General features: G+C 57.5%; 50 protein-coding genes and 1 tRNA gene (2 of these 51 running past the window's edge). 28 read left to right on the top strand and 23 right to left on the bottom strand.

All coding sequences use genetic code 11. The features are described from left to right. Together KFJ24_RS15800 and KFJ24_RS15795 are read right to left on the bottom strand one after the other, a co-directional pair. Window positions 1-155 carry the start of a hypothetical protein gene (locus KFJ24_RS15800; RefSeq protein ID WP_250832052.1) on the bottom strand. 490 nt of this gene lie to the left of the window's left edge, so only the first 155 of its 645 coding nucleotides appear in the window; the start codon lies at window positions 153-155; the stop codon falls past the left edge of the window. After that, the gene (locus KFJ24_RS15795) at window positions 136-873 is read right to left on the bottom strand and encodes an SURF1 family protein (protein ID WP_250832051.1); all 738 of its coding nucleotides are present in this window, start codon (window positions 871-873) and stop codon (window positions 136-138) included. Before KFJ24_RS15795 ends, KFJ24_RS15800 begins: the two co-directional genes overlap by 20 nt. Window positions 874-952: 79 nt before the next feature. Here KFJ24_RS15795 and KFJ24_RS15790 point away from each other — a divergent pair, with 79 nt between their 5' ends. Beyond that, complete coding sequence (locus tag KFJ24_RS15790) at window positions 953-1,156, top strand: twin transmembrane helix small protein (RefSeq protein WP_250832050.1); 204 nt, start codon at window positions 953-955, stop codon at window positions 1,154-1,156. 10 nt (window positions 1,157-1,166) lie between these two features. Here the strand turns inward: KFJ24_RS15790 and KFJ24_RS15785 are convergent, their stop codons facing one another. The 3 genes from KFJ24_RS15785 to coxB form a co-directional block, all read right to left on the bottom strand. Then, window positions 1,167-2,054 carry a cytochrome c oxidase subunit 3 gene (locus KFJ24_RS15785; protein ID WP_250832049.1) on the bottom strand — a complete coding sequence of 296 codons (888 nt, stop codon included), beginning with the start codon at window positions 2,052-2,054 and terminating at the stop codon, window positions 1,167-1,169. Window positions 2,055-2,138: 84 nt separating this feature from the next. Then, complete coding sequence (gene ctaD, locus KFJ24_RS15780) at window positions 2,139-3,722, bottom strand: cytochrome c oxidase subunit I (RefSeq protein ID WP_250832048.1); 1,584 nt, start codon at window positions 3,720-3,722, stop codon at window positions 2,139-2,141. A 57-nt stretch (window positions 3,723-3,779) separates the two neighbouring features. Continuing rightward, on the bottom strand, window positions 3,780-4,904 hold the full coding sequence (gene coxB / locus KFJ24_RS15775) for a cytochrome c oxidase subunit II (RefSeq protein WP_250832047.1): 1,125 nt from the start codon (window positions 4,902-4,904) through the stop codon (window positions 3,780-3,782). A gap of 207 nt (window positions 4,905-5,111) precedes the next feature. Here coxB and KFJ24_RS15770 point away from each other — a divergent pair, with 207 nt between their 5' ends. From KFJ24_RS15770 to KFJ24_RS15740, 7 genes are all read left to right on the top strand, one after another. Next, complete coding sequence (locus KFJ24_RS15770) at window positions 5,112-6,440, top strand: MATE family efflux transporter (RefSeq protein ID WP_250832046.1); 1,329 nt, start codon at window positions 5,112-5,114, stop codon at window positions 6,438-6,440. Between the two features lie 190 nt (window positions 6,441-6,630). Beyond that, complete coding sequence (locus tag KFJ24_RS15765) at window positions 6,631-7,281, top strand: hypothetical protein (protein ID WP_250832045.1); 651 nt, start codon at window positions 6,631-6,633, stop codon at window positions 7,279-7,281. A 15-nt stretch (window positions 7,282-7,296) separates the two neighbouring features. Beyond that, window positions 7,297-7,944, top strand: coding sequence for a methylamine utilization protein (locus tag KFJ24_RS15760; RefSeq protein ID WP_250832044.1), 648 nt, complete (start codon window positions 7,297-7,299; stop codon window positions 7,942-7,944). Continuing rightward, on the top strand, window positions 7,944-10,289 hold the full coding sequence (locus KFJ24_RS15755) for a putative bifunctional diguanylate cyclase/phosphodiesterase (protein WP_250832043.1): 2,346 nt from the start codon (window positions 7,944-7,946) through the stop codon (window positions 10,287-10,289). The genes KFJ24_RS15760 and KFJ24_RS15755 overlap by 1 nt, the downstream gene beginning before the upstream one ends. Then, window positions 10,286-11,158, top strand: coding sequence for a DUF3034 family protein (locus KFJ24_RS15750; RefSeq protein WP_250832042.1), 873 nt, complete (start codon window positions 10,286-10,288; stop codon window positions 11,156-11,158). The genes KFJ24_RS15755 and KFJ24_RS15750 overlap by 4 nt, the downstream gene beginning before the upstream one ends. Before the next feature lies 1 nt (window position 11,159). After that, window positions 11,160-11,609 carry a group I truncated hemoglobin gene (locus KFJ24_RS15745; RefSeq protein ID WP_250832041.1) on the top strand — a complete coding sequence of 150 codons (450 nt, stop codon included), beginning with the start codon at window positions 11,160-11,162 and terminating at the stop codon, window positions 11,607-11,609. Between the two features lie 64 nt (window positions 11,610-11,673). Next, on the top strand, window positions 11,674-12,060 hold the full coding sequence (locus KFJ24_RS15740) for a DoxX family protein (protein ID WP_250832040.1): 387 nt from the start codon (window positions 11,674-11,676) through the stop codon (window positions 12,058-12,060). Window positions 12,061-12,066: 6 nt separating this feature from the next. Here KFJ24_RS15740 and KFJ24_RS15735 read toward each other — a convergent pair whose 3' ends face one another. Beyond that, entirely contained in the window at window positions 12,067-13,866 is a 1,800-nt protein-coding gene (locus tag KFJ24_RS15735) for a sensor domain-containing diguanylate cyclase (protein ID WP_250832039.1), read from the bottom strand. A 156-nt stretch (window positions 13,867-14,022) separates the two neighbouring features. On the opposite strand from KFJ24_RS15735, the gene KFJ24_RS15730 reads away from it, so the two are divergent. Both KFJ24_RS15730 and KFJ24_RS15725 read left to right on the top strand, forming a co-directional pair. After that, entirely contained in the window at window positions 14,023-14,253 is a 231-nt protein-coding gene (locus KFJ24_RS15730) for a DUF1653 domain-containing protein (protein WP_250832038.1), read from the top strand. 115 nt (window positions 14,254-14,368) lie between these two features. Next, window positions 14,369-15,691, top strand: a complete 1,323-nt coding sequence (locus tag KFJ24_RS15725; protein WP_250832037.1) for a Na+/H+ antiporter family protein — start codon at window positions 14,369-14,371, stop codon at window positions 15,689-15,691. Window positions 15,692-16,100: 409 nt separating this feature from the next. On the opposite strand, the gene KFJ24_RS15720 is transcribed toward KFJ24_RS15725, so the two are convergent. Beyond that, window positions 16,101-16,352 (bottom strand): YheV family putative zinc ribbon protein, encoded by a 252-nt coding sequence (locus tag KFJ24_RS15720; RefSeq protein ID WP_250832036.1) that lies wholly within the window; start codon window positions 16,350-16,352, stop codon window positions 16,101-16,103. A gap of 57 nt (window positions 16,353-16,409) precedes the next feature. After that, window positions 16,410-18,455 (bottom strand): oligopeptidase A, encoded by a 2,046-nt coding sequence (gene prlC, locus KFJ24_RS15715; protein WP_250832035.1) that lies wholly within the window; start codon window positions 18,453-18,455, stop codon window positions 16,410-16,412. A gap of 208 nt (window positions 18,456-18,663) precedes the next feature. On the opposite strand from prlC, the gene KFJ24_RS15710 reads away from it, so the two are divergent. Both KFJ24_RS15710 and KFJ24_RS15705 read left to right on the top strand, forming a co-directional pair. Continuing rightward, window positions 18,664-19,206: a gamma carbonic anhydrase family protein gene (locus KFJ24_RS15710; protein ID WP_250832034.1), complete on the top strand. Its 543-nt coding sequence runs from the start codon at window positions 18,664-18,666 to the stop codon at window positions 19,204-19,206. A gap of 177 nt (window positions 19,207-19,383) precedes the next feature. Continuing rightward, on the top strand, window positions 19,384-19,833 hold the full coding sequence (locus tag KFJ24_RS15705; RefSeq protein ID WP_250832033.1) for an Hsp20/alpha crystallin family protein: 450 nt from the start codon (window positions 19,384-19,386) through the stop codon (window positions 19,831-19,833). A gap of 40 nt (window positions 19,834-19,873) precedes the next feature. On the opposite strand, the gene KFJ24_RS15700 is transcribed toward KFJ24_RS15705, so the two are convergent. Next, the gene (locus tag KFJ24_RS15700) at window positions 19,874-20,191 is read right to left on the bottom strand and encodes a PA4642 family protein (protein ID WP_250832032.1); all 318 of its coding nucleotides are present in this window, start codon (window positions 20,189-20,191) and stop codon (window positions 19,874-19,876) included. 207 nt (window positions 20,192-20,398) lie between these two features. On the opposite strand from KFJ24_RS15700, the gene KFJ24_RS15695 reads away from it, so the two are divergent. The 3 genes from KFJ24_RS15695 to KFJ24_RS15685 are packed head-to-tail and all read left to right on the top strand — an operon-like array spanning window position 20,399 to window position 24,461. Then, window positions 20,399-21,760: a glycine cleavage T C-terminal barrel domain-containing protein gene (locus KFJ24_RS15695; protein ID WP_250832031.1), complete on the top strand. Its 1,362-nt coding sequence runs from the start codon at window positions 20,399-20,401 to the stop codon at window positions 21,758-21,760. A gap of 45 nt (window positions 21,761-21,805) precedes the next feature. Then, window positions 21,806-22,741, top strand: coding sequence for a methylenetetrahydrofolate reductase (locus tag KFJ24_RS15690; protein ID WP_250832030.1), 936 nt, complete (start codon window positions 21,806-21,808; stop codon window positions 22,739-22,741). Continuing rightward, window positions 22,725-24,461, top strand: a complete 1,737-nt coding sequence (locus KFJ24_RS15685; protein ID WP_250832029.1) for a formate--tetrahydrofolate ligase — start codon at window positions 22,725-22,727, stop codon at window positions 24,459-24,461. Before KFJ24_RS15690 ends, KFJ24_RS15685 begins: the two co-directional genes overlap by 17 nt. Here the strand turns inward: KFJ24_RS15685 and KFJ24_RS15680 are convergent. The 9 genes from KFJ24_RS15680 to KFJ24_RS15640 all read right to left on the bottom strand — a co-directional run bounded on the left by KFJ24_RS15680 (window position 24,453) and on the right by KFJ24_RS15640 (window position 34,825). Beyond that, window positions 24,453-25,619 carry a GlxA family transcriptional regulator gene (locus KFJ24_RS15680; RefSeq protein ID WP_434968025.1) on the bottom strand — a complete coding sequence of 389 codons (1,167 nt, stop codon included), beginning with the start codon at window positions 25,617-25,619 and terminating at the stop codon, window positions 24,453-24,455. The genes KFJ24_RS15685 and KFJ24_RS15680 overlap by 9 nt on opposite strands. A gap of 87 nt (window positions 25,620-25,706) precedes the next feature. Beyond that, window positions 25,707-28,277, bottom strand: a complete 2,571-nt coding sequence (locus KFJ24_RS15675; protein WP_250832027.1) for a GcvT family protein — start codon at window positions 28,275-28,277, stop codon at window positions 25,707-25,709. 185 nt (window positions 28,278-28,462) lie between these two features. After that, window positions 28,463-29,296, bottom strand: coding sequence for a flagellar motor protein MotB (locus KFJ24_RS15670; protein ID WP_250832026.1), 834 nt, complete (start codon window positions 29,294-29,296; stop codon window positions 28,463-28,465). Between the two features lie 4 nt (window positions 29,297-29,300). Continuing rightward, window positions 29,301-30,074, bottom strand: a complete 774-nt coding sequence (locus KFJ24_RS15665; protein WP_250832025.1) for a motility protein A — start codon at window positions 30,072-30,074, stop codon at window positions 29,301-29,303. Between the two features lie 54 nt (window positions 30,075-30,128). Further along, a complete protein-coding gene (gene aroE / locus KFJ24_RS15660; RefSeq protein WP_250832024.1) occupies window positions 30,129-30,956 on the bottom strand; it encodes a shikimate dehydrogenase in 828 nt (275 codons plus the stop codon). Next, window positions 30,953-31,888, bottom strand: a complete 936-nt coding sequence (gene hemF / locus KFJ24_RS15655) for an oxygen-dependent coproporphyrinogen oxidase (RefSeq protein ID WP_250832023.1) — start codon at window positions 31,886-31,888, stop codon at window positions 30,953-30,955. Before hemF ends, aroE begins: the two co-directional genes overlap by 4 nt. Before the next feature lie 8 nt (window positions 31,889-31,896). Then, on the bottom strand, window positions 31,897-32,472 hold the full coding sequence (locus KFJ24_RS15650; RefSeq protein ID WP_250832022.1) for an L-threonylcarbamoyladenylate synthase: 576 nt from the start codon (window positions 32,470-32,472) through the stop codon (window positions 31,897-31,899). 45 nt (window positions 32,473-32,517) lie between these two features. Then, window positions 32,518-33,735 (bottom strand): DNA-processing protein DprA, encoded by a 1,218-nt coding sequence (gene dprA / locus KFJ24_RS15645; RefSeq protein ID WP_434968024.1) that lies wholly within the window; start codon window positions 33,733-33,735, stop codon window positions 32,518-32,520. A 73-nt stretch (window positions 33,736-33,808) separates the two neighbouring features. Beyond that, entirely contained in the window at window positions 33,809-34,825 is a 1,017-nt protein-coding gene (locus tag KFJ24_RS15640) for a LysM peptidoglycan-binding domain-containing protein (protein ID WP_250832021.1), read from the bottom strand. A 416-nt stretch (window positions 34,826-35,241) separates the two neighbouring features. Between KFJ24_RS15640 and def the strand changes: the two genes are divergently transcribed. The 8 genes from def (at window position 35,242) to KFJ24_RS15600 (ending at window position 43,430) form a co-directional block, all read left to right on the top strand. Beyond that, a complete protein-coding gene (def, locus tag KFJ24_RS15635; protein ID WP_250832020.1) occupies window positions 35,242-35,745 on the top strand; it encodes a peptide deformylase in 504 nt (167 codons plus the stop codon). A gap of 109 nt (window positions 35,746-35,854) precedes the next feature. Then, complete coding sequence (gene fmt / locus KFJ24_RS15630; RefSeq protein ID WP_250832019.1) at window positions 35,855-36,790, top strand: methionyl-tRNA formyltransferase; 936 nt, start codon at window positions 35,855-35,857, stop codon at window positions 36,788-36,790. Window position 36,791: 1 nt separating this feature from the next. After that, window positions 36,792-38,093, top strand: a complete 1,302-nt coding sequence (rsmB, locus tag KFJ24_RS15625; RefSeq protein ID WP_250832018.1) for a 16S rRNA (cytosine(967)-C(5))-methyltransferase RsmB — start codon at window positions 36,792-36,794, stop codon at window positions 38,091-38,093. Next, window positions 38,090-39,493, top strand: coding sequence for a Trk system potassium transporter TrkA (gene trkA, locus KFJ24_RS15620; protein ID WP_250832017.1), 1,404 nt, complete (start codon window positions 38,090-38,092; stop codon window positions 39,491-39,493). The genes rsmB and trkA overlap by 4 nt, the downstream gene beginning before the upstream one ends. 126 nt (window positions 39,494-39,619) lie before the next feature. Next, on the top strand, window positions 39,620-40,645 hold the full coding sequence (gene glyQ / locus KFJ24_RS15615) for a glycine--tRNA ligase subunit alpha (protein ID WP_250832016.1): 1,026 nt from the start codon (window positions 39,620-39,622) through the stop codon (window positions 40,643-40,645). Between the two features lie 2 nt (window positions 40,646-40,647). Continuing rightward, on the top strand, window positions 40,648-42,729 hold the full coding sequence (gene glyS / locus KFJ24_RS15610; RefSeq protein ID WP_250832015.1) for a glycine--tRNA ligase subunit beta: 2,082 nt from the start codon (window positions 40,648-40,650) through the stop codon (window positions 42,727-42,729). Between the two features lie 31 nt (window positions 42,730-42,760). After that, the gene (gene gmhB, locus KFJ24_RS15605) at window positions 42,761-43,318 is read left to right on the top strand and encodes a D-glycero-beta-D-manno-heptose 1,7-bisphosphate 7-phosphatase (protein ID WP_250832014.1); all 558 of its coding nucleotides are present in this window, start codon (window positions 42,761-42,763) and stop codon (window positions 43,316-43,318) included. A 35-nt stretch (window positions 43,319-43,353) separates the two neighbouring features. Continuing rightward, window positions 43,354-43,430 (top strand) — tRNA-Pro (locus KFJ24_RS15600). A 23-nt stretch (window positions 43,431-43,453) separates the two neighbouring features. On the opposite strand, the gene KFJ24_RS15595 is transcribed toward KFJ24_RS15600, so the two are convergent. Both KFJ24_RS15595 and KFJ24_RS15590 read right to left on the bottom strand, forming a co-directional pair. Continuing rightward, window positions 43,454-45,034: an FAD-binding oxidoreductase gene (locus KFJ24_RS15595; RefSeq protein WP_250832013.1), complete on the bottom strand. Its 1,581-nt coding sequence runs from the start codon at window positions 45,032-45,034 to the stop codon at window positions 43,454-43,456. A gap of 52 nt (window positions 45,035-45,086) precedes the next feature. Beyond that, window positions 45,087-46,673: a phospholipase D family protein gene (locus KFJ24_RS15590; RefSeq protein WP_434968023.1), complete on the bottom strand. Its 1,587-nt coding sequence runs from the start codon at window positions 46,671-46,673 to the stop codon at window positions 45,087-45,089. A 228-nt stretch (window positions 46,674-46,901) separates the two neighbouring features. Here KFJ24_RS15590 and KFJ24_RS15585 point away from each other — a divergent pair, with 228 nt between their 5' ends. The 4 genes from KFJ24_RS15585 (at window position 46,902) to KFJ24_RS15570 (ending at window position 52,514) form a co-directional block, all read left to right on the top strand. After that, a complete protein-coding gene (locus KFJ24_RS15585) occupies window positions 46,902-48,158 on the top strand; it encodes an NAD(P)/FAD-dependent oxidoreductase (protein ID WP_250832012.1) in 1,257 nt (418 codons plus the stop codon). 247 nt (window positions 48,159-48,405) lie between these two features. Beyond that, window positions 48,406-50,778 (top strand): sensor domain-containing phosphodiesterase, encoded by a 2,373-nt coding sequence (locus KFJ24_RS15580; RefSeq protein WP_250832011.1) that lies wholly within the window; start codon window positions 48,406-48,408, stop codon window positions 50,776-50,778. A gap of 19 nt (window positions 50,779-50,797) precedes the next feature. After that, window positions 50,798-52,084, top strand: coding sequence for a sensor domain-containing diguanylate cyclase (locus KFJ24_RS15575; RefSeq protein WP_250832010.1), 1,287 nt, complete (start codon window positions 50,798-50,800; stop codon window positions 52,082-52,084). Between the two features lie 58 nt (window positions 52,085-52,142). Continuing rightward, the gene (locus KFJ24_RS15570; protein WP_250832009.1) at window positions 52,143-52,514 is read left to right on the top strand and encodes a VOC family protein; all 372 of its coding nucleotides are present in this window, start codon (window positions 52,143-52,145) and stop codon (window positions 52,512-52,514) included. Window positions 52,515-52,542: 28 nt separating this feature from the next. Here KFJ24_RS15570 and KFJ24_RS15565 read toward each other — a convergent pair whose 3' ends face one another. Together KFJ24_RS15565 and KFJ24_RS15560 are read right to left on the bottom strand one after the other, a co-directional pair. Then, the gene (locus KFJ24_RS15565) at window positions 52,543-54,804 is read right to left on the bottom strand and encodes an ATP-dependent DNA helicase (protein WP_250832008.1); all 2,262 of its coding nucleotides are present in this window, start codon (window positions 54,802-54,804) and stop codon (window positions 52,543-52,545) included. After that, window positions 54,801-56,510: a VRR-NUC domain-containing protein gene (locus KFJ24_RS15560; RefSeq protein ID WP_250832007.1), complete on the bottom strand. Its 1,710-nt coding sequence runs from the start codon at window positions 56,508-56,510 to the stop codon at window positions 54,801-54,803. Before KFJ24_RS15560 ends, KFJ24_RS15565 begins: the two co-directional genes overlap by 4 nt. A gap of 105 nt (window positions 56,511-56,615) precedes the next feature. Here KFJ24_RS15560 and folM point away from each other — a divergent pair, with 105 nt between their 5' ends. Beyond that, a complete protein-coding gene (gene folM / locus KFJ24_RS15555) occupies window positions 56,616-57,323 on the top strand; it encodes a dihydromonapterin reductase (RefSeq protein ID WP_250832006.1) in 708 nt (235 codons plus the stop codon). 5 nt (window positions 57,324-57,328) lie between these two features. Here folM and KFJ24_RS15550 read toward each other — a convergent pair whose 3' ends face one another. Further along, window positions 57,329-57,671, bottom strand: the 3' portion of a protein-coding gene (locus KFJ24_RS15550) for a DUF4864 domain-containing protein (protein WP_250832005.1). Its footprint extends 101 nt past the window's final position; the window shows 343 of its 444 coding nt (coding positions 102-444); its start codon lies beyond the right edge, outside the window; the stop codon is at window positions 57,329-57,331.

Here is a 57,671-nt window from a genome sequence, read left to right as displayed (position 1 = left end):
TTCAACCAGCCGGTATAGAACATGATAGTGGCAAAGAGCATCGGTCCAAAACCGACGGCAAAAAGCAGCAATGCCGTACGCCGTCCTCTCCTCACCTGTTCCGGGGTGGGGCTTTCACTATCATCAGGTATCCGGTTAGCCATTGTCATTGTCATTATTGGCTCCTGTCTTTCGGTAACTCGCCACTACCGTCAATATAGTCAGGGCTAAAGCAAGCGCAAACCACTGAGCGGCATATCCATAATGAGTTTGCGGCCCCATCAGGTCCGGCGTCCAGTCGGCGCGCAAAGCGCCCGGCTGATCGCTGTCAGCCAACCTTACCACGGAGTCTGGCAAGCCCGGTATTTCCTTTAGAGCGACTTCCCGAGGCAGGCTCTGCACCCGGCGGGGCCAGCCATGCTTCGCCATTGGCTGCTCGCCTAACACGGGTGGTTGAGGGTAGTCGCTCAGGCGCCCGGCAAGGCTGAAAATCCCTTCAGGCGTATCGAAAACAGGCAGCTGTTCCCGGGTCCTCGGGGCCTGAATCCAGCCCCGGTTCACCAAGACCGGTGGCCCTTCCAGCGGATGGAATGCTGTCAGCACTTCATAGCCCGGTATGCCGTCCCGTGTTCGGTTGTCCAGTAACCAGCTGTGGTCGCCGTACATTCCAGTCAGGGTCATCGGCCGGCCTGAATCCAAACCCTGAGCCGCAAGCTCCGGCCACGCCAGAACCGCCGCATCCTGCTGCCACTGGTCCAGCATCTGCTGTTTTTGACCAGCCCGGTCGAGCTGCCACAAACCGAGGCCAATCAGTAGCGGCAGAAACACGCCGGCGAACACCAGCAACTTCCAGTCGAACTGCCACTGACGAGCTTTGCCCTGCGGATCAGACATGCTCTGCTATAGTGACCTCTGGGGTTGCCCGGAAAATCGGCTACCCTCATAAACCAGTCTTATAAAAACAGGAAATACCATGCTCAAAGCCGTAATCGTCGTGTTAATGCTTGCCGTGGTGGTCAGCCTTTTCAGTGGTCTGTTTTTTCTCATCAAAGATGGCGGCAAAACCAATCGGGTTGTGAACTCACTGGCGGTGCGGGTCACCCTGAGCATACTTCTCCTGGCAGTTATTCTGATTGCACTCTGGCAAGGGAGCCTGACGATGAATCCGACTCCCTGAGGCCACCCGCTTAAATAATATATACGAAGACGAACAATCCCAGCCAGACCACATCCACAAAGTGCCAATACCAGGAGGCTGCCTCAAAGCCGAAATGATTATCTGCGGTAAAGTGACCCTTCTGAATGCGGATAAACATGATAATGAGCATCAGGGTACCGAGAATAACGTGAGCACCATGGAAACCGGTCAGCATGAAGAACGTGCTGCCATAGATGCCAGACTGGAGCGTCAGACTCAGGTCCTGGTAGGCATGCATATACTCGTAGCCCTGAACAAACACGAACACAACCGCCAGCGCGATCGTAGCGCCTAGCCAGAGCTTGGTTTTCGCCCGGTTGCCCGCCTTCAATGCGTGGTGAGCCACGGTAATGGTGAGCGAGGAAGTTACCAGAAGGATGGTGTTCATTAACGGCAGGCCCCAGGCACTGATGACCTCTTTGGGCCCGGGGTAGGCTTCCGGGCTCGGGTTGTTGATCAGGGGCCAGGTGGAACGAAAACCATCCCAGAGCATGGCAGAACTGCCCCTGTCACCCTCGCCACCCAGCCAGGGAACGGCAAAAACCCGAACATAAAACAGCGCTCCGAAGAACGCCGCAAAGAACATTACCTCCGAAAAAATGAACCAGCTCATCCCCCAACGGAATGACCGGTCCATTTGCGGACTGTAGAGACCGTCACGGCCTTCCCTGATGACGTTGCCGAACCAGCCGAACAGCATGTAGGCCATAATCAGAGCGCCAATGAGGAACATAAACCAGGAGCCAGTCGTACTCTCCCCCTGATTGCTGTTCACCATGATCGATGCCACCCCGTACAGGGTGACACCGAGGCCCACCGTGGCAATGATGGGCCATTTGCTCTGTTCCGGAACGTAGTAGGTCTGGTTATCCGCCATGACAATCTCCGATGGCTTAGCCGTTTTCATTTGTTGTTGTATCAGCCCGCGCGTTCATAAACGTTTTCGGCTTGACTGTCTCCGTTACTTCACCTCAGGTGGTGTTGCAAAAGTGTGATAAGGCGCAGGCGACGGTACCGTCCATTCCAGGCCTTCTGCCCCATCCCAGGGCTTCGCGGCTGCCTCTTTACCACCCTTCACGCACTTCACCACAATTAACAGGAACAGCAGCTGGGTTGCGCCGAACATGAAGGCACCGATACTGGAGATCATGTTGAAGTCAGCAAATTGCAGGGCGTAATCCGGAATCCGGCGCGGCATACCCGCCAGGCCCAGGAAGTGCATGGGGAAGAAAGCGAGGTTCATGCCGACAAACGACAGCCAGAAATGAGTCTTGGCCATGGTTTCGTCGTACATGTGACCAGTCCACTTGGGTAGCCAGAAGTAAGCGGAGGCAAAGATACCGAAGATCGCACCCGGCACCAGCACATAGTGGAAGTGGGCGACTACAAAGTATGTGTCATGGTACTGGAAGTCCGCCGGGGCAATGGCCAGCATCAGGCCCGAGAAGCCGCCAATGGTAAACAGGATCACGAAAGCCACCGCAAACAGCATGGGCGCCTCGAAGGTAAGAGAGCCCCGGAACATGGTCGCAACCCAGTTAAACACTTTCACCCCGGTAGGCACCGCGATCAGCATGGTGGCATACATGAAGAACAACTGGCCGGCGATGGGAATTCCGACGGTAAACATGTGGTGGGCCCAGACCACGAAGGACAGCAGCGCAATGGCACCCACGGCGTAAACCATGGAGGCATAGCCGAACAATGGCTTGCGGGAGAACGCCGGAATAATGTGCGATACCGCCCCGAACGCCGGCAGGATCATGATATAGACCTCCGGATGCCCGAAGAACCAGAACACATGCTGGAACAGCACCGGGTCACCGCCACCGGAGGCGTCGAAGAAGCTGGTACCGAAGTTGATGTCCATCAGCATCATGGTGACCACGCCGGCCAGGACTGGCATTACGGCAATCAACAGGAACGCAGTGATCAGCCAGGTCCAGACGAACAGCGGCATCTTCATAAGGGTCATGCCCGGCGCACGCAGGTTCAGGATAGTGGCAATCACGTTGATCGCGCCCATGATGGACGAGATACCCATGATATGAACCGCAAAGATAAAGAAGGTAGTGCTGGGCGGCCCGTAGGTCGTCGACAGGGGCGCGTAGAAGGTCCAGCCAAAGTTCGGTGCGCCACCCTCCATGAACAGCGTGGAGACCAGGATCAGGAAGGCACAGGGCAACAACCAGAAACTCCAGTTGTTCATCCGCGGCAACGCCATGTCCGGCGCGCCGATCATCAGTGGCAGCATCCAGTTAGCCAGACCCACGAAGGCCGGCATGACCGCACCAAACACCATGATCAAGCCGTGCATGGTGGTCATCTGGTTGAAAAACTCCGGCTGCACGATCTGCAAACCGGGCTGGAACAGTTCGGCACGAATGACCATAGCCATTGTTCCGCCCAGCAGGAACATGGCAAAGCTGAAGATCAGGTACATGGTACCTATATCTTTGTGGTTAGTGGTCAACAGCCAGCGGCTAAAGCCTTTAGCCGGGCCGTGATGATGATCCTGGGCGTGGGTACCTGCAACCGCACTCATGAAAACCCCCGTTACCGCCATTTATTGTGGCTGGTGATATCTGTTATCTGGCGTTGATCACTGCTGGTTCTTGTAATCAAAGATTTCTTTGGGCGTAACCATCTCGCCGGTGTTATTACCCCAGGCATTACGCTCGTAGGTAATCACCGCGGCCAGATCCACCTCGCTCAACTGGTTGCCAAATGCCTGCATTGCCGTACCGGATTTTCCGTTCACGACAATGTCGATATGAGCGGCCATGTCTTCGATGGCAATCTGGCTGCCCTTGAGCGCCGGAAATGCGGGTGGTGCACCGCTACCGTCAGCCTGGTGACAAGCCGCGCACGCTGTCTGGTAGGCTTTCTCACCCCGCTCCATCAATTCGGCCATGGTCCAGTCCTTCTGGGTGAGCTCACGCTCTTTCTGCGCTGCCGCCTTCTGCTCAGCCACCCAGGTGTTGTATTCCTCCTCCGGCACGGCCTTCACAACAACCGGCATGAAGCCATGGTTTTTACCGCACAACTCGGTGCACTGTCCGCGGTAAATGCCGGGCTCATCCACCCTGGTCCAGGCTTCATTGATAAAGCCCGGGATTGCGTCTTTCTTGATGCCAAAGTCCGGCACCCACCAGGAGTGAATGACATCATTGGCCGTCAGCAGGAGGCGCACCTTCTTGCCGACCGGGATGACCAACGGATTGTCGACCTCCAGCAGATAATTCTCTCCCTTGTCCTGAAGATTGTTGATCTGATCGGGGGGAGTCGACAGGTTGCTGAAGTAACCGAAGTCCTCGTCGATATACTCGTATTGCCACTTCCATTGATAGCCGGTCACCTTGATATCCACCTCGGATTCCGAGGTGTCGTACATATCCACCAGAGTTGCCGTGGCGGGAATGGCCATGATGACAAGGATGACAAACGGTATGATGGTCCAGAGAATTTCCACCAGGGTATTTTCGTGAAAATTCGCCGGCTCGCGGTCCGGAGACTTTCGGTGGGCGAAAATGGACCAGAACATAACCCCGAATACCACGACACCAATGGCGACGCAGATCCAGAGAATGATCATATGAAGGCTAAATATCTCGTTACTGGTGCCGGTTACCCCCGGGGTCATGTTCAACGTCCAGTCCGCCATGGACCAGGCTGGGAACATAAGTCCGCCTAAAAGGGCACCTGCCCGCTGAGCGTGCACGCGCATACTGTGTCTCCACAGAGTGTTATTCTTGTCGGATTTTGCGTCATCCCCCTGTTTCTCTTGACGCCGCTCGCATTCAGCGTCACAAGTCAGGGTAGAAGCCTGCTTACGGATAACTCAACGTCGAGTATAGACACGGATTAAGAAAAGACTAAACAAACGCCTAAATCCAAAAATACTAAGCATGAGATTTTAAGAATCAAATCGAATATGGCGCGCCAACTGTCCGTCACAGACCGGCGACTGTGGACCCTCGCCTGGCCACTGATGCTGACGAACCTCACTGTCCCCCTTCTGGGACTGGTGGACACGGCGGTTCTTGGCCACCTGGAAAGCCCCGAATACCTGGGTGCCGTAGCCGTCGGCGCCAACCTGTTCAGCATCCTGTACTGGACCTTCGGGTTCATGCGCATGGGCACTACCGGTCTGGCGGCCCAGGCCTGGGGCAAACGCGACAGCTTCGGGCAGGTCGCCCTGCTGCTGCGTTCGGTGATGCTGGCGGTGGGTATCGGACTGCTGCTTATCCTGTTTCATCAACCCCTGATCAGACTTGGACTGGCGTTGATGGACCCCAGCCCGGATGTCACCGGTCTTGCCGCAGAATACGCGGCCATCCGGATCTGGAGCGCACCGGCGGTGCTGTGCCAGTACACTCTGGTGGGCTGGCTGATTGGCACCCAGTTTCCGCGCGGGCCAATGATCATGCTGATTGTTGCCAACGGGCTGAACATTGTCCTGGATGTTCTGTTTGTTACCGGACTGGGCTGGAACAGCAAGGGCGTCGCCATTGCCACGGTGATCGCGGAGTACGGCGCTGCCGGCATTGGCTTCGCCATCGTGCTTTCCCGCATGCCCGAGAGCCAGAGGCTGACTCGCGCCCTGTTTGGTGAACTGGCCGACTACCTGAAAATCCTCAGGGTGAACCGGTATATCATGGTTCGCACCATAGCCCTGCTGCTGGTGCTGGCATTCTTCACCGCACAGGGAGCACGGCAGGGCGATACCATCCTGGCAGCGAATGCCGTACTGATTACTTTTCTGCTGCTTATTTCCAACGCCCTGGACGGCTTTGCCAATGCGGCGGAAGCCCTGATCGGCGAAGCAGTTGGCAAGGACAGCCGACGGCAGTTCAAGGTGGTTTTCCGTAGCGCAATGCGCTGGTCGCTCTGGGGCGCGCTGTTACTGACCGTCATTTTTGTATTTGGTGGTCGATCCCTAATTGCCCTTCTGACCGGTATCGAAGAAGTCCGCTCCACAGCCTGGCAGTACCTGCCCTGGCTCTGGCTGCTGCCATTTGCCTCCGTCTGGGGATATCTGCTGGACGGTGTCTTTATTGGAGCCACCCGAACCCGCGAGATGCAGAACACCATGCTGCTCTCAGCCCTGGGCGTATTCCTGCCGGTATGGTGGCTCACCACCGGCTGGGGTAATCACGGCCTGTGGTTCTCGCTCATCTGTCTCATGCTGGCGCGCGCCATCAGCATGGGCTGGCTATGCTGGATTCACACCCGCCACGGGCGCTGGTTCCAGGCGCGTTGACACCTGTTCAATCTGTAACATTCCGCCTCCTGAATTTAACGCTGGCGGACCGGCAAGCCGTAAAATGTCGACTACACTAATCAGAAACAGCAGGACTGTAGCGGTATACGAGCTCCTGCCAGGTTACTCGCTGCGAATAATGGGAGGCGCCTTGCGACCTCAATTCGTTCAGACATCGGCATCTCCTGAAATGACACCACAGGTAGTCCTCGAGATTATTGATCAGGCGCGGCGAAAAGAAGCCCGTTCCGGCACCTTTCTCCGGCAGCTCCGGGAGAAAGCGGCGGCTCTGCCTTCCGCGGTGACTATTGAGGGTTATCAGCCGGCTACCTGTCTGTTCCAGTTTGCAGTTGAGTACATCGAGATGGCACCGCGCCTGATTGAGTGTGTCGAGGCGTGTGCCCGGGAGGCAGACAAAGCAGACCTGTTTGAGCCTTTTCTGGGCGCCGCTATTCGCTATTTTACCCAACCCTCGGCACTGCTCGTAAGATACGACGGGCTCGACGGATTGCTGATCAGGGCCTATCTATGCCATCGACTGATGGAAGAGATGTACGAAAATAATCGCTCAACAAGGGCCAGTGAACTGGTAGACCTCGAGGCCACCCGTGCTAACCTGCTGGTTCACCAGTTGATCGGCGAACCTTTTGCCAACGAACTGGATGATTCCATTACAGTGACTGTGCTGCAGATTGCCGGCACGCCGGATTTTTACGAGTTGAATCTGGACCCGTTTGTTGAACAGGTTAATAACGTGGCGTGGAACTGGATGCGGCAATATTGGGAAAACCTGCTCGTAAGGAACCACATTCGGTTTTCTCTGGGTTCCGGCTTGGCCTGAAGGTTCTGAGGTTTGATGAGAAAACCGATAGCTCTATTTCTGGCGTCCCTGCTCACTTCGGCCCCGGCGATGTCATCGGAACTTACCGTTACAGTGACCTTCAATGGCGGCAACGAGCCGGTAGAAGGTGCGGTGGTTTATCTGGACGAACCGGATAACACCACTCCAGTGACCGCCGAAATCTACCAGAAAGATCGCAAGTTTCATCCCCATGCACTGGTTATTCCGATCGGATCCCGTGTGGAATTCCCCAATCGGGACAACACGCAGCACCACGTCTATTCCTTCTCTCCGGCCAAGACCTTCAATATCGAACTCTATGCCGGTAAACCCGAAGCCCCGGTTGTATTCGACAAGCCGGGTATCGTGGAGCTCGGATGCAACATCCACGACAACATGCAGGCTTTCATCGTGGTTACCGAAACCAGCGTGATCGGACGAACGGATGCAGCTGGCCGGATTACTCTGACGCTTGAGCAGAAGCCACCAGCTGAAAGCCGTCTGGGCCTCAATATCTGGCACCCGCGCCTGTCCGACAACACCCGACCGGTCAAGCGGAAACTGGATGCGGGCAATACAGGCACTATCAATATTGAACTGGTGCCCGAACCGGCCATGGAAGACGCTATGGATCTCCTGCAACAGCGTTTCCGGGAACTTTGATGGCACGCCTGGGGTTCCGGGGCCGCCTTATTGCTGCCATGGTCGCGCTGGTCGCACTGGTCAGCCTGGTCATTGGTGCCCTTTTGATGGTGTACCTGTTCGAGGACGAAAAAAGCCGGGCGCTGGAAAAAATCACTATTGGTGAACGTCTTACCCGGGAAGTCATGGAACGCCGTACCAATCTGATCCTTTCCCGGCTGGACGTGGTCGTGAAAGATTTCGGTTTCAGGTCGGCAGTCGCTAGCGGCGATCCCGCCACCATCGACAGTGCCCTGGAAAACCACAGCCGCCGGGCAGGGGCAGACTTCGCGCTGCTGGTAAACAACTCCGGCGACCTGCTGGCATCCACTCTCACCCGAAAGCTCCCCGAAATTTCCGAATCTTCATTCAAAAACGCAAGGTCCATGGGCTTCGACCGAACACTCTCCTACATGGACGGACAAGGCTATGAGGTCTTGTTGATTCCAGTGGAAGGCCCGGGGTTGAGGGCCTGGCTGGCATCCGGATTCGCCCTGGACCAGGAACTGGCAAATATCATAGCCCGACTCTCCGGGACCGACGTAACATTCCGGGCGCGCCCCGGCTCTGGCGACAGCTACCAGCTATTTGCGGCCTCCGAGGGGCTGGACATTAACCTGGAACAGGCGCTGGCCGAGTCGTCCGGAGACAGGGACTTTCTTGAAAACGCCCATTATTTTACCCGGATCATCAATCTAGGTGGGCAGGACAGCCCTGACATCCAGGCGACCCTGCTGATCAGCCGTGAGGCCAGCCTGCGTAACTATTACAGGCGCGCGGGTGAAATTGCCCTGCTGGTTAGTGCAATTCTGGTCCTTGCCACCTTGCTCGCATTGATCATTGCACGCAATCTCGGCCGACCCGTTCTGCAACTGGCCGATTACGCCAGAGCCGTCGGAGAAGGCGAAACACCGCCGCCACCGGCAATCAGCACCGGCGGTGAGCTCAGGCAACTCAGAGATGCCCTGGGAGACATGCTGGTTCGTCTTCGAGAGAGGGAGGCGCAGATACGCTACGCGGCTACTCACGATGACGTCACGGGGCTGGGCAACGGCAACGCCCTGATGCAATCGGCACGGAAACTTTTTGCCGGGAAAGACCGCTGTACCCTGGTCGGCCTGCGTTTGAACGATCTGTCCAATATTAACGATACGCTGGGCCTGGAGTTCGGAGACAAGGTGCTGACCGGTATATCGCAACGCTTACAGAAAGAACTCCCCGATGCACGGATCATTGCCCGCACTGGCGGTGCCGAGTTCCTGGCCCTGGTTCCAGCTCACAGCACACATGCGCTGGACCATTTGACCCGGCAGCTTCATGGCATCATTGAATCGCCGCTGCACATCAACAATACGCCGTTTTCGCTGCGGATAACCATGGTCACCATGGCGCTGCCTGAAGACGCCGCAAATACCAATGAATTGCGCCGCCGGCTTAACCTGACCTTCGAAAAGGCACAACAGCATTCCAAACCAATAACGCTTTATGAGCCCGGGCAGGACGAAAGCCACCTGCGGGAGTTACAGCTGATTTCTGATCTGCATACAGCCATTGCAGGTAACCGCCTGCACATGAATTACCAGCCCAAACTGCACACCGGATCGGGCCAACTGGTTCAGGTGGAAGCCCTGGTTCGCTGGATCCATCCGGAGCTTGGCTTTATTTCTCCCGAGGAGTTCATTTTCCTCGCCGAGCAGTCCGGACAGATACACGAACTTACCGCCCATATTCTCAAGCGAGTCGCAGAAGATGCACGACAGTGGTCAACCCTGGGCCTTGATGTTGGCGTGGCGATCAACCTCTCCGCCATGGACCTGGCCTGGCCGGCCCTGACCGATCACATCACCGCCGCCTTTTCCAATTGGCACCACGGCCTTGACCGCATCACCCTGGAAGTGACTGAAAGTGCCTTGATGGACGATCCGAAAGAGGCGCTGAACACGCTGGCAAAGTTGAGGAAGCTTGGTGTCACCCTCTCGGTGGATGATTTTGGTACCGGCTATTCCTCGTTATCCCAGCTGCGCAAATTGCCGGTGCATGAACTCAAAATCGACAAGTCCTTCGTTCTGAAACTGGAGTCCGAACCCCAGGACCAGCTAATCGTCAAATCAACCATCGACATGGCCCACGGCCTGGGACTGAAAGTCGTGGCCGAAGGGATCGAGAATCTGAAAGCCTGGGAACTGCTGCAACAATGGGGCTGTGATCTTGGCCAGGGGTTCTACCTGAGCCGACCCGTGGCACCTGCCGATCTCCCCGAAACCGCAAATTCTCTGGCGGCGCGTCGTCACGAGCTGACCGAGAACACTGCGGAGTATTCACAGTGAAGCACCGGGCTCTTACCACCGCTCTGCTGGCCCTGACTTCCTCTTGTGCCATCGCCGACATTGGCAGCCGGATCTGGGCCACCGGAGGTGTCACCACCATCGAAGGCAGCGCCGGTGGTGGTCTGGTGCCCTGGGCCTTGCTGGGCAGCTACGCCAGTGATGAAGAGTGGGGCGGGACTCTGGCACTGAGCCGGGTAGAAGTGGACGACTACAGTCTGTCAGTCACCGGTGCCGGATTAAACTGGAACAATCGTGTGGAACTGACTGTCGCCCGGCAATCCCTGGATCTGGACGCCCTGGTGTTCACTCTGAGCGACGGGTTCGGACTGGAACAGGACGAGCTCAATCAGGATATCCTGGGCGCCAAGGTCCGGCTCACCGGTGACGTTCTTTACAGCCCCTGGGGGCAGTGGGCTGCCGGACTTCAGTATAAACGGCAACGGGATTTCATCGTGCCCAGGGCCATTGGCGCCCGCAGCGACAGCGGGACCGATTTTTACCTGAGCGGCAGCAAACTGTTCTTTGCCGCGGCTTTCGGGCGCAATGTATTGGTGAACGCCACTGCCCGGGCGACCAGAGCCAATCAAGGCGGCCTGCTGGGTTTTGGCGGGGATCGGAATAACGGCTATGAAATCATGGCAGAGGGCAGTATCGGCCTGTTCGTGAACCGGCAATGGCTGGTAGGTACCGAATACCGGCAGAAACCGGACAACCTGGGATTTGCGAAAGAAGATGACTGGTGGGACCTGTTCGTGAGCTGGGTACCGGATCGCCGTCTTGCGGTCACAGCGGCATTGGTGAACCTGGGAGACGTCGCCACGCTGGGGGATCAACAGGGGTTGTATCTGTCACTGCAGGGGAGTTTCTGAGATGACAAATCCCATCATGAAACCCGCCGTTCTGGCTCTTCTTCTGATCAGTAGCCTGGCCCTCGCAGGTTGCCAGTCAATGCGCGCCGAATCCGGACCAACCCTTTATCAGCAACTGGGTGAACGTGCAGGTATCGCCGGGTTTGTCGAGGACCTGCTCTTTCTGATCGTCGACGATGATCGCATCAATCAGCAGTTCAGGGGCGTGAACGTTGCCCAGTTTCATCGTAACTTGACCGATCAGTTGTGTGAGTTAAGCGGTGGTCCGTGCACCTACAGTGGCCGCGAAATGCGCGAACTTCATGCCGACATGGCGATCACGGACACCCAGTTTAATGCGCTGGCGGAAAACCTGATTCTGGCCATGGAGAAAAACGACATCCCCACTGGCGCCCAGAATCGACTTCTTAAACGGGTTGTCCCGTTGTACCCGGACATTCGCAACCTTTGAGGTCGAGTCATAACGGGGTATGCTGTCGCGGCTTTTTTACCACTGACTCCGGGAGACCATCAACTTGCTCGAGAATGCCGATCTGGGAAAACTGATAATCCGTCTGACACTGGGCGGACTGCTACTGTTTCACGGTATCGCCAAGCTGCTTCATGGCGTCGGATTCATTGAAGGCGAGCTGGCCAGCCATGGTCTGCCAACCTTTCTGGCCATCGGTGTTTTTATCGGCGAACTGGTTGCGCCACTGATGGTCGTTCTTGGCTACCAGACCCGGATTGGCGCTCTGTTGATTGTCTTCAACATGCTGGTGGCCATCGTTCTGGTCCACAGTCATCAGTTGCTTTCGCTGGGAGGCAACGGCGGCTGGGCATTGGAACTGCAAGGCTTTTTCCTGTTTACGGCATTGGCAGTGATTTTTCTGGGCCCGGGCCGTTACAAGCTGAAAAACTAGAAGGCATCAGGAGTTCCTTTCGGAAATTGTCTGGGCCTCCTGGTAGGGCATAACCCGGTTTCGACCTGCAGCCTTGGCTCCGTAGAGCGCCTCGTCCGCCCGACGGACGAGCTCTTCGGGCCTGCCATCGGGCTCGGGCTTCATGGTCGCCACACCGGCACTGATGCTCAGACTGACCGGCGTTTCCTGCGCCCCGGGATACATCGATGAAGTCTCAACTGTATTTCGCAGCCGCTCTGCGACCCGGGCCGCACCCTCTTCCGTTGTAGCCGGCAACAGAACGACGAATTCCTCACCCCCATAACGCGCCAGCAGATCCCCGGAACGCTTGATTTCATTGGCACAGATCGCCGCCACCGTAATCAGGCAATCATCGCCCACGAGGTGCCCGAACCTGTCATTTACCGACTTGAAGTGATCGATATCCAGGAGCACGAGACTCAGGGAGTATCCATGTCGTACAGCCCGCTTCCATTCAGTGTGCAACTTGTCATCAAACTGGCGTCGATTGGCCACCTGAGTCAGGCCATCAGTGAGACTGATCGACTTGAGGCGCTTATTGGCCCGCTGCAGCTCCTCTGTCCGCTCGCGAACCCGCTCTTCAAGCGTCAGATTGGCCCGGCGCTGAATTTCAAGGGCCTGCTCCTGGGCTTTTAATCTGCGACGGCGCTCAAGATTAATGCGATATGCCAGGGCAAAAGAGAGGAGGATGACCTCGATGGCAACACCAATCTGCGGACCTGTTTCCGTAAGGAAGTTGCGAGGCATATACCCGAGTTTACTGACCGCCAGAATCAGGTGCCCCAACAACAAGGGCGTCCAGGCCAGAACATAGAAGCCCGCCAGTTTCTGTCCACGACACCAGACATAGATGCCCACCAGCCAGGCAACCGGAGTCGCAACGGCGGCCAGAATGGTGACGACGACAATCCCGGTCTGATATGTGCCGACGAAGCCGTACAGGACACTCAGGCCGGAACAGAACAGCAGCACCTGAAAGAGCCGGTAACCACCCGGGCTATAACGCCGGACGGCCAGAAACTGAATGCTGAACATGGTAGCGGCCATCAGCGCCAGGCCAATGATCGGTGCCGTGAAGTAGCGGTTGATAACCGGCAGGTCGGGCCACAACCATTGGAACAACAGCCCGTGGAAGTTCAGCTGCACAAGCCCCGCCGCAACAACTGTCAGCACGTACCACAAGTAGGTGAGTTCGCGGACGGTAAAAAACAGAAACAGATTGAAAAGTGCCAGTGCCACTATGATGCCCAGGAACATCGTCTGCCAGCCGTAGGACAGTTGTTCTCCCGCCAGAAAATCGGCGGAGGGAATGACCTTTAACGGAATCTGAACCGCACCCTGGGTCTTCACCCTGATAAAGGCAGAAACCGTGTCGGTATTGGAGGGAACCAGAAAGACAAAATTGCGATGATAAATCGGGCGACTGCCGAATGGCCGGGTATCACCGGTTTCATACTGTTGGACGACCTCTCCGTCTTTTGTCCAGAAGATATCCACCACATCCAGCAGGGGATAACCAATTTCCAGGACACGGTTTGCGGGTTGGGGAGGTACGGTGACATTGAGCCAGAAGGCACCATCGCTAAATCCGAGGTTGAGGTCCTGATCAGCATCAAAGGCTGTCCAGTCATCGGGGGCCAGCCCCCGGACATCGTCAATGCCCATGCGGTCCGTCGAATCCTCCAACCAGCGAAATTCCGCTTGATCGGCCAGAGCCCGGCCACTAACCAGTGCCGCCACCAGTAAAATCAGGGACAGGACCGCAAGGTGAGCGGTTCGTTTCATAAAAGGTTCCGGTTTTCGGGGCCCAGTGACTTGAACTACACTTCGAATGCCCTGGACAGAGTTCTTGTGCATCCCAGCCCCCTAAGTTTAGACCTTTGGCGCCGTCACGTCCCATGGCACAACGAGTAAATCGGCATACCTCCGGAGAGGCATCACATGACCGAAAAGAAACATGACGTTCACCCCGGCCGTTACCGCCACTATAAGGGCAGGGACTACGAGGTGATTAACCTGGCTCGCCACAGCGAAACCGAGGAGTGGATGGTGGTTTACCGTTGCCTCTATGGCGATCACAGCCTCTGGGTTCGCCCGCTGTCCATGTTCCGCGAAACCGTGGAACTGGCGGGTGAACAGGTACCCCGCTTCTACCGCATTGGCGACAACTGATAGTCACAATCCCGCTTTGACTGTCAGGACTATTTCCTGCACATTAGCGCGCTTTTCGTGAACCTGGCCCTCACAAGGGGCCGGATAAACCAGTTATTCCTACCCGGAGTCTGCCATGAATGCCGTTGTTGCTGCGGTTGCCATCATGCTCGTCCTGAGTTTGTGCCGCATTCACGTTGTTGTTGCCCTGATTATCGGTGCCGTATCCGGCGGCCTGATAGCAGGCATGTCCCTGGAAGCCACCATTGAAGCCTTCAATAATGGCCTGGGCGGCGGCGCGACCGTTGCCTTGTCCTATGCCACGCTGGGTGCTTTTGCCGTCGCCATCGGCAAATCTGGCCTGGCCCACGCGCTGGCCGACAGGGCACTGAATCTGGTCGGCAAGCAGGACGACGGCTCTGCCGTAACCGGCATCCGCTTTCTGATCATCGGTCTGCTCCTGGCCATCGCCATTTCCTCCCAGAACATCCTGCCAATCCACATAGCGTTTATCCCACTGGTCGTGCCGCCGTTGCTGTACGTGATGGCAAAGCTGAACATGGACCGTCGCCTGGTCGCCTGCGTTCTGACCTTTGGCCTGATCACCCCATACATGTTCCTGCCGGTGGGCTTCGGTGGTATTTACCTGAACGAGATCCTCCTGGCCAACGTGGCAGAAAATGGCATCGATGCATCCAACCTGAACGTCATGTCCGCCATGGCCCTCCCGGCATTGGGCATGCTGTGCGGCCTGCTCATTGCCGTGTTTTTCAGCTATCGCGGCGAGCGCAAATACGACATGGAAGCCATCGTCCGCACTGAACGGGTCGACGTAAAATACAGCCCCCGTACCCTGATCATGGCCCTCATCGCTATCGTCACGGCGTTTGTGGTTCAGCTCTGGCTTGGCTCAATGATTCTGGGCGCTCTGGCCGGTTTTGTACTCTTCAACCTGTCCGGCGTTGTGAAATGGAAAGAGGCGGATGACCTGTTCACCGAAGGCATGAAGATGCTGGCGATGATCGGTTTCATCATGATCGCAGCCTCCGGTTTTGCCGAAGTAATGCGGGAAACCGGCGAGATTGCCGCACTGGTCCAGAGCTCCGTTGCCAGCATCGGTGAGAACAAGCCCCTGGCCGCCCTGCTGATGCTGGTCGTCGGCCTGCTGATCACCATGGGGATCGGTTCATCCTTCTCCACCATCCCGATTATCGCGGCGTTGTATGTTCCGCTGGCCCTGCAGATGGGCTTCAGCCCGCTGGCCATTATTGCCCTGGTCGGCACCGCTGGCGCTCTCGGTGACGCCGGTTCCCCGGCTTCCGATTCTACTCTCGGCCCCACTGCCGGCCTGAACGTCGACGGCCAGCACAACCACATCTGGGATACCGTTGTACCGACGTTCCTGCACTACAACCTGCCGTTGCTGGGCTTTGGCTGGTTGGCGGCTATGGTGCTTTAAGTTTCGGAGTTTTACCTCTGGGTCGCAGCCTGCCGGTTGAGGAGGCTGCGAGGGGGCAGGGGGATTTTTTCCCTTGGAAATGGAACTCGCTGCGCTCAGACACCCATTTCTGGCGGTAAAAAATCCCCCAACCCCCTCACGTCAGATCAATACAGATATCGCTTGAAAATTAAAAACACTGAACAGGACTTGTCTGCAGAAAACACCCGCGAAACAGCCTAACCTCCGGGCTACGGCCAATAGACACGCAATGCATGCAAGGATTTTACCGTAAGGTTAAGTCGAGAGGGTGTGGGGGTGTTTTTCTGCCGGGAAAAAGATGTCTGAGCGAAGCGAGTTGTTTTTCCCAGAAGAAAAGCACCCCCGCGACCTCTCTGCCCGCAAACTAGCAGGCTAGGCGAAAAAAACCTCAGTCCTCCTGCCCAGCCTTGAAGAACACCACCTGCTTAACCGTATGATCATCCTCGTTCTTGCGTGTGTTCACCCGCGTCTCCAACTCAGGATTGGACGGCTGCTCGGCATCAGACACCGCATCAGTGAAACCACAGGCCACACACTCACGCACCTGGTCGTCATCGTCGGTGGTATGCATCATGATCTTGTCCATCTCCGCACAGCGGGGGCAGACAGCGCCGGCGATAAAGCGTTTTGGACTCGCCATAACTAAACTCCGGAATTAAGTACCCGGCAGTCACTACGACTGCCGGAACACATTGGCTCAGGCGGCTTCGTCCGTGATGCCGGATTGCTTCAACAGGGCATCCACTTCCGGTTCGCGGCCACGGAAGGCCTTGAACAGTTCCATCGGCTCCTGCGAGCCACCTTTTTCAAGGATGTTCTGCAGGAAGGCCTTGCCGGTCTCGGGGTCGAAGATGCCTTTTTCCTCAAACAGCGAGAAGGCATCCGCCGCCAGCACTTCCGCCCACTTGTAGCTGTAATAGCCCGCGGCATAGCCACCGGAAAAGATGTGCGAGAAGGAGTTCGGGAAGCGGTTGAACTCCGGCGCTTCTATCACCGCAATCTCTTCCCGGACCTTGCGGTGCATATCCAGTGGGTTCGTGGGCGCCTGTTCGCTGAATTCCGCGTGCAGGCGGAAATCGAACAGCGAGAATTCCAGCTGGCGCACCATGCCCATGCCGGACTGGAAATTCTTCGCCGCCAGTAACTTCTGCAGTAGTTCCTCGGGGAGCGGTTCGCCGGTTTCGTGGTGCGAGGCAATCAGCGCCAGTGAATCCGGATTCCAGCACCAGTTTTCCAGGAACTGGCTGGGCAGCTCCACTGCGTCCCAGGCCACGCCATTGATACCGGATACATCCAGCACATCCACCTGGGTCAGCATGTGGTGCAGGCCGTGACCAAATTCGTGGAACAGGGTAGTGACTTCATCGTGGGTCAGCAACGATGGTTTGCCGTTCACCGGCGGCGTGAAGTTACAGGTCAGGAAGGCGACCGGCAACTGCAGCTGGCCGCGCAGATTACGCCAGCGCACCCGGCAATCCGCCATCCAGGCGCCACCACGCTTGCCTTGACGGGCAAACAGATCGAAGTAGAACCAGGCCAGGGGTTCACCATTACGACTGATGCAATAGGCGGTTGCATCCTCATGCCATGTTTCCACCTCCGGTCTGGCTTCGATCTGAACGTCGAACAGCTTTTCAGCCACCTGGAACAGGCCCGGCACCACCTGATCGACCGGGAACCAGGGGCGCAGGGTTTCCGGCGAGATATCATACCGCTGCTGACTCAGCTTTTCGCTGTAGTAGCCCACGTCCCAGGCTTGCAGGTCGTCCACGCCATATTCATCTTTGGCAAACGCCTTGAGGTCGGCGAACTCCTTCTCAGCCATGGGTCTGGACTTGGCCGCCAGCTGATTCAGGAACTCCAGCACCTCCTCGGTGCTGCGCGCCATCTTGGTGGCCAACGACCGCTCGGCGTAATTATTAAAGCCCAGCAGCTGAGCAATAGCATGGCGGCGCTTGAGGATTTCCGCCATCAAGGGCGTATTGTCCCAGGTACCCGCATCCGGACCCTGATCGGAGGCGCGGGTGACAAAGGCTTCATAGACCTCCCGACGCAGTTCACGGTTGTCGCCGTAGGTCAGGACCGGGTAGAAACTGGGAAAGTCGAGGGTAATCACATAGCCATCCAGCTCTTTCTGGCGGGCCGCCTGTTTTGCGCCTTCAATGGCAGTTTCCGGCACTCCCGCCAGCTCGCTGACATCGGTAATGTGCTTGAACCAATGCTGGGTGGCATCCAGCACGTTGTCGCTGAAGCGGTTAGACAGTTCTGACAGTTCCTGGGACAAGTTTGCGTAGCGCTTTTTCTTGTCTTCGGGCAGATCGACGCCGCCCAGGTGGAAATCCCTCAGGGTGTTTTCCACAGACTTGCGCTGGGCCTCGGTCAAGTCCTGGAAATCGTCCCGTGCCGCCAGTTTCTTGTAGGCCTCGCAAAGGGCTGTGTTCTGACGGATTTCCGTGCCGTACTCGGTCAGCTTTTCCAGGCAGCTTTTGTAAACCTTACGCAGGTCATCATTGTTCATGACGCCATTCAGGTGCGAAATCACCGACCAGGCATTGCTCAATTTGTCTTCCAGGGCCTGCATGGGCTGGGCGAGGGTGTCCCAGGTCGGATCTTCATTTTGTGCCAGCGACGCAATCTTCACGCGGTTTTCGCTGAGAATCTGGTCAATAGCCGTTTCCATGTGCTCAGTGCGAACATGGTCAAACTTCGGCAACAGGTCGTCGGTCAGTAACGGGTTATTCATAGATGCCCTTCTCAGCAATTCCAATGTCAGGTAGTTTCAGGTGACTCCAATGCACGGGGAGTATCCGGGGGAGGCCTTTCCGAAACTGTGCGGAGCCATGGATGGCGAAGCTCAAGGGCCACATAGACGTGCTTGAGCGTGTTTCGGAAAGGCCTCCCCCGGATACTCCAAACTCCAGAGCAAGAAGACACCCAGAAGGTTATATGTAATGACGAATGTACGCTCTCACAAGGGTAAAGTGCCACAATTTGGTGAAAGAGCCTGGGTTGATCCCAGCGCCGTGGTGATCGGTGATGTCCAGGCCGGCGAAGACTGCTCCATCTGGCCAATGACCGTGGTGCGCGGTGACATGCACCAGATTCGCATTGGCGACCGCTGCAGCGTCCAGGATGGCTCGGTGCTTCATATCACTCATGCCAGTGACTTTAATCCCGGCGGTTATCCGCTGACGATCGGCGATGATGTCACCGTTGGCCACAAGGCCTTGCTACACGGCTGCACCATAGGCAGCCGGGTGTTAGTGGGCATGGGCTGCATCATCATGGATGGCGCGGTGGTCGAGGACGAAGTCATTGTCGCTGCAGGCTGCCTGGTGCCACCCGGCAAAACACTGGAATCCGGTTATCTCTATGTTGGCTCTCCCGCCAAACAGGCCCGGCCGTTGACCGATAAGGAACGCACTTTTTTCGAATACACAGCAGCCAATTACGTCAAATTGAAGAACGAATACCTTGCCGAACAAGGAGACTGACCCAGATCAAAAATTGCTCAACGGCTGCTTGAAAACCAAATCCGTGATCTTACATTCAGTATTAGCAAGAGTTCACGGATAACCATCCGGCTGGCGCCAACCGGCATGGAGCTGTTCCGCGAGCGAAGCTGATGATCATTATTCAGATTCGTTTTCGTCGAAAAGGAGGAGATCTTTATGAGCAATATTACCCGCTGGAATCCGGTCAATGAGTTTGAAGATCTGATGAGCCGGTACAACCGGATGTTTGGCCTGTCACGCACCAGTGGTGAAGGCAAAGATGTGTTTAGCCGCAGCGACTGGGCCCCGGCTGTCGACATCAAGGAAACCCCGGAAGCGTTTTCCATCGAGGCGGAATTGCCCGGTATGGAAAAGAAAGACGTCAAGGTAACCGTGCACGACGGTGTACTTTCCATTGAAGGCGAACGGAAGCACGAAGACGAAACCAAAGACAAGAAGCACCATCGCATTGAGCGCTACTATGGCAGCTTCCTGCGTCGCTTCACGTTGCCTGATAATGTTGACGAGAACAGCGTCAAAGCCAACTTCAAAGATGGCCTGCTGACATTGACCTTGCAAAAGGCCGAACCGAAGGAGCCCAAGGCGATCGAAGTGGACGTGCAATAAACCCACTTCGCGCCGCCGCCAATCGCAGTTGCGCCGGGATTCAGTTCCCGGCCGCTGCGCTTCCTTTTGCGCCCGCGCTTTTCAATACACGGGCATACTCCCCGCCTTTCCTGTGTTCAGAAATGCGGTCCAGCATGGTTTCGCCCTTTTCATTCACCGCATCAAGATTACGGCCGGCGTCCACGAAAAAGCCGATGAACCGTTCAAAATCCCCTGCCCGCATGGCCTGATAGGCTTTTAGCAAGGCATTAAAATCCGTGCTCTCCGCCTCGTCATAAGGCTCGATGGCGAGGAAGCTCTTAACGCGCTCGTCGCTCCACTCTTCCCCGATAACTTTGGGCTTGTCTGGTCCGCTCATAATCGCGCTCTCATTGTCAGGTACTTTTGGCGACACAGTATAAGGATCTGAAACCCGGTCAGTTATATAAATTCAGAATGAGATTCTTCGCCCCGGCTATAAGGCACTGACGCTTTTGGTCGCTTTCATGTCGTATTGGTTCCACCTGACAGCGCCAAACCCAGTCACATTGATGCTATCAGCAACCCGCTGAAGGAGGAGACAGACATGGCCGTTAACATCGAGCAAGCACGTCAGAGCAATCCACAACAGCGAGCCGGCGCCGCCAGGCAGCCCGACACGGTCGACCAGACCGATCGCAAGGTACCCATCAATCTGCGTCAGTCCGGGCCCACACCCGTGGAAATGTTGATCTCCACGCGGGTGCGCAAGTCGCCATACTGGCACCTTGCCTACGAGGCGGGCTGCTGGCGCGCGACCGTCTACAACCGCATGTACCATCCACGGGGGTATGTGCGACCCGAACAAGGTGGTGCCATGGTCGAGTACGAATCTCTCGTCAATGACGTCACCCTCTGGAATGTCGCCGTCGAACGCCAGATCCAGGTCAAGGGCCCGGATGCCGAGCGTTTCATCAACTATGTGATTACCCGCGACGCCACCAAAATCCGGCCCATGCGGGGCAAGTACGTCATACTCTGCAACGAGGACGGCGGTATTATCAACGATCCGGTCCTGTTGCGGGTGGCGGAGGATGAGTTCTGGTTCTCCCTGTCGGACAGTGATCTGGAACTGTGGCTGCGCGGCGTTAACGTCGGTATGGGCTTCAATGTCAGCATTGCCGAGATCGACGTGGCCCCGTTGCAAATTCAGGGTCCGAAATCCGAAGCGCTGATGGTCGACCTTTTTGGCGAGGCTGTTAGCGATATTCCCTTTTACGGTCTGATGGAAGGCCGCGTGGCAGGGCACGACGTGATCGTTTCTCAGACCGGCTTCACCGGCGAGAAGGGTTACGAGATCTATCTCAAGGAAGCCACCAAATACGCCGAGGACGTCTGGTACACGGTTCTTGCCGCGGGTGAACCCCATAACCTCCGGGTGATCGCCCCTGCGCACCATCGACGGATTGCTGCCGGCATTCTGTCCTGGGGACAGGACCTGGACGCGGAAACCCTGCCATTCCAGTGCAATCTGGCCTACCAGGTGCCACGCAATAAAGACTCGGATTACATCGGCAAACAACGGCTGGAGGAAGTTCGCGAGCAACTGGAGGCCGGGCACCCACCGTTCACTCATACCATGGTGGGTATTCGATTCGGCGGCGGTCCGGTCACTGATTACTCCAACGACTTCTGGCTGATTAGCCGGCCAGACGAGGGCGCGGCCGAAGGCTATGTGACCTCACCCTGGTACTCACCGGAACTGGAAACCAATATTGCGCTGGCCTACGTGCCGTTTGACATGCGCGCCGTCGGTACGCGACTCACCGTGCATCTGCCCGTGGAGTACACCGCCATGGACGGGTCGACAGACGTTGAAGCAGAGGTGGTGGAGGTGCCCTTCCGTCCTTCTGTTAACCAGAATGCCAGAGAGCGCGCACGCTCCAAGGGCATCGACTTTGCTGACTGAGAGCCGGATCCCCGGCAGCTGCCGGTTAACAAAGGGTGATGCGTTATGACTCTGGCAAACCAACCCAATACGCTGAGTGCATCATTGGGCCGTGGCGATGAAGCAGACCGTTGCCTGCAGGCTCTGGTGCGCTCCGCTTCGATCGAAGCGACGCCCCGGCAGATTTTTGCAACCGAAAACCTGCCACAGCTGTTATATCCCGGTACCTCGGTATACGTACCCTTTCTACCGGGTGGACACTTTAGTGACACGCTTGCAGCCTGTCGTCGGTTGCTGGAACTGGGCATGCAGCCCGTGCCTCACCTGCCGGCACGGATGCTGGAAAGCCAGGGGCAACTCGACGACTGGTTGGCCCAGTTGCAGGACAGCCGCGTGGACCGATTGCTGCTGATTGCCGGTGACCGCGATTCTGTTGCCGGCCCCTTCCCGGATACCCTGGCGGTTCTCGAATCTCACATTCTGTCCCGGTTCCGGTTCCATGGCATCGGTTTCGCAGCACACCCCGAAGGCCATCCCCGCGCAGATCGAGCGACACTGGCCCGGGCCCTCGACATCAAGCAGGAATACGCCCGCAGCACCGGCATACAGCTGTGGGTGGTCACCCAGTTTACCTTCCAGGCCGAGATCGTTATCGACTGGCTGCATAGCCTGGGCACGCTTCTGGAAACACTTCCTGTTTACATTGGACTGGCAGGACCCACGCGCGTAAAGACCCTGCTCGCCTACGCCGCCCAGTGTGGGGTTGGCGTCTCCGGTCGCATGCTGCTCCGGCGTCCGGGCAGCGCCAGGCTGCTCCGGGCCTGGACGCCGGATCGCATGGTCCAACCCCTGGTTCAGTATTGTCTGGACAATCCCGATGCCCTGCTCAAGGGGATACATCTATTTCCATTCGGTGGCTTACGCCAGTCGGCACAATGGATTCAAGACCACAGCCGGTCGCTCGAGGACGAAAGGAGGCAAGCCAATGGAACCCCAGTATAGTGAGCAGATCTCCGACCCATCAGTGTTGGAAAGCCGTCCTCTGGCGCCCATGCCGGACATCGAAATTGCCCGGTCGGTTCAGCCTCAGTCCATCCTGTTGCTGGCGCAGCAGCGTTTCGGTCTGCCGCCCGAAAGTCTGGTGCCCTTTGGGCACTACAAGGCCAAACTGGACATGGCGTATGTCGACACCTCCGATACCGCGCCACGCGGCAAGCTTGTCCTGGTCACCGCGATGACACCGACGCCGGCAGGCGAGGGCAAAACCACCACCAGCGTGGGCCTGAATGACGGTCTGAATCGTCTGGGCCTGAACTCGTCGGTGTGCCTGCGGGAACCATCTCTGGGACCCTGCTTTGGCATGAAGGGCGGTGCCGCCGGAGGCGGCCGTGCCCAGGTCATTCCGATGGAAGATATCAACCTGCATTTCAACGGCGACTTCCATGCCATTACCACCGCCCATAACCTGCTGGCCTCGCTAATCGACAATCATATCCACTGGGGTAACGAAGCCGGCCTGGAACCACGACTGATCAGCTGGCGCCGGGTAATGGACCTGACCGATCGCTCGCTCCGAAACCTGGTCAGCGGGCTCGGCGGCATAGCCCACGGAGTGCCACGGGAAACCGGTTTCGACATCACCGTTACGTCCGAGATCATGGCCATTCTCTGCCTCGCAGAGGGGCGTTCGGATCTGAGCCAGCGGCTCGGAAACATGATTGTCGGTCGGCGATCCGATAAGAGCCCGGTCACAGTCCGTGACCTCGGCATGGATGGCGCGCTGTCGGTACTCCTGAAAGATGCACTGCAGCCGAACCTCGTACAGAGCCTGGAGCACAATCCGGTATTCATCCACGGTGGACCCTTCGCCAACATAGCCCATGGCTGCAACTCGGTTGCCGCCACCCGGGCCGCGCTGGCGCTCAACGACGTTGTCGTTACCGAGGCGGGCTTCGGGGCGGATCTGGGCGCGGAAAAATTCATCGACATCAAATGCCGGCACTCCGGCCTGATGCCGGACGCGGCGGTTCTGGTTTGCACCCTCCGGGCACTGAAGCTGCACGGTGGCGCCGCCCGCAACCGACTGACAGAACCGGATCAGGCCGCATTACGCGCCGGGTGCGTCAATCTGGAGCGGCATATCCAGAACCTGCAGCAGTTCGGACTGACCCCGGTTGTCTGCATCAACCGCTTCCCCGAGGATACTGACGAGGAAACAGCGCTGGTCCAGGCCATCAGCCGGGACCTGGGTGTTCGCGCCGTGCCGGCGGATCACTGGGCCTCAGGCGGCGACGGAGCCACAGAGCTCGCTCAGGCGGTGCTCGACCAGCTCGGTGCCGACGGGCCAGGAGTCCGGTTTCTCTATGAAGACAGCCTGCCTCTGGCGGACAAAATCGAAACCATTGCCTCACGGATCTATCACGCCGGCCGGGTCGAGTTCACGGCATTGGCCAGGAAACAGCTTCGGGAATATGAGGCCCAGGGCTTCGGCCACCTGCCGGTCTGTATTGCCAAGACCCAATACAGTTTTTCCGCCGATCCCTCTTTGCTCGGGGCTCCGTCCGGTCATACCCTGCCGGTCAGGGAAGTGCGCCTGGCGGCCGGTGCCGGCTTTGTGGTGGCGATGTGCGGGGATGTCATGACCATGCCGGGACTGCCGCGCCGTCCCGCCGCCCTGGATATCGCTCTGGACGATAATGGTCTGGTGGTCGGGCTAACCTGACTCGACCCGTTTCCCAAACGTACCGTAGGTCGATTCAGTGCTGGAGCGCTTGAGCGCGTCCCTCGAGGACGAAGACACTCCCTGCCCCGCGTCGGTCAGCGGATCAGCCACTGTCGCCGGGGCCCAGACGTCCACACGTTCCTGTCGGGGCGCCAGCCCCATGGTTTTGCGATAGCAGCGGCTGAAGTGGGTTGCCGATACGAATCCGCATATGGAGGCGATTTCGACAATTGAGCAGGGCGTCTGTTTCAGTAACCGACGGGCGCGATTGAGGCGCACCCGCAGGTAGTACCGTGAGGGTGTGCATCCCAGGTGTTTCAGAAAGAGCCTTTCGAGCTGACGCCGGGAGGTACCGGCCAGGGCTGCCAACTCACCCAGGCCAATCGGCTCCTCAATGTTGGCCTCCATCAGTTGCGCGACTTCCACGAGCTTCGGTTGCGCGTTGGCCGATCTGGGCAACATCGGCACTGGCTGCGGCTCAGACTCTTCACGAAGCCGGTCACAGACAAACATGTACGATATCGCGTTGCTGAGTTCCCGGCCATGTCGACGTCCGAGGAATCTGAGCATCATGTGCATGGGCACCGTGCCGCCGGTGCAGGTCATTCTCGCCTCTTCCAGGGTAAACAGACGGTTATTGGTTCGTACCCGGGGAAACTGTTCCTGTATGGCCTCCAGGCAATCCCAATGGGCGCTACAGGCATAGCCATCCAGGAGACCGGCGCTGGCCAGAACATAGGCGCCGGTGCAAACCGCAGCCAGCACTACGTTAAGGCGTCCCTGCTGCTTCAGCCAGCGGACTTCGCCGGACGAAAAACTGTGGGCGACGTCTACGCCGGCAACAACAATAACCAGATCAAACTGGTCATCGCCACGAAGGCCAGAATCCGGCACCACCGCCATACCGTCACTGGCACGCACAGCACCGCCGTCAAGCGTCAGCAACTTCCAGGAATAGAGTTCAGATCCGGTCAGCTGGTTCGCCATTCGCAGGGGTTCGACCGCCGTCGCCAAAGCAATCAGCGTGAAGTTGTTGATGAGCAGAAAACCCACCCTATATGGCGCCTCAGCAGACGGTGGTTCGCAAGAGCCTAAGTCGGTGAACACGTTACAACCTCCGCAGGTTGAAGGATCTTGCCGCAGCCCCAGGCTGTTCATCCCAACAGGACCGCCTGACCCTCATAATTGTAGCAATGTTTTGATCAGACAAAGTGGACATAGTTCCGGGGCAATGGCGTTCCGGGATCAAGATTTCACCCGCTCGTTGTCCGGATCAAGCAGCGCCCGATATCCCACCGACTCTACCCGTATCGGGTAATGTTCCTGAAAGTATTCGAGGGTCAGTTCCCGCCCCTCCTGAGCGTATTCGTCCGGGAGGTAACCCAGCAGGATGTTCTTGCCCAACGAAGGTCCCCAGACAATGCTGGTGTTATAGGATCGTCGCCCGCATCGATCCACCAGCACCTCGCCGGTTTGCGGGTCAAGAATGGGCCATTGACCCACCGGGTAACGCAATACCCCCGCAGCGTCGCGATGTTCGGTCATGGCCATGGTGCAGAGATAGGCCGCCTGCCGTGACAGTTGCCGCTGTTGCAGGTAGGCATCCTTGCCATGGAAATTCGCCTCCTTGACCCTGGGGCGTTCCAGTCCAGCCTCATAGAGGTTGTACTCCACCTCCAGGTCGACGTTCTGCAGACGCAGACTCTTCTCGAGCCGGCGGGTGTTGGCATAGGTTTCGATACCGACCGGGGTCACGCCCGCGGCGTACAACAGATCCCAGACCCTCAGGCCGTAACTGAACGGGAAATAAAGCTCCCAACCGAGTTCACCGACATAGGAAATTCGGAACGCCCACACCGGAACCCCTTGCAGTTCCAGTTCCCGGGCGGTGGCGAAGGGGAAGCTCTCATGGGACAGCTCGTCCGGGTTGCTGACCAGTGCTGCCAGAGTCGCCCGGGCCTTCGGTCCCCAAAGACCGAGGGTTGCGAGGGTATCGGTGCGGTCCTCAATGCGGACATCGTTGAATCCAAACTCCCGGGCCATCCGGGTAATCCAGCAATAATCCCGATGGCCGGTGTCACCCCCACAGACCACCCGGTAGTTGTCATCCCCCCGCCGGATAATGGTCAGGTCGGAACGAACGCCGCCCCGGGCATCCAGAAAATGCGTGTAGACGCCTTTGCCATGGGGCGTGCTGCCGCCAACCCTGGCCACTGACAGGAACTCCAGCAGCGGTTCGGCGTCAGCGCCGGAAATATCGAAAATGGCAAAGTGGGACAGGTTGATCATACCGACCGATTCACTCATCTCCAGTTGTTCCGCGTTCGACACGTCCCAGAAATGCCGTCCATCCCATTCGTTCTCCCGCACCGGAATACGATCGCTGAACTTCGGCAACAGCGTGGCCTCATTGGCGGCATAACCATGAGCCCGTTCCCATCCCGCCGCTTCCATGAAGTAGCCACCCAGCTCCACTTCTCTCGGATAGAAGGGACTGGTGCGCATCCTGCGGCCGGTCTCAAAGGGTTCCCGTGGGTGAATCGCCGGGGTGTATATTTTCTTTGCGGTTTCGTAGCAGCGGTTATAGACATAAGCCGGGGTCTTCTGGAGCGGGTAGTAACGGGCAATATCAACACTGTGCGGATCGATCTCCGGCATGCCATGGGTCATCCAGTCTGCCAGCACCTTGCCGGCGCCCGGGCCGTCCTTGACCCATACCGCCTCACAGAACCATAAATTACGGACTTCCGGCGACTCCCCCATCAGGGATCCACCATCGGGTGTAACCGACAACAGGCCGTTGAAGGAATGCTTCTCCTCCCAGCCCAATTCCCCCAGGATCGGCGTCATTTCGACCGCTTTTTCGTAGGCCTCCACGACCTGCTCCAGAGAAAGGCCACGCATGGACGGAGACAGCCGGGTTTCGCCGGGTTCGGAAATGGCGCCGGGGTACACCAGTCGCGGGCGCTCGGCCTCGTAATAACCCCATTCGATACGCCCCCCCTCGGTCGTGGTCGGGTCCCCGGTATCGCGCACATAGGCGGAGTTGCCCTGATCGCGGAACAGCGGGTAGACGATCTGCTTACCGGTGCCAGTCAATGCCTCGTAGGGACCGAAGAACAGGAGTGGATGCTCCAGCGGCATCAAAGGCAGGGCCGCACCCGCCGTGTACGCCATTAATGGCCCCCAGATCCCCATGGCGAGGACCACATACTCCGTCTCGATGTAGCCCTTGTCGGTCTCAACGCCGCGCACCTGGCCGTCCCTGACGTCAATGCGTGTGGCTGGCGTGTAAGGAAATACCCGGAGTTTGCCGGTTGCTACGGCCTCTTCCACCAGGTCACCGGCCACCTTCTGGGAACGCGGGACCACCAGCCCTGCATCCGGATCCCACATGGCCCCCTGGATCTGGCGTTCATCCAGCAGCGGAAACCGTTCCTTCGCCTCACTCGGCGAAATCATACTGACGTTGGTGCCAAAGGCCTTGCCCGACCCGACCTTGCGACGAAGTTCGTCCATACGTTCGTCGTCGTCCACCCGTGCCACTTCCATGCCACCGCATTTCACGTAATTGCCGCGTCGCTCATAGAATGCCTGGCTGTATTTCGTGGTGTAGGTGTTCAGTTTGTCGTGGGAGGTGGTAAAGCAGAAGTCCGAGGCGTGGGAGGTGGAGCCAATGTCGGTGGGGATAGCGGATTTTTCGAGGCCAACGAGGTCGTCCCACCCTTGCTCAATCAGGTGATGGGCGACCGAAGATCCGACAATACCACCTTGGCCAACGATAACGACTTTCGCGCGTTTCGGTAGCTGTGCCATCTTCGCCCCTCCTTTTTCGTTCCTTGCGGGCGCATCGCATCCGTAGACATCACATTCAGTTTCAATGTGGCTCTGATTCGACTCCGGCGGTGAGTCCAATACGACATCCAGTCGTCTAAAAACGGCACTGGTCGGCAGGGCGACAGAGGGCGTGGTCGGCGCAGTGAAACCCGGTATTCGGTGGACTAGGGCATAATTTCGACCGGCAGTTCCCCACCGGTTGTCGAGCCCGTGCATTTCGGGTCGCGAATGGCGATCTCCACCCTGCGGTTCAGCGCCCGGTTTTCCGGTGAATCGTTGGGAGCCAGTGGGTTGGTTTCTGCGCGTCCGGCAGCCACAACACGCTCGGCAGGTACCTGACGATTGAGCACCAGCTCGTGAACAACCGAGACTGCTCTGGCTGCGGAGAGGTCCCAGTTGGAACGGTAGCGACCACTGGAGATAGGGCGGTCATCGGTGTAGCCGGAAACAAGCACATCACCGGTACAGGCGGACAGGACATTGACCACCCGCTCGATAATCGGGACCATTTCTGGCTTGATAGCGGCCTCGCCAGACCTGAAAGTGGCTTCTTCCGAGAACCGGATCACCACCTGTCTTTCATCGTAATTGACGCTCAGGTCATCAGAGGCTACTTCGGACTCCAGCTCAAGGATCAGGCGACTGGCCAGGTCAATCACTCCACCGGGAATCTTGGTGGGGGCGATACCATCGGCACGCTCATCAATGAATTCCGGTTCCTGGCTCCGGGATTCCGTTGGCTCCGGCAGGGATACGGTATCGGATTCGATCATGGTTATCGGGGAACCACCGACACCGTCCGCCAGCACGTTACTGGAACCGAAAGCCACTGACATGGAGTTGGCCATGGCACGGTATTTTTCCACATCCATTTCGGCAAACGACAAAAGCAGAATAAAAAACGTCAGCAGCAGAGTCGCCAGATCGGCAAAAGTGACAATCCAGGCGGGTGTCGAGTTCCTGAGACGATTCTTGTTTTTCTGCTGGACGACCTCCAAAGCGTCAGGCCTCCCGGCCCGGCGCCAGGCCAGTGCGTTGGTCCGGATGAACAAAGGAAGACAACAGTTCGGTCATGACCCGGGGGTTTTCACCTCGCATGATATTCTTGATCGAGGTGGCAATAAGCATCTGGTTGCGGGCTTCATCCTCAGCTTTAAGCTGAAGTTTGTCGGCCAGGGGCAGGGCAAGCAGCTGGGCGATAAAAGCCCCGTAAAGGGTCGTCAGCAGGGCAATGGCCATAGCCGGGCCGATAGAGGAGGGGTCATCCAGCTTGTTCAGCATCTGCACCAGACCTACCAGGGTTCCGAGCATGCCAATAGCAGGAGCCGATTCACCGATCCCCCGGAATACCCGTTCAGCCACTTCATAGCGCTCGGCCGTCTGCTGGGCTTCCTGCGCCAGAGCCTCTTCCACCAGTTCCGGCGGGTGCCCGTCCACACACAGGGTGATGGCTTTTTGCAGGAAGGCGTTATCGGTATCGTGATTCTCCAGCCCGAGAATGCCCTCCTTGCGCACCACCGTGGCCAATACACCGACTTCACGGATCAGCTCTGTCGGCCGTGCCACACGGTCGGTAAAGGCGGCACTGAACGCCAACCGGAAGGCATTCATAACCGACGCCATACGAAACTTGATCAGGGTAACGGCGAAGGTGCCGCCAAGCACGATCGCCAGACCCGGCAGGTTCAGGAAAGTTAGCAGCGATGCGTTGGCCAGCATGGCCAGACCAACAATCAGAACGCCAGCAACAAGCCCTACAAGCGTAAGAATATCCATTGAGAACCCTTACAGAAGTTGTTCCTGAGCATAGCCCAAACCCCGGGCGAGGTCTCAGTCGTTACGCAATTCTTCGATCACCGACGCGGTTTCCGGTGTCACGTCACGCCAGATCCGGAATGATTCAGCTGCCTGTTCCACCAGCATGCCCAGACCGTCGAAGACTTTTTCGGCTCCCTGTTCGAGGGCCCATTGATTGAAGGTGGTTGTCTGCAAAGAGTACATCATGTCGTAAATCTGGGATTCGGCGCAGATCACATTCGGTGAAAGCGGTGGAAGATCGCCCTGCAGACTGGCACTGGTGCCATTGATGATGAGATCGAACGGCTGATCCGGCTGATCAAAACCACACGCCGACAAGACAGTGTCGCCGGCCTCATCGGCGAACAGGTCCACCAGAGCATCGGCCTTGGCCACCGTCCGGTTGGCAATGGTAAGCGATGCCGGCTGCTGGGCCAGGATGGGGCCTATCACACCCCGAACCGCACCACCGGCCCCGAGAATCAGAATCCGGGCACCGTTCAGGGATAGGCCGTGATTTTCAGTAAGGTCCCGCACCAGCCCGCAGCCATCCGTGTTGTCGGCGGTAAGTAATCCCTCACTATCGTAATAGAGTGTATTGGCGGCACCGGCCTTTTCTGCCCGTTCAGTCCGACGATCCGCCAGCTGCCACGCCTGCTCTTTGAAGGGGACAGTTACGTTGACGCCCTTACCGCCGCGTTCGAAAAACTGCCGTACCGTGTCCGCAAACCCGTCCAATGGTGCCTGAATGGCGGTGTACTCAACCGGCTCCCCCGTCTGACTGGCGAACAGACTGTGGATTCGGGGGGATTTGCTGTGACTGACGGGATGACCAACAACGGCATAAAGATCATTGTTCATTTTGCACTCTCCATCGCATTCCCCAGCCAGTCGCGGCCAGTCAGGAAGTAATCAGTCAGTCTTGCCTCTTCCGTGCCGGGCTCCGCTGCCCGGTTGTAATCCCAACGCACCAGAGGCGGCAGCGACATCAGAATGGATTCGGTGCGCCCGCCGGACTGAAGCCCAAACAGGGTTCCCCGGTCATAGACCAGATTGAACTCGACATAACGTCCGCGGCGGTACAGCTGAAAATCCCGCTGGCGATCACCGTACGGGTGGTCCATACGGCGCCGGACGATAGGCTCGTAAGCTTCAATATAGCTATCGCCGACGGCTTGCATGAACCGGAAATCGTCTTCGAAATCCCCCGTGTTGTGATCATCAAAGAACAGACCGCCCACACCACGGGGCTCATCCCGGTGCTTCAGGTAGAAATAGTCATCGCACCAGTGCTTGAAGCGATTATAGATATCGTCACCAAAAGGATCGCACGCCGCCTTGGCGGTTTTGTGCCAGTGCACGCAGTCTTCGTCGAAACCGTAATAGGGTGTCAGGTCGTAACCGCCACCAAACCAGTACACTGGCTCGGCATCTTTTGGCGTTGCGATAAAGAAACGGACGTTAGCGTGAGATGTTGGCACATAGGGATTATTCGGGTGTATCACCAGCGACACGCCCATGGCCTGCCAGGGTGCGCCAGCCAGGTGCGGACGATGCGCGGTGGCCGAGGCCGGCATGGTCTCACCCATCACGTGGGAGAAATTCACGCCGCCTTTTTCAAAAACCCTGCCTTCGGTAATCACTCGACTGATCCCCCCACCGCCTTCCGGACGGTCCCAGGCATCACGAATAAACGAGGCATCACCTTCCAACGCTTCGAGACGTGAACAGATGGTTTCCTGCAGGCGCAGCAAATAGTCTTTTACGGCATTGCTGTCGGGTTGTTGTGACATGAACTCTCCTAACGAAGCTGCTGACCAGTGACAATATCAATAATACGGCTGGGGTTGCGATTCCCCCCGAGCGCACCGGGTACAATCCAGTCCAACTGGTCCCCGAAATAACGACGGACCTGCCAGGAATAGCGGGCAGGCTGTCGACCGGCCGGATTACAGGAGGTGGAAACCAGGGGCATATCAGCGGCCTCACATAAAGCACGCACTACCGGGTGGCTGCTGACCCGGACGGCGATGGAACTGTGACGGCCCCTCACCCATGCCGGAATCTGCCGTTCGACGTCCGGCAACAGACAGGTTACCGGACCGGGCCAGTGGCGCTCGGCCTCCCGCTGCAATTCGGCGGGCAGAGGATCAAGCAGGAAGCGAACCTGATCCACCGAAGAGGCCACCAGGATCATGCCTTTCTCCATGGGGCGCTGCTTCAGCTTGAGGATGCGCTCGACGGCGGGCAGATCCCATGGATCACACCCCAGCCCCCAAACGGCTTCGGTGGGGTAGGCGATAACACCGCCCCGGCGCAGGGTCTGGCGGGCGCAGTGTAACTGCCAGTTGCTGAGTGGTTGGTGAGGAGCTGCCATGCTGATGTTGTCAGAGTTGAATCGGGGTTGATCATTAAACCGGGCTCAGCCAATTCGCTGGAAACCTCCGGGAGCCGAACTCACAAGCCCCTGCAGTTCAAGCAGCAGCAGGGCCTGCATGAGCTGATCTGCCGGCAAGCCAGTGGCTAAGCTCAGTGCGTCTGTTGACTGGGGATCATACCCTAAAGCCTCAAATACCGCGATTTCGCGGCTGGCCAGACCATCCAGCCCGGGCGCTGCCTGCTCCTGTTTTCCAGAACTTTCAACGATCCCCGGCGACGGCTCGCTGGTGCCATCGGAGACTTTGTCGAGGGACCACCAGGTACCCAGTTCTTCGAGAATATCATCCACCGTTTCCACCAACCGGGCACCCTGCTTGATCAGATGGTGGCAACCCCTGGCGACCGGACTGTGCACCGAGCCCGGAATGGCAAATACCTCACGCCCCTGCTCCAGAGCCATCCGGGCGGTAATCAGGGAGCCACTCTTCAGTCCGGCTTCCACCACCAGTACCCCACGGCTCAGACCACTGATAATACGATTACGCTGAGGGAAGTGAGCGGCACGTGCCGGCGTACCGGGTGGGTATTCGGAGATCATCAGACCCTGGTCAATCACGCGCTCACCGAGCCGGCGATGCTGGCTCGGGTAGATCCTGTCCAGGCCGCAGCCAATAACCGCAATCGTCGGAAAGCCTGCATCGAGTGCTCCGGCATGGGCAGCGCCATCCACGCCCAAAGCGAGGCCACTGGTCACCAGAAGGTCCCGAAAACCGAGCTCGGCAGCAAAATTCCGGGCGTGATCCAGCCCCGCCCGTGTCGCGTGCCGGCTGCCGACAATGCCAATCTGCTCGCGACCTGACAGTGTCTGGTCGCCCCGGGTATAAAGCACCAAAGGTGCATCGTGAATATGCCGAAGGGCCTCCGGGTAATGCCCGTCTTCCCGGGTAAGGATGCCTATACCAAGCCGTTCACAGTCCTGCCAGATCCGAAAAACCTCTGCTACCACAGGATCACTCCGATCCCGTCGCTGCCATGACTTGATTGGAGCAGCTGCTTCAGCTGGCAGGCCGAGCGCCCTGAGCGTAGCCGCATTCATGGCCAGCAGGTCGGTCAGCTCCGGAGTCGCCGAAAGCACGGCATGCCGTCGACGAACACCAAACTTTGGCAGGCACGCAAACAGTACCCAGGCAGCTTCGGGACAGGAAAAAAGATCGGTGCACCCGGAACGGGCAGAGGGTCCGGAAAGAGATGGTTGTGTCACGGTTTCATCCTTGAAAACGAAAAAAGCCGGACCATCCTGGCCCGGCCATCCTTGTACCTTAACCGTCAGCGCATCACGGGTTGGTTACCTTGTCACCCACGGAAAGCGGACGGGTCGCCTGTAAAACGAGCCCGTAGCTCATCTTTTCGTACGCCTGGAAAATCATCATCAGGCCGGCTCGCTCAGACGGCAGTTCAATTGTCTCACCTGTGACCGGATCACGGACCATGTTGCCGCTCTTTAGCACCGCCATAACGTTGCCCGGCTTCAGTCCATTCCGTCTGCCACGATTGATAGCCACCACGTCGAACTGGCCAATCTGGGTGACACCGCCATCAACGGCGATCATCTGACCTTCAACCTGATCATCCGGAGAGCTGGGCGAAAAACTGGTGGAAATCGGACGGTTGATGTTGTTCAGCAGGCGGTCACCAATACGGATTTCCTGATTGGACTTGGTCAGTCGGAGCGTCAGAACATCGCCGTTTTCCGCGGTGACTGTGCCGGCACCGACACTGCGAGCCTCAAGACCCAGGAATTCGCCCGTTTCAGGATCAATGAATTCCTTGGTGCGACGGAAGATACCCACCTTGTCCGCGGGCTTGTCACCGCGGGCATAGATTCGATCGCCCGCGCCGGTGATGATCCGGCCATCCTCACCCTCAAGGACATAAGGGGCACCGTTAAGCTCTTCCGGTGTCACGATGCGGGTATCTGTCAGGAAGCTGCTGATAGCATCCAGTGGGATAGCCGGAATCGGGGTATCAATTCGTTCGGAGCGAACCTTGGGAGACAACTTGACCACACCATTGGTCGACACCTTGGTAATACGGGGCTTGCCGTCAATATAAACCAGGGCAAGACGATCACCGGGATAGATCAAGTGAGGGTTGGCCACCTGCGGGTTCACATGCCAGATTTCCGGCCAATACCACGGGTTGTTCAGAAAACGACCCGAAATATCCCAGAGGGTGTCACCCTTCACGACAGTGTAACGCTCGGGATGATCGGACCGCAGCTCCGGTGCAGCCTGAGCCAAGGGGGTGAACAGCAGCGTAAATGCTGCCAGAGCGTACAGCAGTTTCCTCATTGTGTAAGTCCTTGATCGCGTGCCTTGATACTTTGCATTCTGTTGGGATGCAGCATGATGTCTGCAGCTTATTACGTTGTTATTCCTGATACTATAGAAGAAGTCTGGGAATTTGTGATGTTATCTTTTGTTCTTCCAGTAAATTCTATCCCGCCGGTGAAAGATTTTAACTATTAACTGATCAGTTTGTACTCAATCGACGAATTGTTGGATAATAGAGGAATAGCGTTAACACTGCTTTCAGCCGTTGAAACCTGCGGCTGCGTCCCGATTATTAGTGAACGGGCGAATTTTTGCGCAGTACGCTTTCGCATTTTCGCGATCGCTTTCACTTGCTTGCAGAAATTTACACAAGTTACACGAGATGCAAACGTTAACTCAGTAATTCAGCCATACAGGTCAAAAGTACGAGCCACATGATACTAGATATTCTCGAATACCCGGATCCCCGTCTGCGCACCATCGCCAAGCCGGTCAGTGAGGTGACGGATGACATCCGCACGCTGATCGACGACATGTTCGAGACCATGTACGATGCGCCCGGCATTGGCCTCGCGGCTACCCAGGTGAACGTGCACAAACAGATCATTGTTATGGATCTGTCCGAGGACAAAAGTGAACCCCGCGTGTTCATCAACCCGGAGGTAGAAGTCCTCGATGGCGACCTGGAAGACATGCAGGAGGGCTGCCTTTCCGTACCCGGTTTCTACGAAGACGTCCGTCGCATCGAACATTGTATGATTCGGGCAATGGATCGTGACGGCACGGCGTTTGAAATTGAAGCCCGCGGTCTGCTCGCAGTGTGCATTCAGCATGAAATGGATCACCTGAACGGCAAACTCTTCGTGGATTACCTCAGTACGCTGAAGCGCAACCGGATTCGCAAGAAGCTGGAAAAACAGCACAAGCAGAGTGCCTGACCGGTAACCACGAAAGAAACGACGGAACCGTCAGAATAAGTGAACAGGATTCGGACCGGGTTATATAACCCGGTCTTTTCGTATTCAACGGAACAGAGACTTCAAAACTGTGCGACTCGTTTTTGCCGGCACCCCGGATTTTGCCGCCACCGCCCTGAAAGCCCTGCTCGGCACCCACCACACGGTTGTTGGGGTCTACTCCCAGCCGGACCGGCCAGCCGGTCGCGGCCGAAAACTGATGCCCAGCCCGGTCAAACAGGTGGCCCTGGAGGCAAGTATCCCGGTGTTCCAGCCGGAGAGCCTGAAAACGGACGAGGCTCAGCGGGAACTGGCGGACCTGGAGCCGGACGTTATGATCGTCGCCGCCTACGGCTTGATCCTGCCGAAGGCGGTCCTGAGCATTCCTGTCCACGGCTGCCTCAACATTCATGCCTCACTGCTGCCACGCTGGCGGGGCGCTGCGCCGATCCAGCGCGCCATTGCTGCCGGTGATGACGAAACCGGCATTACCATTATGCAAATGGATGAAGGCCTCGATACCGGCGCTATGCTGTTGAAAACACTCACAGCGATTGATGAAGACGATACCGGCGGCAGCCTCCATGACCGCCTCGCCGATTTCGGCGGCAAGGCCATTGTCGATGCCCTCAAATTGCTGGAAAAGGGCGAGTTGCGTGGCGAAACACAGAATGACGAACTGGCATGCTATGCCCGTAAACTGTCCAAGGAAGAAGGGCATATTGACTGGTCACAGGACGCCCTCGCCATTGAACGCCTGATTCGGGCCTTTAACCCCTGGCCCGGCACCTACACAGATCTCGAGCAACAGCGTGTCCGCATTCATGAAGCAAAAGCCCTGGCCGACGACAGTCGTAAGCCGCCCGGCACCGTGATACGGCGGGAACGGGAAGGCATCGACGTTGCCTGTGGCGCCGGCACTCTGCGCATCACACGCCTGCAACTTCCGGGTGCACGGGCCCAGAGCGTGAATGACCTGATCAACGGTGGCAAAGAGCTGTTGATGCCCGGACAGGAGCTGAACTGACATGGGCGACCACAACCAGCCCATACGCGCCGTCGCCGCCGGCGTTCTGCTGGCCGTGGAAAACGGCCAGTCCCTGTCCCAATGCCTGCCCCCTGCATTGAATCAGCTTGCACCGAATGAACGGCCCATTCTGCAAGCGCTTTGCTATGGAACCTGCCGATGGTTTCACCGTCTCGATAGCGAACTGCAGGCCAGGCTCAAGAAGCCTCTGCGAAAGCCGGACCGCATCGTCCATCACCTGATGCTGGTGGCGCTGTTTCAGTTACGCTTCAGCCAGCATGCTACCTACGCGATATTGAACGAATCTGTTGAAGCCTGCCGCGCCATCGACAGGTCCCATCTAACGGGTCTGGTGAACGGCGTTCTGCGGGCCGCAGAACGAGAAGGCGCTCCAGAGCCCAAAGACGATGCTGCCCGTTTCAGTCATCCGGTCTGGATGGTGGAGAAGCTCCGCCATAACTGGCCCCAAAACTGGCAGGAGATCCTCGAGGGTAACAATGCCCAGGCGCCGATGACGCTTCGGGTCAATTCGCTCCGCTTCAGCCGGGACAGTTATCTGGGCCTTTTGCAGGAAGCCGGTATCGAAGCCACACAAACCCGGTTCGCGCCTCATGGCATCCAGCTCGCCCATCCTGTCCCCGTAGACCTGCTGCCCTGGTTTGCCGATGGTGCTGTCAGTGTTCAGGATGAAGCCGCGCAACTGTGCACAACCTTGCTGGATCTGGCCCCCGGTCAGCGGGTGCTGGATGCCTGCGCCGCTCCCGGTGGAAAAACCTGCGCGATTCTCGAAGCCTGTGATGAACTGGACGAGGTGGTAGCCATTGATGAATCCGCCGACAGGCTGCCGCGAGTTCAGGAAAACCTGGACAGGCTGGACCTGCAGGCAACCCTGAAACAGGCCGACGCCGGCGATACTGATCAGTGGTGGGACGGCCAGGCGTTTGACCGCATTCTGCTGGATGTTCCCTGCAGTGCCAGTGGCGTTATCCGACGTCATCCGGACATCAAGCTGTTGCGCCGGGAATCTGACATTGTTCCGCTGGCCGCTATTCAGCTTGGCCTTTTGAACACAATGTGGTCTATCCTCAAGCCCGGCGGACGCCTGGTGTATGCGACCTGCTCGGTGTTCCCCCAGGAAAACCATCGTATAATCCAACGTTTCCGAAAACAGCAGGACAACGCCATCCTCGTTGAACCCGAGGTTCAGTGGGGAAGGGATATGGGCGCGGGGCGACAACTTCTCCCCGATCCGAACAGCCATGACGGCTTTTTCTACGCCGTACTGGAGAAACCCGAATCATGAAGATCCTGATCCTTGGTGCCGGCCAGGTGGGTGGCACACTGGCCGAAAACCTGGCCAATGAAGCCAACGACATCACTATTATAGACAGTGACGGGTCCCGGCTGCGTGAATTGCAGGACCGGCTCGACATCCGCACGGTCCAGGGCAAGGCGTCTTATCCGACGGCACTTCGGCAAGCCGGGGCCGAAGATGCGGACATGTTGATTGCAGTCACCAGCAGTGACGAGACCAACATGGTGGCCTGCCAGGTCACCAAGCTGCTTTATAAAACGCCGACAACGATCTGTCGTGTGCGCGCCAATGCCTACCTGGCGAAACCGGGTCTGTTCTACCTGAAAGACCAGAACAAAGAGCTGGACAGCCTGCGCGGTTTTCCCATCGACGTTCTGATCAGTCCGGAACACCTGGTTACCAAACATATTACCCGTCTGATCGAAAACCCGGGCGCCCTGCAGGTTCTCGAATTCTCGAAAGGCCTGACCCGCCTGGTCGCAATTCGAGCCATGAAGGGCGGACCTCTGGTTGGTCATGAGTTGTCTTATCTACGCGCCCATATGCCCCGCATTGATACCCGTGTGGCGGCTATCTTCCGGAAAGACCGGGCGATCATGCCCCAGGGTGACACGGTCATCGAGGATGGCGACGAGGTGTTCTTCATTGCTGCATCCGACCATATCCGGTCAGTGATGAGCGAGCTGCAACCACTCGTAAAGAACTACAAGCGCATTTTCATCTGTGGTGGTGGCAACATCGGTCAGCGGCTGGCCCACACCCTTGAAAACCGCTATCAGGTCAAGCTGTTGGAGCGGGACCACGAACGCTGCGTAATGCTTTCTGAGAACCTGCGCAAGACCGTGGTTCTTGAGGGCAATGCCGCCAACAAAGACATCCTGCTGGAAGAAAACATAGAGAATACCGATGTTTTCTGTGCAGTTACCAACGATGATGAAGCCAACATCATGGCCTCATTGCTGGCCAAGCGACTCGGTGCCCGCAAAGTTCTTACTCTGATCAACAACCCGGATTACGTGGACCTGATTCAGGGCGGCGACATTGATGTGGCCATTTCACCCCAGCAAACCACCATCGGCAGCCTCCTGACCCATGTTCGCAGAGGGGACGTTGTGAACGTTCACTCTCTGCGCCGGGGTGCGGCAGAGGCCATTGAAGCCATCGCCCATGGCGATCACCGCTCCTCCAAGGTGGTCGGCAAACGGCTGGATGAAATCAACCTGCCGGAGGGAGCCACTATCGGCGCAATCGTCCGGCACAATGAAGTCCTGATCGCCCACGATCACCTCCGGATCCAGCCCGATGACCACGTTATCCTGTTCCTTGTGGACAAAACGAAAATACGGGATGTGGAAAAACTGTTCCAGGTAGGTCTCACCTTCTTCTAGTTCAAAAACAAGGTTCTGAAGACCACTTAGAAATACCGCTTTGGCAAGCGTATAATGCGCCTTTTTCCAGAGTGCCCCGAGGGAATATCGGAGCGCCCCACACAGACTGATCAGTAGGCAGACGTCGTGACAGACAAGGCAACAAACAGCACAACTCCGGATATCAAGACCTTTCAGGGCTTGATTCTGGCCCTGCAGAATTTCTGGGCGCAGCACGGCTGCGTGGTACTTCAGCCACTGGACATGGAAGTGGGCGCCGGTACCTTTCATCCGGCCACTTTCTTACGAGCCATCGGACCAGAAACCTGGAATGCCGCGTATGTTCAGCCGAGTCGCCGCCCAACAGACGGACGCTACGGCGAAAATCCCAACCGCCTGCAGCATTACTATCAGTTCCAGGTGGTTCTGAAGCCGTCACCGGACAATATTCAGGAACTCTACCTGGATTCCCTGAAAGCCCTTGGGCTGGATCCGTTAGTGCACGACATCCGGTTCGTGGAAGACAACTGGGAATCACCGACCCTTGGTGCCTGGGGCCTGGGCTGGGAAATCTGGCTGAACGGCATGGAAGTGACCCAGTTTACCTACTTCCAGCAGGTCGGCGGTATTGAGTGCTATCCGGTAACCGGCGAGCTCACCTACGGGCTCGAGCGAATCGCCATGTACCTTCAGGGTGTGGACAGTGTTTACGACCTGGTTTGGACCGAAGGCCCGGATGGTGTCGTGACATACGGCGACGTTTTCCACCAGCAGGAAGTGGAGATGTCCACCTACAACTTCGAGCACGCGGATACCGAGTTCATGTTCCACAGCTTCGATGTCCACGAGCGCGAGAGTGCACGACTGATCGAAGCCGGCCTGGCCCTGCCGGCCTATGAGCAGGTCCTCAAGGCCTCCCATACCTTTAACCTGCTGGACGCCCGCCACGCCATTTCAGTGACCGAGCGCCAGCGTTTTATCCTGCGCGTACGTACCCTGGCCCGGGCGGTCGCCCAGGCTTACTTCGACAGCCGCCGCAAGCTTGGCTTCCCGCTCGCACCAGAGGCCCTGCGCAAGGAAGTCCTGGCAGCGGCAGACGCAGCCGAAGACAAGGCCAACGGCAAGAAAGCTAAAAAAGCGAAGAAGGCACAGCAGGAACAGGGGAACGCATAACCATGGCAACACAGGATTTTCTGGTCGAACTGGGCACTGAAGAGCTGCCTCCAAAAGCACTCAAGACACTGTCAAATGCGTTTACCCAGGGTATCACCAAGGGCCTGGAGGACGCCGGTATCGAATTCGGTAAAGTGGAAGCCTTTGCCGCACCACGTCGCCTGGCGCTTCGTGTGCGTGATCTGGCCGACGCGCAGCCTGACAAGCCGGTTGAAAAGCGTGGTCCGGCAGTAAAAGCTGCCTTTGATAACGCCGGCAACCCGACCCGCGCACTGACCGGTTTCGCTACCTCACTGGGCATCACCCTCGATCAGCTCGACACCCTGGAAACCGACAAGGGCGCCTGGGTGGTGTACCGCACCGTCGAAAAGGGCAAACCCACGGTTGAGTTGATGCCGGAACTGGTGGAGCAGTCCCTGGCGGCGCTGCCTATTCCCAAGCGTATGCGCTGGGGAGCACACCGGACCGAGTTCGTCCGCCCGGTGCACTGGGTGATCCTGCTGTTTGGCAACAAGGTGATCGAATCGCCAATCATGGGTCTGACCCCTGGCAACAAGACCCGCGGCCATCGCTTCCATTGCCCGAAGGCATTGATTGTTCCCACACCCGGCGATTACGAAATTGTGCTCAAGCAGGAAGGCTATGTCATTGCTGACTTCGCCGAGCGCCGGGAACTGATTCGTGCCGGCGTGGCTGAGCTGGCCGAGAGCGAAGCCGGCGGCAAGGCGGTGATCGACGAAGATCTGCTGGACGAAGTCACCGCCCTGAACGAATGGCCGGTGCCACTGATGGGCCGCTTTGAAGAACGTTTCCTGGCCGTGCCGGCTGAAGCGCTGATTTCTTCCATGAAGGAACACCAGAAATACTTCCACGTGGTCGCCGCGAATGGCGAGATGCTGCCCCTGTTCATTACCGTGGCCAACATCGAGAGCAAGGATCCGTCACAGGTCATCTCAGGTAATGAGAAAGTAATCCGGCCACGTCTGGCGGACGCCGCCTTCTTCTACGAAACCGACCGCAAGACCCGCCTGGAAGATCGTATCGACCAGCTCAAGCCGATCGTGTTCCAGGAGAAGCTGGGCAGCATCTACGACAAATCCGTACGTGTGGCCGCCCTGGCCAGCAAGATCGCCGATGCCATGGGCAGCGATCCAACACTGGCGGAGCGCGCCGCCATGCTCGCCAAGACCGACCTGGTCACTGAGATGGTGCTGGAATTCACCGATCTTCAGGGCATCATGGGCCAGTATTACGCCACCAACGACGGCGAAGCTGAAGACGTCGCCAAGGCCCTGAACGAGCAATACATGCCCCGGTTTGCCGGCGACGATCTGCCCACCACGCTGACCGGCTGTGCCATCGCCATCGCCGATCGCCTGGATTCCCTGGTGGGTCTGTTCGGCATTAACCAGCCTCCGTCGGGTACCCGTGATCCGTTCGCCCTGCGTCGTGCGTCCCTGGGGGTGCTGCGCATCATCATTGAACGCGAGCTGCCGCTGGATCTGCAGACATGCTGTGAGTGGGCAGAAGAGAACTTCACAGTGCTGACCGAGAACAACACCGCTTCGACCGTGGTGGATTACATGCTCGAGCGCTTCCGTGCCCATTACGACGAGCTGGGCATTGGCGCCGAGGTTTATCTCGCTGTGCACGCCCGGCGTCCGACCCGCCCACTGGACTTTGACCGCCGCGTGAAGGCCGTGGAAGCCTTCCGCCAGCTTCCCGAGGCCCAGGCGTTGGCCGGTGCCAACAAGCGGGTGTCCAACATCCTGACCAAACAGGGCGGCGACAGCATTGGTGAGACAGTAGACAGCAGCCTGCTGCAGGATGCTGCCGAGCACGCCCTGGCAGAGCAGGTAAACCAGCAGGCCGACAAGGTGTTGCCGCTGTTCGAAGCAGGCGACTACGCCAGTGCACTTCGCTCCCTGGCCAGCTTGCGGGAACCGGTGGACAACTTCTTCGATGAGGTCATGGTGATGGCCGAAGATGACGCCATCCGGAACAATCGTCTCGCACTGCTGAACCGGCTGCGCAATCTGTTCCTGCGGGTAGCGGACATTTCCCTGCTGCCGACGACAGGCTGAAGCGGAAAGAGGCAGGAGGAACCAGAGCGCAATGCTGATCATCCTCGACCGGGACGGGGTCATCAACGAGTACGATGGTAACTACATCTGCTCCGCCGATGAATGGCACCCCATTCCCGGCAGCATCGAGGCGGTGGCCCGGCTATGCAATGCCGGTCACCGTATTGCCATCGCAACGAACCAGTCGGGAATCGCCCGGGGTTACTATGACACCGATGAGCTCGATGCCATGCACGACAAGCTGGAACAGCTGGTAGAGGCAGAAGGTGGCTGCATCGATTTCATCGCCTACTGCCCCCATCATCCGAATGACCAGTGCGACTGTCGCAAGCCCCTGACCGGCCTGCTCACGCAGATCCGTGATCACTTCCACCTTGACGCCCTGAAGGGCGCCATTATGGTCGGGGACAGCCGCAAGGACCTGGAAGCCGGCTTCGCCGCAGGCTGCCAACCAGTGCTGGTGCGAACCGGCAACGGGGAGGATACCGAACGCCATCTCGACGCCAGGCCCATTCCCGGTGCTCAGGTAACGATCTACGACAATCTCGGCAAATTCACCGATGCGCTTTTAGCGGCAGAGGGCTGGTAAAACCAAGTCGAATCCGTATAATACCGGCCGTTGATCGGCGTGTGGCGCAGCTTGGTAGCGCACTTCGTTCGGGACGAAGGGGTCGCAGGTTCGAATCCTGCCACGCCGACCACTTTCCCGCATTCTGTTTTTTTCCTAGTCAATCAAAACCCCCGGATTCAGCATGCCCTGCGGATCCAGCGTCTTCTTGGTCGAACGCAGCACCTGCGCAAACAGGTCCGGTCGTTGCCGGTCGTATCCCGGTCGATGATCCCTACCGACGGCATGGTGATGGGTGATGGTACCGCCAAGGTTGATCAGAGTTTCCATGACCGCCGCCTTGATGGCATCCCACTGGCAGACCTGATCGCCTGGACGCCCCGGAGCAATCACCGTGTAGTAGGGTGCGGGGCCGTCAGGATACACATGGGTAAAACGGCAGGTGACAACGGCCTTGCCACAGGTTTCCTTGACCACACGATTAACCGTCTCCATAACACCGGCATGAAAGGCCTCAAACTGATTCCAGGTAATGGCGGTTTCGAAGGTTTCCGCCACCATACCCAGCCGAATCAGCGCATCCCGCATGTAAGGCGCCCGGATGAACTGCTGTCGCCATTCGCCAGCCTGCGCCGAGTCTGAAGCCCGAGGTGTCTCCGGCTGAGGCTCACCACCGCAGCCGGTAACAATCTCCATGGCCCGTGTCATGGCGGCGTCCACCGGGTGGTCAGCCGATTCAAACCCGATGATGAGCATGTGTTTACCGCCACTTCCGATACCGTTAATCATGGCTTCCATGGCATCGATCAAACGGCAATTGGTGGGGTAAAGACCGGACTGGGACAACTGTCTGACGGCCTCCGCGCCCTTCAGAAAGGACCGGAAATGAACCGTTCGGGATGCCTTGTAAACCGGCCTGTCCTGCAACCGCATCCAGGCGCCGGTGATGAACCCGAGCGTGCCTTCGGAACCCAGAAACAACCGGTCCGGCGAGGGGCCGGCGCCGGAACCCGGCAGTCTTCGACTTTCCAGAGTGCCGCTGGGAGTGACCACCCTTGCCGATTCCACCAGGTCATCAATATGCGTATAAAGCGTGGCAAAATGCCCTCCTGAACGGGTCGCAATCCAACCGCCCAACGTCGAGAATTCAAAAGACTGGGGATAGTGGCGCAGCGTCAGCCCCTGGTTACGTAACTGATTCTCCAACGCAGGCCCATAGATGCCTCCCTCAATAAACGCAGCCCGGGAAGTTCGATCAATCTCGGTAATGCGGTTGAAACGCTCCATGTCGACGGTGATGGTGCCCGGCCAGTCCCGGTCATAGCGATGCTCGGTACCACCGACCACGCTCGACCCCCCACCGTAGGGAATCACGGCCGCGCCGGCGTCACTGGCAAAACTGAGCACGTCCACAAGTTCCTGTTCGTTACCAGGGCGGGCAATCAGATCCGGCGCACAGCGGAAGTCTCCGTTCAGGCCGCGGACGATGTCCCGAAAGGATTTGCCATAGGTATGATTAGCCCGGTCATGGCGATCACTGGACAGAAGCCCGGCCAGTGAATCCGGTGGCGACAGTCGGGAGTCGGGCAAATTGAGATCGGCGAGATCAGGGATCGCCTGTGGACTTGCCTCAGTGGCCCCAAACTGCATGGACAGCAATCGCTGGAGCTGTTGAATCTCGCTGCTTTGATAAGCGTTTTCTTCGTATCCCCAACCCCAGAAGCTTCTCGTTGGCACGGCACTGGTTCCTTGATGCAGAACGATCTAGTGAGTCTAGACTAAGCTCGCACTACAATAGCGACTCTATCGGCAACAACGAATACAGAAAGAGCAACATACGCTTCAAGGGCCCAGTGCCGGGATCATGATCGTACCGGATGATCTGATCGCCGTTCCGCTCGATCCACTGCAAACCTCCATCCTCGTCCAGCACGAGTTCATAGGCGGCCAATGGCACCTCTTCATCGAACCGGGTTTCCATAACAGTGGCCAGTCTCCGGCTCTCAATGATAAATCCGAGCTCGGTGTTGATATGGGTGGAGCGGGGATCAAAATTAAACGACCCGACAAACAGGGTTTTGCCATCGACCACAAACGTTTTGGCATGAAGACTTGATGAGGAGCTCCCGGTAAGGCCGGACTGCAGGTCCTCCTCAACTGAGTCCTCACCTGCCAGTTTGCGCATTTCAAACAGCTCGACACCAGCTTTCAAAAGCGGCTTTCGGTATTTTGCATAGCCAGCATGGACCAGCGCCACGTCATTGGCTTCGAGGGAATTGGTCAGCACACGAACCTCAACGCCTGCCTGTTCTAGCTTCCGGAACAGATCGAGGCCGGAGTCGGTGGGAATAAAATAGGGCGATACCAGAGTCACGGATTTTTCAGGTTGCCCCAGAGCGAGGGAAAGTTGCCGGCTCAGCAATCCGTCTGCCACACCTTTGCCCTGCGCCTTGGCCGGATCATCACTCACCATCGTTACCGGGTCCCAGCTGAACGCTAACTCCTGATCCAGCAATCGCTGCAGAAATTGCGAGCGCCGCACTGCACGGACATACCGGCTGGCGGCAGAGTGGTCGTCGAGCTGGCTGACCTCTTCCACCAGTTGCGCCAGGTCAGCTTCATCTGCCTCAGGTAAAAGCTGCCAGACCGGATAGGCCAGGGCACTGGACCAGTACCGGTCGAAATCCCTCGAAACATCGGCCACCACCGGTCCGATCGCAAGCACATCAAGGTCAGCAAACAGGGCACCATGGCCGGCACCAAAATACTCGTCGGCGATATTGCGTCCGCCGACGATGGTGGCCTGGTTATCCGCCGTAAATGATTTGTTATGCATGCGATGGTTCAGGCGCGAAAAATCAGTGAGATAGCCAAGCAGTTTGGGACTTCGTATTGCGAACGGGTTAAACAGACGAACTTCGATACCGGTATGGCTATCCAGTGCAGCCAGCGGTTCATCGAGTCCTGAGATGCCATTATCATCGAGTAACAGACGAACCCGGACACCTCGTTCCGCCGCCCGATAAAGGGTATGAAACAGTATTTTCCCGGTAATATCGTAACGCCAGATATAGTACTGGATATCCAGGGACGTATCGGCGGCTTCTGCCAGCAGGGCCCGGGCCGCAAAGGCATCGTAGGGATTGTTGAGCATGATGATGCCACTCAGGTCCGGATGTTCTCCGACGCTGGGAGCAATCGCACGACCCAACCGCGTATCCACCGTTTGCCGGGGCGTTACCGCTTCACTTTCGGGACGTTCCGCCAAGGGCGGCAAAGCGCAGCCAACAAGTGCTGTCATCAATACCAGTAAAACGGTTGTACAGAGATTTCGCCGAACAACCGTATCTGACAGAGCACCATCTCTCTTGGGCATAAACTACCGCACAGGTCGGGGCTTTCATCCGGGATTACCTGATCATGGCACACCCGATATCCGTTGGCCTCAATTTTGATGGCACCCTGAAGGAAAGTGCGCTCTGCACAAAGACATCCAGAAACGTCGTGCAAGTTATATCTAAATAATCTAACGTTAGAACTGGATGTTTGGTAGGATTTGATATATCTCAGGAAGCGCACAGAACAAAGACAAGAGGCACAAGGTATGGCGAACGACGCAGCACCAAACGCACCGGTGAAGACTCACACTGTGGTTATTGTAGGAGGCGGAGCGGCAGGTATTTCAGTCGCTGCGAGCCTGCACAAGCGGGATCACACGCTCGACATTGCGATCGTCGAACCCGCCACCAAGCATCATTACCAGCCCGGATGGACGATGGTTGGTGGTGGCGTTTTCAGACCCGAGGTCACGTCAAAGCCGATGGCGGAGGTTATGCCCCGTTTCGTGACCTGGTATCAGCAACCGGCAGCGTCGGTGGATCAGGATCAGAACAGGGTGGTTCTGGCAGACGGCAAGGCACTGGAGTACGACGCTCTGGTGCTGGCGCCCGGCCTTGAACTGAACTGGGGCGGCGTTGAGGGCCTTGAGCAGGCCCTCGGCCAGAACGGCGTTACCTCCAACTACCGGGAAGGTATGGCCAGTTACACCTGGGAGATGGTTAAAAAACTGAAGCAGGGTCGCGCCCTGTTCAGTCAGCCCCCTATGCCCATCAAGTGTGCCGGCGCACCCCAGAAAGCCATGTACCTGTCCGCTGACTACTGGCTGAAGCATGAGGTCCTGAAAGACGTGGATGTTCAGTTTCACAACGCTGGCGCCGTGTTGTTCGGCGTCCCGGATTACGTTCCGGCCCTGCAATCCTACATTGATCGCTACGGCATCGACGTGAAGTTCCAGAGCAATCTGGTGGCAGTAAACGGCGCTGCACAAAAAGCCACATTCCGGGTTACCGATGCCGACGGCAGAACCGAAGACCGCGAAACAGGCTTCGATATGCTTCACGCCGTCCCCCCTCAACGCGCACCGGCACTGATCCGGGAATCCACCCTGGCAAACGAGGGTGGGTGGCTGAATCTGGAAGACGACACACTCCGCCACAAAAACTATGCAAATATCTTCGGCCTTGGGGACGCCAGCGGTACCGGAAATGCCAAAACTGCAGCGGCCGTTCGCAAACAGGCGCCGGTGGTCGCGGAAAATCTGTTATCGACACTGAGAAACGAGCCGCTGAAAGCTGCCTACCTTGGTTACGGATCCTGCCCGTTAACGGTGGAAAACGGCCGTATTGTACTCGCCGAATTTGGCTACGGCGGCGTTCTGCAACCGAGCTTCCCCCAGTGGTTGAACGACGGTACCCAGGCCACACGAGCCGCGTGGTGGCTCAAGGCGAAACAGCTGCCAACCCTGTACTGGCATGGCATGCTGAAAGGACATGAGTGGCTGGCGAAGCCGGCCCAGAGATAGAAAAACCCGGAAGCAAAACCCAGGGCTCGAATAAAGCCGGGACAAATGCAGTCCCGGTTTTTTTTGATCTCAAATCCCGCAAAAACCGCACGACAGAAACATAGAAATCCCACCAGCTGGACGAGGTTCGGGTCATAGACTGTAATCTGTGTCAGGATTGACGGCTTTCCCGGCCGCGGTCTGTCCGCAAGACCATCAACATAGTGGCGAGCCAAAGGCAATCACATACCACGTTCAGAGCATTTGAATGACCAGCGACGCTATTGAAAGACAGCGACTAGCCGCCCTGGAGCGCCTCGGCATTATCGATACGCCCCCGGAAGAGCGTTTTGAACGCCTGACCCGAATTGCCCGCCAGTACTACCAGGTAAAAACTGCCCTGTTCTCAATACTGGACGCAGAACGCCAGTGGTTTAAATCGCGCCAGGGACTCGATTTCGGCGAATCACCACGCTCTGTCGCCTTTTGTGATTATGCCATCCGGCAAGACAAGATCTTTGTCGTGGAAGATGCAACCAGAGATCCCAGGTTTCGGAAAAACCCCTTCGTTACCGGTGCTCCGCATATCCGGTTTTACGCAGGCATGCCGGTCCGGGAACCAACGGGGTTCAAGATTGGCACCCTGTGCATTATTGATGATCGGCCCAGGCACTTCGGCGAGATTGATCTGGACGTACTTCGTAATCTTGCCAGCATCATTGAGGATGAACTCGAGCGCGCCTACCTGTCCGATCATGACAGCGAGTATGTACAGGTGTCCCACATGAGCCGGGCTATTCACCGTGCCCAGAATGTCTTCCTGACCAGCAACAGCGAACGGGCTGCATTTGAACAGATGCTGAACGATCTGTTGTCCCTGACCGGAAGCCAGTTCGGGTTTATCGGTGAGGTATTGCACCGGGAATCCGGCGAACCGTATCTGAAAATCGGTGCCATCACCAACATCGCCTGGAACCCGGAAACCCAGGCGCTCTATCAGCAGGTTGAGCGCCGGGGAATGCTGTTTGAACGGCTGGACAACATACTCGGGCAACCCCTGATGACGGGGGAGGTTATTGTTTCTCACGACATGGCACATGATTCGAGGCGGGGCGGGCTGCCATCGGGCCATCCCAGCATTGATGCCTACATCGGTATTCCGGTTTTTTCCGGAGACCGGCAGATAGGGCTCATCGGACTGGCCAATCGTCTTGGCGGTTACAATAAGAGGCTGGCCAACGAGCTGGAACCGCTATTACAAACGTTGGGCAACCTTATTGAACGCAAGCGTCTGTATCAGGAAAAGCGGGACCATCAAAAACGGCTGGAGCAAGCCGCCAATTTTGATGCCCTGACCGGTCTGCCCAACCGCAGGCGGCTGACAGAACTTTTCGAGCAGGAACTCCATGATGCGAACCTTCGCAACGGCAAGGTTTCTGTCTGTTTTATTGACCTGGACGGCTTTAAAGAGATCAATGATGAACACGGCCATTCCGTCGGGGATGCGGTGCTGAAAAGCATTGCCCAGCGACTGGAATCCACGGTACGCAGTCATGATGTTGTTGCGCGCCTTGGTGGTGACGAGTTTGTCGCCATCCTCAGGGATGTAGAAGAATCCGGGGTTTATGCCCGACTGCTCGAGATAATTCGCCTGCCCATCAGCTACAAACATTTTGTTTTGCATTTATCTGCCAGCATGGGCGTAACAGTTTACCCCGATGACAATGTCGATACGGATCTCTTGCTGCGTCACGCTGATCAGGCCATGTATGCAGCCAAGGAGTCCGGCAAGAACAGCTACAAGGTGTTTGATCTGGATAACCATCTGACCCGAAAGGAACGAGTCCGGGTTCTGGAGCAAATCGAAGGTGCGCTGGAGGCTAACCAGCTGGAACTTTATTACCAGCCCAAAATAAGCTTCCGGAACCGGGCCGTGGAAGGCTTTGAAGCCTTGATCCGGTGGAATCACCCGGAAGAGGGTCTGTTGAGCCCGGCGCATTTTCTGGAACAGATCGAGTATACGGAATACGCCCGAACGGTTGGTCTGTTTGTCCTGCACTCTGCCGTTGAGGTCATCGAAGGGTTTATTGAACAGGGCCTGCCTTACTCAGTCAGCATCAATCTCAGCCCCTCTCACTTTCTGAGTGAATTGTTTCGGGCGGATATAACAGACGCTCTCAACGACTGCCTGCCGGAGGTTCGGTCGAGACTGATTATCGAGATTCTTGAAACCACCGCCCTGGATGATGCAGAGACGGTTATTGAAAATCTCAGGATATGCCGGGATCTTGGTGTGGATATCTCGCTGGATGATTTCGGAACCGGTTACTCCTCTCTCAATTATTTCCGGAAACTGCCAGCCCAGGAAATCAAAATTGACCGATCATTCGTAAAGGATATGCTGAGGGCTAGCGATGACAGCATGATTGTTCAGGCTATCCTGAGTTTATCCCACAGCTTTAAGCGCCGAACCGTTGCCGAAGGCATTGAAACCCCTGAACTGGAGGCCCGGCTGATTGAGCTGGGTTGTGAAATCGGGCAGGGCTTTCTATACAGTCGGCCGGTCCCCCTTTCTGAAGCACTGGAATGGGCAAACGGCTTTATTTGGGGCAGCCATCACACTGACCTGGATCGCGCTTAAGACACCGGTGAGGAAACAAATGCCTTTGTCCACGGAAACCAGACTGCAAGCCATTCTCGACGGTACCGGTGCCGGGACCTGGGAATACAATCTGGATAACGGTGAAGCCATTTACAATGACAGGTGGGCGAGCATGCTGGGTTATTCCCTGGAGGAGCTCTCACCTCTTTCTTTCCAGACCTGGGAAAAACTCTGCCACCCGGAAGATCTTGGTCCCGCAAATAAAGCCCTCGAGCGTTATTTGAGCGGAGAAGAATCGCAGTTCGAGTGCGTCATCCGTTTGATGCATAAAGACGGAGAATGGCGCTACATACACACACGGGGGATGTTGCTCGGCAATGACAAGGGTGACCAGTCGCGGTGGTTGATGGGGACCCATCTGGATGTAACCAGGGAGAAGCAGAGCCAACACCAGCTTGAGCGATTGACCGAGTCTGTGCCAGGCATCATTTACACCTTCGTGCGGGAGCCGGATGGACAATTTCATTTTCCCTATGTCAGCCGGAAAATCGAGGATCTCTACGGGCTGTCAGCCGAGCAGGCCATTGCATACCCGAACATGATGTTTGAAACCGTGCATCCCGACGACCTGCGACGTGTTCACGAATCGATTAACCTGTCTGCTGAGTCGCTCCGGGAGTGGGTCTGTGACTACCGCGTCGTGGTCGACGATAGTGTCAAATGGGTCCGGGGGATCTCCAGACCCGAGCGAGATACTGACGGCAGAGTTACCTGGCATGGAGTGATTACCAACATCGACGACCAGAAACGCCTTGAACTGGAGCTGGAGCACTTGTCGATTACCGATGAGTTAACGGGGCTTTATAACCGTCGGTATATGCTCCACAAGCTGGAGGAATCCGCCGCAGAGAACGAACGCTACGGAGGTAATTTCTCGGTTATATCGCTGGATATCGATTTCTTCAAGATCATCAACGATTCATGGGGACATCCGACAGGCGATACCGTGCTCCAGACCTTCGCAGAGCTGATCCGGAAACGGACGCGGAAATCTGACATCATCGCCCGGACAGGTGGCGAAGAATTTATCATATTGATGCCGAACACCGTGTTAACCGATGCGCAACAGGTCGCAGATTCCCTGAGAACTGCCCTGGCGGCAGAAGAATTTGTCAGCGACGAGGGAGAAACATTCAGCGTCACGCTCAGTGCAGGAGTGGTAAGCTGGTCTGATGATATGGCCACGGTAAGGAACCTGCTTTCTGTGTGTGACCAGTCCCTGTACGAGGCCAAACGAGCGGGTCGAAATCGTGTGGTGGTCAGTGGTCAAAAAACACAGAACTGATCCCCGCCGGAAAAATCCCGTATCTGACTGGCTACAATAACCATTAGCGGAGAATACTATGATTGGATACGTCACTATCGGCGTGAGTGATATGGAAAGAGCAAAGGCGTTCTATGCGGAACTGCTGAGCGATCTGGGTGCCAAGGTACTGCTGGATATGGGCCGCATCGCGTTTATCGGAAAAAACATGGGCTCCCCCATGCTCGCCGTGTGCACGCCCTTCAATGGGGAACCCAATCATCCGGGGAATGGCAACATGCTGGCAATTCACCCTGGCCCAAAAGAAGCGGTCGATGCGCACTACCGTAAGGCTATTGAGCTTGGCGCAACCTGCGATGGCGAACCGGGGCAACGCATCCCTGACCAGTTCTACGGAGCATACGTGAAGGATCCGGACGGCAACAAGCTGGCATTCTTCCACTTCGGTTAATCACAAAAAGCTCTCTTCGGAGAGCTTTTTAAATCGGCTGCTCCTGAAACCACCAGCCGGGGAGCAGATTCCGCACCGGTGGTCTCAGGAAGCGATCATCAATCAGCCAGATCACGCCTTCATCCTCCGGTGTCCGGATCACCCGGCCCGCCGCCTGGGCCACTTTCTGCAGTCCGGGAATCAGATAGGTGTAATCATACCCGGCACCAAATCGCTGCTGCAGCCGATCCTTGAGAATCTCGTGCCAGGGATCAAACGGTGGCAGGCCAAGGGTGGCAACAAACGCACCGATCAGCTGGTCGCCCGGCAGGTCGATGCCTTCACTGAACACCCCGCCCAGCACCGCAAAGGCAACGCTGCCGGACGCTTCCCGAAAGCCTGCAAGGAAATCCGTACGCTGCTGCGGACTCATACCCGGATGCTGGGCCCGTTGCGGGACATCCGGCGCCCCCACGGCGAGCGCCTCGCTCACATCGTTCAGATATTTGAAGCTACTGAAAAACGCCAGGTAATGGCCTGGTCGCTCCCGGAACTGCTGCGCAATCAGCTGGGCAATGGGCTGCGCCGAGGCCTGCCGGTGGGCCTGCCGGGTACTGATCCGGGGCGTAAAGTTCACCTGTAACTGATCTGCCGTGAACGGGCTCGGCAATGAAGTAAACCGGCTGCCTTCGGGCAGGCCCAACAGATCCCGGTAATAGACACCGGGGCTAAGAGTGGCAGAAAACAGCAGCACCGAACTGGCCGCCTCAAACCGTTCCCGCAGGAAGTCCGCCGGCACCAGATTCTGGATGGTGAGGCTTGCGCGGCCCCGGCCTTCGCGCCGGAACTCGCACAGGGAATGGTCCCCGAACGAATCCGCCAGCTTCATGAACGCTACCGATTCAAACAACAGTTCCTGCAGCGCGAGATCGGGTGGGTTCTCGGCCAGAAAATCGGTCAGGCCAGAGACCAGCCCCAGCAGACTGCCAGTCACGGCAGACGGCAGACTGTCGAGGAACGCCGGTGCGTCGCCGGCGTCCGACTGGTCCCGGATCACGCCCTGCCAGGCCCGGGCCATACGATCCAGATGCAGCTTCAGGACCTTGGGCGCGGTTTTCCGGATCCGCAGCAACCGCTGCTGGTCGAGGCGAACGGAATACATACCCCGGCCCCGGTCCACCAGGTTGTGGGCTTCGTCCACCATCACTGCCGCACGCCACTGGTTCTGCCGGATCAGACCGTGGAGCAGGGCAGACTGGTCAAACATCCGGTTCACATCGCCAATCACCACATCGCACCAGCGCGCCATCTCCTGGGCCAGAAAGTACGGACAGATTTCGTGGCCCAAGGCGATCTTCGACAGCACCTCCTGAGTCAGGGTAGCGCCCGCCTGAACCGCTTCCGCGCGCGCGTCCGGCAAGCGGTCAAAGAACCCTTTCGCCAGTGGACAGGATTCCCCATGGCAGGCCTTGTTCGGGTGCTCACAGGCATCGTCCTTCGATACCAGTTCCAGGGTTCGCAAGGGCCAGAATTCGGGCGTGCGCTGGGCCGCGCGCAGGCGTCTGATCGCATCCACGGCCAACTGCCGTGCGGTATTGCGGCAGGTGAGGTAATACAGTCGATCCTGGCGGGCAGCGGGCAGCGCCATCAGGGCCGGAAACAGGGTACCCAGGGTTTTGCCCAGACCGGTGGGCGCCTCCAGCAACAAGGTGCCGGATTTCACCGAATTCTTGTACACGGTTTCTGCCAGCTGACGTTGCCGCGGTCGAAAGTCCGAAAACGGAAAACGCAGACCGGACAGCCGGGCATCTCGCAGTTCCCGGTGGTGCTCTTCCTGCTCCGCCCAGGCCCTGAACTGCTTGCACAGGACTTCAAGTTCCTGCCAGAGTTCCCCGGCCGTGGCGGTCTCTGTCACCGGCGTTTCCCTGTCTTTGCCGGTGTCATAGTAGACCAGCGCCAGCTCCAGAGTCTTCAGATTTTCCTGACGGCAGAGCAGGGCTCCATAGGCCCGTAACTGGGCCCGGTGGAGGGCACGCTGATGCCCCCGAATACGGGACAGATCTCCCCGGTGGGTCTTGATTTCTTCCAGCCGGCCACGATGTGGATTATAGACATCGGCTCGCCCGGAAAGCTTTATTCCCAGGCACTCTCCGGTAAGTAAATACTCGCTTTTGTAGCCATAACCACGCCGGGACTGAATCGCCTGATGCCCGGCAATGCCCTCCTCGGAGCTGGGCGCTGGCGTATAGCGAAAGTCCAGATCACCGCGCCGGGCGGTGAACTCACACAGCGTGCGAACAGCAACCTTCATTCAGGATCTCCGCTCGTCTGCCAACGCACATAACAGACGCTCGCCGGGATACCCTCGCTGGCGAAGAACCCGAGCCAGCGAGTCTGGTGGTCCTGCAGTCGGTCCCCCGGGCCTTTCACTTCAATCATCTCGTAACGCGCGTCACTTTCCCGGTGATCAGGATGAAACTGGATCAGATCCGGAAAGCCACTGCGGTGTTCCTTCAGATTGAGCAATAAACGCTGAAACAGGGTCCGGAGGTGGGCCGGCGAAATACAGTCCAGAGCCAGCACCAGGAGATCCTCGTTGATCACCGGCCAGACTACAAACGGATTGGCAATGCCCTGTTTGGCGGCGAAGTTGTCCAGGATTCGCTGTCGATAACTGCCGTCTTCAAGGTGTGCAAAGCACCGGTCGAACGATGCCCGGCGCCGGTCCACAAAATCCTCACGGGTCAGGTCGGCGGGACCAACATGGAAGGGGTGAAAAAAGGCACCGGGGATGGCCTCAAAAACGGTCTGCCAACACAGTAACCCGAACAACCCGTTGATCAGTGTGTTCTCCACATAGAACACCGGTGCGTCGTCCCGCCACAAGTGTTGCTGTACCGCGAACTCCACCGAGCCCTGCAAAGGCTGCGGCAGCGTCAGGGTAAATTCCCTGATAGCGGTCGGTGTCGGCACTGGCGGAGAGGTCTCATTCACTTTCGGGGCCAGTCGTTTCAATATCCGCGCCAGACCCTGGGCTTCGGCATCGCTCAGCTGCCCGGTCTGCCAGTCGGCGGCAATGGCCCAGGCTACCCTGAACCTTTTCATCCGTTCCAGCAGCCGAAGCTGTTTCAGGCGCGCCTCCCGATGACCACTGGCTGCAAGCGCTTCCAATGCAAGTTCACGCTCACCTTGCCGTTCCGCCTGCCGGCCAAGCTCCAGCAAGAGCCGATCCCGGCGGCTGGTGAGCCAGGGGTTATCAGCAGGGGGCGGCACCTCGGGCCACACCTGACGAGCAGGCACCCCCTCATCCAGCCATTCACGGCACTGGTGCATGGCCAGGTAACAATCCACATCCTGACGCTTGTCAAAGGCCCGTGAGTCTGTTGAGAAGGTGACCGGTTCGTAGCGCTGGTGGCCCAGCTCCACCAGAACGAAATCAGACCAGTTCTGGCGCAGATTGCCGAAGAACATCAGGCGAATCCGGTCAAATAGGGCCATGTGGTTGAGCCGAACAACCGGAGGCCCCGCTTCGCCGAGCCAGTCGGCGAGTGGACGCGAATCGGAAAACCGCGGCTGTAATGCCTCAAGCATTCGCGCCTTGGGCAGGGTCCGGGGCAATTCCTGTTCCTTACAAGCCTCTGCGAAGACCGGCCGCAGCTCACCGAGTGTGTACAGGCGGAACAGCTGGTCCAGGGGAAGCAGCGGGCGGGCATCCAGCCAGTCGTCGGCAATAAGCTCATCAAGCGCTTCTGACTCAGGCACCGTCAATTCCGGATAGCTCAGCTTGTCGGAACGGAAAAGCTCGCCGGACCGCATCACCATCCGGGTTAACAAGGCCCGTGCCGGGACAGACAGGTTCAGGAAGGATTTCAACCAGCGGTGTTCCGACCCGGTCAGCAAATCCGCGTGGTGATTCAGCACCCAGCCGACAACCGTCTCCATGTTCTCAAGGTAATAGAGCGGATTTTCAAGATCCGCTGTACCCGGCTGCCTGTGCATTGGAGTCCGTGTGGCCATGGCCTGGGCTGTCCTTCCTCGCGTCTGATTCAGAGAGTGGCCTGTCGCAAATGACCCGAGCAGGCTGCGACAACGTATCGAATGGCTCGATTACAGGAGAATGTCATGACGGCACCCATCTTGATTACCGGCGGCGGACAGCGTATTGGCCTGGCCTTTGCCAAAGCCTGTCTGGAACAAAGCCAACCCGTTATCGTTACCTATCGCACCTATCGGCCGGCGGTTGACGCGCTGCAGAAAGCGGGCGCCCAGTGCATCCATGCGGATTTTTCCACGAATGAAGGGATCGATGCGTTTATCAAAACGCTCACCGGAAAAACCGATCGTCTGAGAGCTATTATTCACAATGCCTCGGACTGGATGCCAGAAACCGACGGCGCCGATCCGACCGAAGTAATGGATGCGATGATGCAAATTCATGCCATGACCCCGTATCGCCTGAATCTGGCCTTCCGGGCATTACTGGAAAACAGCGACACCCCGACCGACATTATCCATATGACCGACTACGTGGTCGAAAAAGGCAGCGCGAAGCACATTGCCTACGCCGCCAGTAAGGCAGCTCTGGCAAACCTCACTCTCTCGTTTTCCCGATTACTCGCCCCACGGGTCAAGGTTAACAGCATTGCGCCTTCGCTGATCATGTTCAATGGGAGCGACGGTCATGCCTATCGGGCAAAGACACTGAAGAAATCACTGCTGGGGATAGAACCGGGTGAGGAGGTGGCGGTAAAGACACTGTGGTTCCTGCTCGATAATCCTTACATCACAGGGCGAACGCTGCCACTGGACGGAGGCCGTCACCTGGTGTGACGGGCTCAGATGCCCACGTCTGAAGGGTACAGCTGAACACCCGCGATCTTCCACGCCCCCTCCACCAACACCATTCGGTAGTAAGCATCCCAGCGTTTGCCTTCAGGTCCCTGCAATTTCACCACCTGGATATCAAACGTGCCGTGGGGCACCCGCTCATCAAACTCGATGGCCGTGGCCTGGTGAACGGCGGGGTAGGCCTGCCTCACCATATCAAGAAACACGTCAGAAGAGCCGAAACGTTGCTTGATGCCTTCAGACGCAAACGCCCAGGCTGCCTCAGGTTCATTGTTGGCGAACGCCTCAATCTGCATGAGGATCGCTTCCCTGATGTCCTGATCACTTTCA

This window comes from Marinobacter sediminum (assembly GCF_023657445.1).
GTDB classification, from domain to species: Bacteria; Pseudomonadota; Gammaproteobacteria; order Pseudomonadales; family Oleiphilaceae; genus Marinobacter; species Marinobacter sediminum_A.
The sequence above is the reverse complement of the archived record's forward strand: the minus strand, read 5'-3'. Positions and strand labels throughout refer to the sequence as shown.

Excerpts from the sequence above, each read along its gene's own strand:
- glyS (WP_250832015.1), top strand. The coding sequence starts at position 40,648 with ATGGCAACACAGGATTTTCTGGTCGAACTGGGCACTGAAGAGCTGCCT.
- KFJ24_RS15640 (WP_250832021.1), bottom strand. The coding sequence starts at position 34,825 with ATGAGGAAACTGCTGTACGCTCTGGCAGCATTTACGCTGCTGTTCACC.
- KFJ24_RS15675 (WP_250832027.1), bottom strand. The coding sequence starts at position 28,277 with ATGGCACAGCTACCGAAACGCGCGAAAGTCGTTATCGTTGGCCAAGGT.
- KFJ24_RS15580 (WP_250832011.1), top strand. The coding sequence starts at position 48,406 with ATGACCAGCGACGCTATTGAAAGACAGCGACTAGCCGCCCTGGAGCGC.
- KFJ24_RS15705 (WP_250832033.1), top strand. The coding sequence starts at position 19,384 with ATGAGCAATATTACCCGCTGGAATCCGGTCAATGAGTTTGAAGATCTG.
- KFJ24_RS15720 (WP_250832036.1), bottom strand. The coding sequence starts at position 16,352 with ATGGCGAGTCCAAAACGCTTTATCGCCGGCGCTGTCTGCCCCCGCTGT.
- KFJ24_RS15785 (WP_250832049.1), bottom strand. The coding sequence starts at position 2,054 with ATGGCGGATAACCAGACCTACTACGTTCCGGAACAGAGCAAATGGCCC.
- KFJ24_RS15735 (WP_250832039.1), bottom strand. The coding sequence starts at position 13,866 with ATGAAACGAACCGCTCACCTTGCGGTCCTGTCCCTGATTTTACTGGTG.
- ctaD (WP_250832048.1), bottom strand. The coding sequence starts at position 3,722 with ATGAGTGCGGTTGCAGGTACCCACGCCCAGGATCATCATCACGGCCCG.
- coxB (WP_250832047.1), bottom strand. The coding sequence starts at position 4,904 with ATGCGCGTGCACGCTCAGCGGGCAGGTGCCCTTTTAGGCGGACTTATG.
- KFJ24_RS15730 (WP_250832038.1), top strand. The coding sequence starts at position 14,023 with ATGACCGAAAAGAAACATGACGTTCACCCCGGCCGTTACCGCCACTAT.
- KFJ24_RS15590 (WP_434968023.1), bottom strand. The coding sequence starts at position 46,673 with ATGCCCAAGAGAGATGGTGCTCTGTCAGATACGGTTGTTCGGCGAAAT.
- prlC (WP_250832035.1), bottom strand. The coding sequence starts at position 18,455 with ATGAATAACCCGTTACTGACCGACGACCTGTTGCCGAAGTTTGACCAT.
- KFJ24_RS15680 (WP_434968025.1), bottom strand. The coding sequence starts at position 25,619 with ATGAACAGCCTGGGGCTGCGGCAAGATCCTTCAACCTGCGGAGGTTGT.
- KFJ24_RS15665 (WP_250832025.1), bottom strand. The coding sequence starts at position 30,074 with ATGGATATTCTTACGCTTGTAGGGCTTGTTGCTGGCGTTCTGATTGTT.
- KFJ24_RS15560 (WP_250832007.1), bottom strand. The coding sequence starts at position 56,510 with ATGGCCACACGGACTCCAATGCACAGGCAGCCGGGTACAGCGGATCTT.
- KFJ24_RS15570 (WP_250832009.1), top strand. The coding sequence starts at position 52,143 with ATGATTGGATACGTCACTATCGGCGTGAGTGATATGGAAAGAGCAAAG.
- KFJ24_RS15685 (WP_250832029.1), top strand. The coding sequence starts at position 22,725 with ATGGAACCCCAGTATAGTGAGCAGATCTCCGACCCATCAGTGTTGGAA.
- KFJ24_RS15755 (WP_250832043.1), top strand. The coding sequence starts at position 7,944 with ATGGCACGCCTGGGGTTCCGGGGCCGCCTTATTGCTGCCATGGTCGCG.
- KFJ24_RS15795 (WP_250832051.1), bottom strand. The coding sequence starts at position 873 with ATGTCTGATCCGCAGGGCAAAGCTCGTCAGTGGCAGTTCGACTGGAAG.
- folM (WP_250832006.1), top strand. The coding sequence starts at position 56,616 with ATGACGGCACCCATCTTGATTACCGGCGGCGGACAGCGTATTGGCCTG.
- KFJ24_RS15690 (WP_250832030.1), top strand. The coding sequence starts at position 21,806 with ATGACTCTGGCAAACCAACCCAATACGCTGAGTGCATCATTGGGCCGT.
- aroE (WP_250832024.1), bottom strand. The coding sequence starts at position 30,956 with ATGAACAATGATCTTTATGCCGTTGTTGGTCATCCCGTCAGTCACAGC.
- KFJ24_RS15760 (WP_250832044.1), top strand. The coding sequence starts at position 7,297 with ATGAGAAAACCGATAGCTCTATTTCTGGCGTCCCTGCTCACTTCGGCC.
- def (WP_250832020.1), top strand. The coding sequence starts at position 35,242 with ATGATACTAGATATTCTCGAATACCCGGATCCCCGTCTGCGCACCATC.
- KFJ24_RS15770 (WP_250832046.1), top strand. The coding sequence starts at position 5,112 with ATGGCGCGCCAACTGTCCGTCACAGACCGGCGACTGTGGACCCTCGCC.
- KFJ24_RS15700 (WP_250832032.1), bottom strand. The coding sequence starts at position 20,191 with ATGAGCGGACCAGACAAGCCCAAAGTTATCGGGGAAGAGTGGAGCGAC.
- KFJ24_RS15765 (WP_250832045.1), top strand. The coding sequence starts at position 6,631 with ATGACACCACAGGTAGTCCTCGAGATTATTGATCAGGCGCGGCGAAAA.
- KFJ24_RS15745 (WP_250832041.1), top strand. The coding sequence starts at position 11,160 with ATGACAAATCCCATCATGAAACCCGCCGTTCTGGCTCTTCTTCTGATC.
- gmhB (WP_250832014.1), top strand. The coding sequence starts at position 42,761 with ATGCTGATCATCCTCGACCGGGACGGGGTCATCAACGAGTACGATGGT.
- trkA (WP_250832017.1), top strand. The coding sequence starts at position 38,090 with ATGAAGATCCTGATCCTTGGTGCCGGCCAGGTGGGTGGCACACTGGCC.
- KFJ24_RS15565 (WP_250832008.1), bottom strand. The coding sequence starts at position 54,804 with ATGAAGGTTGCTGTTCGCACGCTGTGTGAGTTCACCGCCCGGCGCGGT.
- hemF (WP_250832023.1), bottom strand. The coding sequence starts at position 31,888 with ATGTCACAACAACCCGACAGCAATGCCGTAAAAGACTATTTGCTGCGC.
- KFJ24_RS15585 (WP_250832012.1), top strand. The coding sequence starts at position 46,902 with ATGGCGAACGACGCAGCACCAAACGCACCGGTGAAGACTCACACTGTG.
- KFJ24_RS15710 (WP_250832034.1), top strand. The coding sequence starts at position 18,664 with ATGACGAATGTACGCTCTCACAAGGGTAAAGTGCCACAATTTGGTGAA.
- KFJ24_RS15575 (WP_250832010.1), top strand. The coding sequence starts at position 50,798 with ATGCCTTTGTCCACGGAAACCAGACTGCAAGCCATTCTCGACGGTACC.
- KFJ24_RS15650 (WP_250832022.1), bottom strand. The coding sequence starts at position 32,472 with ATGGCAGCTCCTCACCAACCACTCAGCAACTGGCAGTTACACTGCGCC.
- KFJ24_RS15790 (WP_250832050.1), top strand. The coding sequence starts at position 953 with ATGCTCAAAGCCGTAATCGTCGTGTTAATGCTTGCCGTGGTGGTCAGC.
- KFJ24_RS15695 (WP_250832031.1), top strand. The coding sequence starts at position 20,399 with ATGGCCGTTAACATCGAGCAAGCACGTCAGAGCAATCCACAACAGCGA.
- rsmB (WP_250832018.1), top strand. The coding sequence starts at position 36,792 with ATGGGCGACCACAACCAGCCCATACGCGCCGTCGCCGCCGGCGTTCTG.
- KFJ24_RS15725 (WP_250832037.1), top strand. The coding sequence starts at position 14,369 with ATGAATGCCGTTGTTGCTGCGGTTGCCATCATGCTCGTCCTGAGTTTG.